We start from the raw sequence: 46,294 nt of genomic DNA, 5'->3' as shown, positions 1-46,294 counted from the left end.
ACAACATAATACATATTATGTTGTTTTTTTGTACTCCGGGATTACCAGATTCATCTTTGAAAGCGACTTCTGACATTCTCTTCCGGTTGTCATCGTGTATGTCCTCGTCGTTTCTATGCTCGCATGGCCAAGGATGTCTGCCAGCCTTACGACGTCCTTCTGCAGACGGTAGTAGGTTAATGCGAACAGGTGCCTCAGATTATGGGGGAATACTTTCTTGTCGCTCACCTTTGCATCCATACACAGCTTTTTCATCGCGTTCCAGATATTGCTCCGATCCATAGGTTTTCCACTTTTGGTGATAAAGATGGAGCCGCTCCGAATATTCTCCTTGCGGCAATAGTCCTTCAGCATTTTATTAAGCGCGGCAGGTATAAAGATCACCCTTACTTTGCCTTTGTTTTTGACAACCGCTTTCCCTTCTTTCAAGCTTTCCACCGTGATATACCTATGTTCGGACACCCTGATCCCCGTGCCGCAGATTGTCTGCAGCAGCATATAGAGACGTTCATTCCCGTTATTCATTGCTGTATCCAGCAGTCTCTTATATTCGCTTTTTGTAAGTTCTTTTTCCTCATCATAAAAAGCTGAGCGCTGTACCTTATGAAGCTTTACTTTCAGGTTGTTCAGCTTCATAAACTCTAACAATCCGTTCAAGGCAGCAAGCATGCTGTTGATGCTGGACATCTTATATCTGTCGGACAGGCTGCCCTTATATGCGACCAGAACCTCTTTTGTAATCACTTTATCCCCCTCCGGCAGATATCGATAGAAATATGTGACATCCCGCATATATTTCTCAATCGTCGCCTGGCTCCGTTCTTCGTCATACAGATGTTCTCTGTATTTTTTTAAAATGTTCTGATCCAATACCGCTTTCTTCATTTCATGATTCTCTCCTTTAACCTAATAATTTGATTTTTATCATAGCATGCCGTAACATCAAATCATCTGGTTATTTTTACCATATGCTCCGTCTGTTCACTTTTTTTGGTATCTGGCAAGCACATGGGGCTGTCGGGAAATAGATAACCTCAATCAGGGGCAGGTGTGACTCGCATGAGTCACACCTGCCCCTGAAATATCTCCATAAATAGAAAATGGCAGTTTCCAGTGCAGTACCGTTTTGGAATGCACGGTCCCCTATTACCTTCACCCCGTTTTAGAATCACTTGATTATTTTATTTCCTTACACCTTGTCCAATATGAGACGCAGCTCTCCTTTGTCCTGTTAAAATAGCAATGCCGCGTGTGTGCCTTTATGAGAATCGTATCCCCCTCGTCCAGCTCGAAAGTCTGGTTATCCAGAGTAAGCGTCAGCCGCCCTTTTAGAACAGTTCCGACCTCGTGGTATTCATGCTCCCACCACAGTCCGTCCCCTGCCCCGTCCGGTTCGATCGTCATATAGATGAAAGAGGCATTTTCCAGCCCAAAGTCTATATTCTCCAGCTTCATATTGTGCTCTTCGCTGATTATCGGCTCCCGCTCATTCCGACGGACGATGATATCTTCTTCTTTATTCGTCTCCAGAAGGCTGAACAAAGAGGTGCCAAATGCCTCACATATCTTCTGGATATTGACCAGGGTCGGACTGTTGGCGTTCCGTTCCAGATTGCTCAGGTATCCGATTGATAATCCTGTCGCATCTGACAGCTGCTGTAACGTCATGCCCTTTTTCCGCCTCTGGCTGCGGATGCTGTAACCAATCAACTGAATATCATTCAACGTTTCCATGCTCCTTCTTTCTCTATATCTTGCTGCGCATTACGGCCTGCGTCTCATCTTTAAGCCTCATCAATCGCTTTTCCGATATCGTGACGCATATATTTGTTGTCAAACTTCACCCATTCGGTGGCTGCATAGGCATTGGCCCTGGCCTCCTTCAGGTCTTTCCCTTTTGCCGTCACGCCGAGCACACGCCCGCCGTTCGTCACGATTTGTTCCCCGTCGAACTTTGTACCGGCATGGAAGCAGTAGTATCCGTCATGTTTCTTGAATTCTTCCAGCCCCGATATCGGAAGTCCCTTCTCATATTGAACGGGGTATCCGTCGGATGCAAGAACTACGCAAACAGCCGCATTGTCTTCAAACTGAAGGTCTATCTTGTCAAGCGTGCCATCGACACATGCCTCTATCACTTCTATGAGATCATTCTTCATGCGTGGAAGCACCACCTGAGCCTCAGGATCGCCGAATCTGGCGTTGTATTCCAGCACTTTCGGCCCCTCATCCGTCAGCATGAGGCCGAAAAATATGATTCCCTTGAATGGCCGTCCCTCTGCTTTCATGGCATCGACCGTCGCCTGATAGATGTATCTGTCACAGAACTCTTCCACCTCTTTCGTGTAGAATGGACTTGGCGAAAATGTACCCATTCCGCCTGTATTCAGCCCGGTATCGCCGTCACCGGCCCGTTTGTGGTCCTGGGCGGACGTCATCGTCCTGACCGTATTCCCGTCCACAAAGGACAGGACGGAAACTTCCCGTCCGGTCATAAACTCTTCCACGACCATCGTATTCCCGGAAGCTCCAAACTGCTTATCTACCATAATCGTCTTCACGCCGGCTTCCGCCTCTTCATATGTATTGCATATGAGCACTCCCTTGCCCAGGGCAAGGCCATCGGCCTTCAATACAATTGGGAATTTTGCAGATTTCAGATAGGCAAGCGCTTCTTCAGGGTCTTCAAAATTCTCATATCCTGCCGTCGGAATGTTATATTTCTTCATGAGGTCCTTAGAAAATGCCTTGGATCCTTCCAGTACGGCCGCGTTCTTTTTCGGGCCGAACGCCCGGATACCCGCCGCTTCCAGTTCATCCACAAGGCCGCCTACAAGAGGGTCGTCCATACCTACGATTACAAGGTCGATTCCCTTTTCCCCGGCAAAAGCTACGATCTTGTCAAATTCCATGGCACCGATGGGGACACATTCCGCCAGTTCCGCTATCCCTGCATTTCCAGGGGCACAATATATCCTATCAACCTTTTCGCTCTTTGCCACACTGTGAGCTATGGCATGTTCTCTTCCGCCGCTGCCGACTATTAATACCTTCATTCCACGTTCTCCTCCTGTATCTGTCATGCTATCCTGCTTTACTCTCTGATAAACACTCTTCCGTCTGCCACCTTCACCCTGCCTGCGGCAATGAGGCCGACGGCCTGCGGCAGTATCTTCCACTCTGCCTGCTCCATCACCCGCCGCTGAAGCACTTCCGGGGTGTCGCCCTGTACTACCTCCACGGCCTTCTGCAGAATAATCGGGCCGGTATCTGTCCCTTCGTCCACGAAGTGCACGGTCGCTCCCGCCACTTTTACTCCGCGCTTCAGCGCCGCCTCATGGACTTTCAGCCCATAATACCCTGTTCCACAGAAAGACGGAATAAGAGAAGGGTGTATATTGATGATGCGGTTCCTGTATTTCTCTATCATCGCCGGCGGTATGACGACAAGGAATCCCGCCAGCACGATAAGATCCGGCGAAATCGTATCCACCGCCTCCAGAAACTTCTCATTAAACTCATCTCTGGATACAAAGTCCTTCGGGGATATGCATATCCCCGGAATCCCATTGTCTGCCGCCCGCTGCAGCGCGTATGCATTCCTGTTATTACTGATCACACCGGCCAGCTTCGTATTGGCAACGGCACCGGAATCCACGGCATCTATGAGTGCCTGCAGATTCGTTCCGCCTCCGGATACGAGCACAACTACATTTAGCATAATGTAACTCCCTTTTCGCCTGCCTCGATGCGTCCTACGACATACGGAGCTTCTCCGGCAGCCTTTATCGCCTCCATCGTCTTGTCAGCATCACCGGCATCCACTGCCACGATCATGCCAAGCCCCATGTTATACGTATTGTACATCGCATGTTCTTCAATCTGTCCTTCTCTTGCCAGCAGTCCGAATATCGGCGGAACCGGGTAGCTGTCCTTTTCCACGACTGCATGCATGCCGTCACATAGCATACGCGGAATATTCTCATAGAAGCCGCCTCCGGTTATATGGCTGCAAGCTTTTATCTTCACGCCCGCCGCCTTTATGCGGGACAGCGCCTTCACATATATCTTCGTCGGCGCGATGAGCGCCTCGCCTAATGTGGCATCCAGTTCTTCATAATATGTATTCAGCGATTCTTTTGTCATGTCAAATACTTTTCTCACGAGAGAGAAGCCATTGCTGTGCACCCCTGAAGATGCCATGCCGATGAGTACGTCGCCGGCTTTCAGCTCTTTTCCTGTTATCAGGTCTTTTTCATCGACCACGCCAACCGCAAATCCGGCCAAATCATACTCATCTTCCGGGTAGAAGCCCGGCATTTCTGCCGTCTCCCCGCCGATGAGGGCCGCCCCGGACTGTACGCATCCGTCTGCCACGCCGCTCACGATTGTGGCAATCTTCTCGGGCTCATTCCTGCCACATGCGATATAATCGAGGAAGAATAACGGCTCTCCCCCCGCACAGGCAATATCGTTTACACACATAGCGACACAGTCGATACCAATCGTATCGTGTTTATCTAAAAGAAATGCCAATTTCAGTTTTGTACCAACACCGTCCGTCCCTGATACGAGCGTCGGCTTCTCCATATTCTTGAATGCTTCCATAGAGAAAGCTCCCGAGAATCCTCCGATATTCGTCAGTACCTCCGGTCTCATCGTGTTCTTGATGTGTTCTTTCATCAGCTCCACAGATTTATAGCCTGCTTCGATATCTACACCTGCGTTCTTGTAATCCATTCCTCTTCTCCTTACATCTGGTTCATATATTCTTTATATCCAAGTTTATCGAGCTTTTCTGATTTGGCCTGCACTGTCTCCTTCATTTCCCGGGAATAGGCCTTCAGCCTTTCAAGAAGCTCCGGATCAGAAGTCGCCAGTATTTTGGCGGCCAGTATCGCTGCATTGGCTCCCCCGTCAATCGCAACTGTCGCAACCGGAATTCCAGGCGGCATCTGGACGATAGAATAGAGCGCGTCCTGCCCGTCCAGATTCTTGCCGGACATCGGGATTCCGATAACAGGCATCGGGAAGATGGCTGCGCACATGCCGGGAAGGTGTGCCGCCATCCCTGCTCCTGCTATGATCACCTTATAATCCTTCTCTTCGGCTGATTTCGCATAATCATAGAATATATCCGGCATACGGTGTGCAGAGATGATAGTCATCTCATATTCTACTCCTAATTTTTCAAGCATATCGGCTGCCTTGCTCATCACTTTCATGTCTGAGTCGCTGCCCATAACGATTCCTACTTTTGGCATAATCTTCATCCTTTCGTATTTAAAATTTCTATATGAATCATATCATACTGAACGTCGGCAGTTCAATACGCATGTCCTAATTATTGTATTTTTCCAGCGGCTCGTTCAGAATCTCCGTGCCCGGAAGCACGAACCTTCCATTTTCAAGCAGCCGAATCTCTTCTCCCGCCCGGGTGACAACGGTGATGCTGCCGAGTTCATCATAAGGTATCGTGATATCCGTGTGGCAATGGAAATATGCTTTTGACACATCCTCCGCCCGTCTTGCTGACACGGCATTGTCTCTTGCCACAATCTCTTTCCCATCCGGATTATACACCTTGATATCCTCGCTCCAGCTGTAGCACGTGTCTCCAACTGCAAAATGAGGACCCATCTTCTCTGCAATCAGAATCGGCAGCTTATCTTCTATCCCGTATTTCCCCGCAACGACATAAGCGGTCGTATTCGTCCCGATGGCAAATTCGCCGAGGGGAAGCGTCGCATGCCTGTGGAGGATGTTGTCATGTACATAGCTTTTGTTCTCCGGCTCCCGTTCAAAATTGCCGCACGTATACTCTGCTATCATGCCGTTGGAGAATGTCATTTCAAGATCTTGATACAGCAGCTCGTTCAGATATACGCGGCTTACATGCAGGATGCCGTTCGTGCCTTCCAGTACCGGAGAGGTGAACACCTCCCCTACCGGTATGTTGACATCTGCAACACAGTTTTCAAATATTGTCTCCTTCTGTGGATCCGCAAGCCGGTAAAGCTGCACCCTCATATCCGTCTTATTGCCGCCTCTGCCTTTGACATGTACATATTCGCCTTGGTCGAGGGCATCGATGAGCGTCTGCTGGACTTTGGCATATAGAGATGCATCCAGCGTATTGATTCTGATAACTTCATCGAAGATCTCTTCATACTGCCTGCCAATCTCCGGCACAGGATATGCAACGATAGTAAAGCTCCTCTCTTCGCCTTTGATATACGTATTCGTGATCTGCCCGGAACGGCTGTCATAGAGCAGCGACAGCTCTTCCTGCTTTTTCGTAAGCCTGACTGCCGTATCTTTCTGCTCCGGCGAAAAAGGATGCTCGCCGAAGACATCCATGCAGGCAGGACCTGCAAACCGGGCGGCCAGCTCCTTATTCTGTTCGTAGGCCGTCTGGATGACTTCCAGCCTGCGCTCTATGAACTTTTTATCCAGATACAGCCCCTGGTCATTTCTATGGTCGTATTCGTACTGCTTATTCGGAATGGCTCCGTAATAGCCGGTCTTCAGATGCTGACGTTTCGTCAGCACGCTTGCGCCGGAGCGGTAAATGACAGGCCTGAGGCCCATCCGGGCAAAATTCTCTATCGCCTGGCGGATGACCCGCTCAAAGCCTATTACATACCGGATGTTCACGACAGACTTTTTAGACAGATCCTTGCCCGTATTGATGAATCCCATCCGATAGCCTTCCGTGAAGGTATCAGCCATCTTCCGGATGACAGATGCATCGAGGCTGTTCAGGTGTTCTGCCGTCTTCCATTCATTCTCGCTTATATACTCTCCGAACCGGTACAGATATCTCAGGTCCGAGAGGTCGCTGTCCATGATAATATCCGTGGCGAATGACTCATCCGGATCGATCTGCTCCCTGACCCTGTCGGCCGCGAACACGTCACAGTAATCGCTGGCATACCAGTAGATTATCTCCTTCAGCGTCTCAGTCTCAGGTTCTCTCTTTTCTTCAAACACATTATATATCTCTATGAACAGTTCATATAAGATGTCCAGATATTCCTTCCTGCCCTCGAACATATATGGGATTGCGCCTCTCAGCTCCGTGTACAGGAAGCTCAGTATCTGTCCGTATTCTCTTCCTGTCTTCTTCACGGCATAATCCGGATTGGCATAGCTCGTCTCATACTGCCCGGGCAGTATATCTGCATACAGGCTTTCATTCCACTTTTTAAGCTCATCAAGCGGAAGGTCCGCATATGTTCCGCTCTCTATCTTGCTGTTCAGTTCATCAAGCATTCCGATAAACCGTGCCATGCAGCAAAAGTAGTCACGGAATGTTCCGGCCACCGTATCTTCCTTACTGATTTCTTTAATGCGTTCTATTGCAAGTTCATATCTTTCCTCGATCATCTAAAACAGCCCCCTGAAAAATATACTCATAAGACCCAAAAGGAGGAGCACATTACAGACGACTCCTACCTTGCAGGTTATGTAATTCTTCTCTCTCTCCCGGAAACCGCGGATACCTGACATCAGCCCAAGCCAGGCCAGTACCGCTACCGCCAGACCCGCGAAGCCGGCAGCCACGCTCACGCTGCCCTCTGACACGTAGGAAAAGACGAGCATTACCATAAGTATCAGGAACACGCTTCCTGCATAGCAGCAGGAATTGATCCCCTTTTTGGCGTGCTTAAGCGGTGCCTGCCCGTACTTGCCGCGCATCATCTTTCTGCGCCGTTTCTCCCGCTCCTTCTGTATGTCCTTCGACCTATCTTCTTCTTTGTCTTTTTGCCTTCTTTTTATGATCATATCTTCTCCTCGCTGCTGCACAGATTGCAAATATCATATAGCCTAATACACCGCCTATCGTATTTAGCAGAAGATCATCCACATCAAAACTGCCCACTTTCGTCACGAGCTGGAATGTCTCCACGCACAGGCTCAGTCCAAAGCTGTAGAACAGTGCGGAAAAGAAGCTTCTGTGACGACTTGCCATAGGCATAAAGAATCCAAAAGGCATAAAAATCAGCACGTTGCCGAACAGGTTCGTGAACATGGCATATATTCCAAGCTGTTCCCGGTACTCCCAGAAACGTTTGATCTCCTGGAACAGCACAAGATTATACCGGTATTCCTGCATCACTCCCGTACGGCCGTACCAATCAGATAATAAGAGAAAATAAACGAGAAACGCGATATAAAATACAAATAATATTTTCCCGATTATGCGGATTCTTTTTCTGTTTTTCGTATTCAAAAATATAGCACCCTTTCAATGCAGGCTAAAATGTAAGCCCCTTTCTATCTTTTAACAAGCGTGCCCCACTCACAATCATTATCACGCCTGCCGCAATTGCGACAGCCATCGTGACGATACCGGTGGCTATACCGGCAGCCCCTGCGAAACTCATGGTTTTATATGCTTTTTCATTCATAAGAAACCCTCCTGCTACTTCACGCCATATTGTTTATAATATGCATCAATTGCCGATTTTAATGTATCGTCGATGATAACTTTTCCTTTATATGGCCTGTTATAGAGATGTTCCGTCACCTCTTCCATCGTGACGATAGCCGTCGTCTTCAGACCGTATTTCTCTTCTATCTCCGCAAGTGCGCTCTTCGTACCCTGGCCGCGTTCCATGCGGTCCACCGACACGACAAGACCCACCGGGGTCACATTGCCCTGCGCCTTGATAATGGGGAGCGTCTCCTGTATAGAGGTTCCTGCGGTTGTCACATCTTCGATGATAACGACTCTGTCTCCGTCCATTATAGGACTCCCAAGAAGAATCCCCTTGTCACCATGGTCCTTCACTTCCTTACGGTTAGAGCAGTACCGGATGTCTCTGCCATAAGATTCGCTGATGGCGATCGTTGCGGCTACTGTAAGCGGAATCCCTTTATAAGCCGGTCCGAACAAGACGTCAAATGCAAGGCCGAAGCTGCCTTCTATCGCCTTCGCATAGTATTCCCCAAGCTTACGAAGCTGCGCTCCTGTCCGGTAGAAGCCTGTATTTACGAAAAAAGGCGTATTTCTGCCGCTCTTTGTCACAAAATCTCCAAATTTAAGCACTTCACAGTCGATCATAAACTCAATAAACTCTTTTTTATATTGTTCCATATATAACCTCCTCTACTTTACAAGCCCTGTCAGCCCGGATACGTGTTCGAACCCGTACCGCTCCATATAAGCCTCTATGCCCTCCGCCACCTGTACGGTTGCAGTAGGATTATAGAAATTGGCGGTACCCACAGACACGGCCGAGGCTCCGGCAAGGAGAAACTCTATGGCATCCTCCGCCGTCTCGATTCCGCCCATGCCGATGACAGGGAGCTTCACCGCGTTTGCCACCTGATAGACCATCCGCACCGCAACCGGCTTTATCGCAGGCCCGGACAGGCCTCCGGTCTTGTTGGCCAGCGAGAACGCTCGCCTGTGTATGTCAATCTTCATCCCGGTCAGCGTATTGATAAGCGACAGTACATCTGCCCCTCCCGCTTCCGCCGCTTTCGCCGTCTCGGTGATATCTGTCACGTTTGGACTCAGCTTCATGATGACCGGCTGCTTTGCACGCTTCTTGACCTCGGCCGTAATCTCTTCCACCGCTTTCGGATTCTGTCCAAAGGCGATGCCGCCCTCCTTGACATTCGGACATGATATGTTTATCTCGAGCATATCCACATCTTCATCAGCCAGACGCTCCACTACTTTGCAATAATCCTCTGTCGTCTTTCCGCACACGTTGACGATAATCTTTGTATCGAACTGTTTCAGGAAAGGTATGTCACGCCGGCAGAACACATCGATTCCTGGATTCTGGAGTCCGATGGCATTCATCATGCCAGACTTCGTCTCCGCAATCCGTGGCACCGGGTTGCCAGGCCACGGTACATTCGCCACGCCTTTCGTAACGACTGCACCGAGGCGGCTCAAATCCACGAATTCGCTGTATTCTTCCCCGGAGCCAAACGTTCCTGAGGCTGTCATAACCGGATTCTTAAGCTCCACACCTGCAAGGTTCACTTTTGTATCCATCAGATTTCCACCTCCGTAGACAAGAATACCGGCCCGTCTTTACAGACCCGTTTATTATGTACGTTGCTGTGGCTGTCGGTCTCTTTCGACTGGCACACGCAGGCAAGACATGCCCCGATTCCGCATGCCATCTTTTCTTCCAGCGATATGTAGCAGACAATTCCGTGTTCTTCTGCATATGCCTTAAGAGCCCGGAGCATCGGCGTCGGGCCGCAGGCGTAGATGATATCCGCGGCAAGCCCGTGCTCACGCACCGCATCCAGCACATTTCCTCTCGTGCCTGCGCTGCCATCCTCTGTAGCCACATAGAGCTCCCCATATCTCTCCAGATCTTCCGTCAGAAACAGCTCATCTTTGTATCCGGCGATAATCTGCCTTGCACCTGGCAGCTGCTTGGCAAGCTCCAGCATAGGAGGTATTCCGATGCCGCCGCCGATCAGGAACGCCCTTCCCGGATTCTCAAGCGGAAAGCCGTTGCCGAGAGGCCCCATCACTTCCAGCGTATCTCCTGGTTCCAGCCGGGAAAACAGCTCCGTACCGGTCTCTTTCCCCGTCACACGATACACGAGCCGTAATCTCCCCTTAAGCTTGTCTGTCTCACATATGCTTATCGGACGCGGCAGCAGCTTGCTCCCGTCCTGCGTATACAGAGACAGGAACTGCCCGGGCTTTGCTTCCGACGCCATGCACGGAACCTCAATCCACAGGCTGTAGATGCCTGTGGCAATCTGCTCCTGTGAGATGACCGCAGCCTGTCCTTTATATTTACTCATGTTCCAGCGCTCCTTTTATATCTGCTATCATATCCTTTACCGCGGCTCTTGCGGCATCGGCAAAGTTCGCCTCGCCAAACTGTGCATACTGCTCCAGCTTGTACGCCGCTATGATACCTCTGGAAGAATTCACGATTGCACCGAGTCCGTCTTCGTTAAAGAAATGTACAAGGTCTTTGCCTCTGCCTCCCTGTGCCCCGTATCCCGGCACGAGGATATATGCTTTCGGCATAATGCTGCGTAAGACTCTGCCCATCTCCGGGTAAGTCGCACCGACGACCGCACCGACGTAGCTGTACTCGTCTCCCATGAGTTCTTCTCCCCACGCAGCCACCTTCTCTCCTACGAGTTCGTATAACGGACGACCGCCGACCAGCTGGTCCTGGAACTCGCCGCTGGATGGGTTTGATGTCTTTACGAGTACGAATATGCCTTTCTTCTCCTCTTTGCACACATCGAGGAACGGATTGACGCCGTCGGAACCAAGATATGGATTGACTGTTACAAAATCCTCATCAAACGCAGCGAGCGTCCTGCTCCCTACCTGAACTCTTCCGAGATGCCCCACTGCATATGCTTTCGACGTGGAACCAATATCTCCGCGCTTGATGTCCCCGATGACAACGAGCCCCTTTTCCTTACAGTAATCTGTCGTCTTCTTGAATGCGGCAATCCCGGGGATTCCAAACTGCTCATACATGGCTATCTGTGGTTTGACTGCTGGAATCAGGTCGTACGTATTATCGATAATGGCTTTGTTGAACTGCCAGATTGCTTCCGCAGCCCCTTCAAGCGTCTCGCCATATTCTGAGAAAGCCTTTTTCTGTATATGCTCCGGTATATAGCCGAGCATTGGATCCAGACCGACAACAATCGGTGCTCCTGTATTCCTGATATTAGACACTAGCTGATTAATCACTTCGTCTTCCTCCTATCGTATCTCATTTTCATAAACGACCGTCCCGCCGACCAGCGTATACATGACCTGTCCTTTTACTTTACGTCCATGGAACGGCGTGTTCCTGCCTTTTGAGGCAAATGTATCTTTATCAATCGTATATTCCCGTCTCGTGTCAAAAATCACGATATCTGCGGCCTTTCCCTCAGATACAGACCCCTTGTCTTCCAGTCCAAGTATGCTGGCCGGGTTCGTACTCATCTTTTCTGCCATATCTGTCATGGTCAGTATCCCCGGCTCTACAAGTTCTGTATACGTCAGCGCGGCTGAAGTCTCTACGCCTACGATGCCAAAAGCCGCCTGCGCCATGGATTTGTTTTTCTCTTCTTCTGAATGAGGCGCATGGTCCGTAGCTATGACATCCATGATTCCGTTCTTCAGACCTTCCCGCAGGGCTGCTACGTCTTCTTTGGCCCGGAGCGGAGGATTCATCTTATAGTTCCCGTCGTCCTCCGGTATGTCGTCCGCCGTCAGTATAAAGTGATGCGGGCATACTTCACCGGTGACAGGGAGCCCGCCCTCCTTGGCAAGCCGAACCATCTCCACGCTGTCTGCGGTGGAGCAGTGGCACAGGTGGAGCCGCACGCCTGTCTCCTTGGCAAGCAGGATATCTCTCGCCACGATGACGTCTTCCACGGAATTGGTGATCCCTTTCAGGCCGAGACGCTCTGCGTTCTCATCTGCATTCATGACACCGCCCTCTACCATCGTGATATCCTCGCAGTGGGCGAACACGGAGATGCCACATTCCTTCGCTTTCTCCATCCCCCTGCGGTATAGCGACGCATTCATCACCGACTTGCCGTCTTCGCTTATGGCATGACAGCCTGCAGCCGCCATCCCTTCTATATCAGCCAGCTCACGGCCAATCTGGCCTTTCGTCACTGCACCGAGCTGGATCACATGGGCAGGAGAATCCTTGGCCGCCCTTGCGTGCACATCCTCTACTTTCTCCCTGTCGTCGATGACCGGCTTCGTGTTTGGCATGGCGCACATCGTAGTGATGCCGCCTTTTACCGCAGCCTGTCCTCCGGTCGAGAGCGTCTCCTTATACGTGAATCCCGGATCTCTCAGATGTACATGCATGTCGATAAATCCTGGCATGACGTAACAGCCTTCTGCATCAATGACACGGTCGGCTTCTTCCTTTATCTGATGCTCTACCTTGATTATTCTATCCTCTTCTATCAGCACGTCATATATGCCGTCTTTGCCTGTCGGCGGGTCGATGACGTGCCCGTTCTGAATCAATATTTTCATATATGCTTCCTTTCTGTTTCTAAAAGTACATACTATGTTTTATTTTAGCACAAGGCAAATTAAAAGGGAATGCCAAACAGACATTCCCCTTTTGCTTACATATTGCCTTTTATTACTTCCAGTGCTTTGTCAAGCTGGTTATCCGCTTCCGGATTGGCCTCGTCTGCCTCGTACTCTACCTCAACATCTGGAGTAATGCCCTTTCCATTAATGTTTCTCCCTTTTGGCGTAAAATATTCAGCGATCGTCAGCTTCACGCAAGTACCGTCCTTCAGGTCGAATATCTGCTGCACGACACCTTTTCCGTAAGTCTGGGTTCCGATGATCTCGCCGAGGCCATAGTCCTGAATCGCACCTGCATATATCTCGGATGCGCTGGCGCTGTTGCCGTTCACAAGCACAGTCATCGGAAGCTTGAACTGATGTTCCTCGTCCGATGTCTCTTCCGAACGGTTCCCATCCTTGTCTTCGGTATATACGATCAACCCCTCCGGCAGCATCAGGTCAAGCATATCGCACACGGTAGCCAGGTTGCCGCCCGGATTGTTCCGCAGATCCACGATGAGGCCTTTCATCCCCTGACCTTCCAAATCCTCGATGGCCGCTTTATACTGGTCATATGTGACGGAATCGAATTCTGACACGCGGATATAGCCCACTTCGCCGTCCTTCATCTCATACTTGACGGTCTGCGCCTCAACCTTGCCCCTGACCGCAGTCACTTCCACTTCGTCATTGGCATCGCCTCTTAATACGGTCATCTTGACTTCCGTACCTTCTTCACCCTTGATATTGGAGACGACTTCCGTCAGATCCACACCCGTCACCTCTTCGCCCTCCACCTTATAAAGGATATCGTCATCTTTAATGCCGGCTTTCTGCGCAGGAGAATCGTCATATACCTGCAGTATGGTGATGATGCCCGTCTCTCTGTTCTGGCTTAATACGGCCCCGATGCCGCTGTATTCTCCCGACGTCGTCTCAAGGAGCTGCTCTGTCTCCTCTTTGTCGTAGTAGACAGAGTACGGGTCCGCAAGCCCATTGATATACCCTTTGTATATTCCGCTCTGGAGCGCATCTTCATCCACATCTCCGAGGTAGCTTCCGTCAATGAGCTGCTGAAGCATCTCCAGCTTCTCCTCTGTCTCAGTGTCTACTACTTCCTCTTTGCCAGCTGACGCTTTGTTTAATCTGCTTCCACAGGATACAAGCCCTGCAACCAATAACACAGCAAGGGCGCCACAGAGCGCCCCCTTGATAAATCCCTTGTTTTTCTTCATGATACGAGTCCTGTTCTTATAAATAATTACGCGGGTTGACCGGCACTCCGCCTGACATCACCTGGAAATGAAGGTGCGGGCCGGAGGAATTGCCTGTACTTCCTACCGCACCGATGTTCTGTCCCTTGCTAACGCTCTGCCCCGCTCTTACATAGATATTATTGCAGTGCATATAATATGTCTGCAGGCCGCCGCCATGGTTGATTATTATGAGGTTGCCCGCATTGCCGCTGTAGCCTGCGGATACCACGGTTCCGCCTGCTGCCGCGTATATCGGCGTTCCCGTAGCCGCGGCAAAGTCCATCCCTTTGTGGTTGGAGCTTGCGCCCGGAATCGGCTGAGGCCTCCAGCCAAATTCGCTGGATATGTAACTGTAGCCCGGACAAGGATGTGTAAATGTTCCGTTGCCTGACACGACGGACGCTCCCGCGCTTCCGCCACTGTATGACAGGGTGGCCTCCGCCTGCTTACGCGCCGCAGCCGCGGCGGCAGCCTCCAGCTTCGCGAGCGTATCGGCGGTAGCGCCTATCTCGCTCTCCAGCTGGCTGATTTCTGCATTCTTGCCCTCCAGCATGGTGTTCACGCTGTCCTGCTTGGCAATCAGGTCGTTCTGCATCGTCTCAAGCTCATCGTATTCTTCCTGCAGCGCCTTTTCCTGCTCTTCGACCGCTTTGACAATCTCCTGGAACTGTACGAGCATGCTTCTGTCATACTCGGAGATGGTCGTGATGTACTCCGCATTGTTCAGAAAATCACCGATGCTCTTCGACTGCACGAGTATCTCTATGAATTGGGAATTGCCGTTTTCATACATATACTGGATTCTCTTCTTCATGCTCTCGTACTGGTCATTTTCATCGACCTTTGCCTGAATCAGCTCTTCTTCTTTCTTTTCAATCTCAGCCTCTTTTTCGTCAATCCTGGCTTTCGTGTCTTCCATCTCGGCCACGATCGAATCGAGCTGGGCAGCCAGAGAATTCTTCTCATCCTCAGCCGCTTTCTTCTTTGATTCCAGTTCCTCTGCCTTTTTCTTCGTGTCGCTGATGCTTGAAGCGTTCACCTGTATCGCCATCCCCATACACAGAACCGTTATCAGCAGCACACTTATTATTCTCTTCCCTCGCATCTTACGTATCCCCCTTGATATTATACTTTAAGGTGTTTTCTGATTGTCACGAAACTTCCAAGGAAACCAATGCCCACTCCCAAAGCAAGGCCTACAGGAAGCAACGTCTTATATACCTGCATTACCGGCAGGAAGTCCACTATATTGTTGAGCAGGCTGAACTTGACCATGATATACTCAATCACTTTGCTGTAGAGGAAATACAGCAGAATCAGCGGCAGTACAGCACCAATCACCCCGATGAGCAGGCCCTCGATTACGAACGGCGACCTGACGAATCCGTCCTTAGCCCCTATATATTTCATAATCGCAATCTCTTCCCGCCGCACCGTGACACCCATCGTAACCGTGTTGCTGATGAGGAATACCGACACGATAAGAAGGATAACGATAATAGCCGCGGATACGTAACCGACAAGCTTGTTGACGCTTGTGAGCGTCTTTGCCACGACGTCGGACTTGTTGACCTTACGGACGCCGTCCAGGCTTTCCGCGTAGGATACCACGTCTTTTTGCTTGGATACGTCCGACATGTACACCTCATAGTTATCTGAATTGGCCAGCGGGTTGTCGCTTTTGAAACCTTCCGCAAGGTCGCCGGATTCCCCGAAATAATCATCTTTGAACTTATCCCACGCCTCGTCCGCGCTGATGTAGTTAACCTTTAGGACGCCGTCAGCATTCTTCAGGTCTTCTCCCACCTTATCCTTCTGGCTCTGTGTGGCATCTTCCTTGAAGAACACGGTAATCGCCACTCCTTCTTCCGCTTTGTCTACTATGTAGTTAAAGTTTATTACAATGGAATAGAACAGTCCGAACAGAAAGATACATGCCGCCATAGTGGCGATAGATGCAATGGAAAACATCTTATTTCTGCGGATGTTCTTAACCCCTTGTCTCATCGAATATCCAACTGTACTAATTCTCATTACTATACCCACCTTTTTTCTCGTCGCTGACGATGACACCCTTCTTCATCGTAACAACGCGCTTCTTCATCTCGTTTACAATCTCCTGGTTATGAGTAACAACCAATACGGTCGTCCCTCTCTCATTCGCCTCTTCTAGAAGTTTCATAATTTCCCATGAATTGGTGGGATCCAGATTACCGGTCGGCTCGTCTGCCAGCAGTATGGCAGGCTCATTAACAATCGCCCTAGCAATAGCTACACGCTGCTGCTCCCCGCCGGACAATTCCTTCGGGAACGACTTATACTTCTGAGCCAGCCCAACGAGGGACAATGCCGCCGGAACCTTCTTTTTAATCACACGGGTAGGCTTTTCCGTCACCCGCAGTGCAAATGCTATATTTTCGTAGATATTCCTGTCTTTTAAAAGACGGAAATCCTGGAACACGACACCGAGCCCCCTTCGATACATCGGTATCTTTCTGTGCTTCATCCTATTCAGGTTCTGTCCATTTACGACGATAGTACCTGAAGTGGGATCAAGTTCTTTCATGATCAGACGTATCAGCGTCGATTTGCCCGAACCGCTGTCGCCGACTATGAATACAAATTCGCCCTGGTCAATCTTCAGATTGACGCCATTAAGGGCTGCAACCCCTTTTGAGTATTCTTTCGTCACTTCTTTTAATTCAATCATATTCTCCTCCTGATTACTAATACTCCAAGGACTCCATGTACTTCATATATTTCACTACCATGAGTGCAATCTTGAATGTTATGGCATCCTCGAATACGCGCAGATCAAGTCCTGTGCTTTTCTGTAATTTATCCAGCCGGTACACTAGTGTATTACGGTGTATATACAACTGTCTTGATGTCTCCGACACGTTCAGATTATTTTCAAAAAATTTATTGATAGTCGTCAGTGTCTCCTCATCAAAATCATCTGGCGATTTCCCCTCAAAAATCTCACGGATGAACATCTTGCACAGCGGAATGGGAAGCTGATAGATCAGACGGCCGATTCCAAGCGCGCTGTAAGCCATGATATTCTTCTCGCCGAAGAATATCTTGCCTACATCCAAAGCAAGTTTTGCTTCTTTGTAGGATTTTGATACTTCTTTGATATCATTGACGATGGTGCCATAAGCGATAAGAATCTCTTCCTCGCCATCTTCTTTCAGAAGCTCATATAGCTCCTTTGCCACTTTTTCCAGTTCCTCATGTCCGTCATTGGCTTCCAGTTCTTTTACGACGATGATGTTCTTTTCATCTACTGCCGTCACAAAATCTTTAGACTTGTTGCCAAGGAGAGTCCGCAAATTGTCAAGGGCATTGCTGTCTTTCTCGTGCTTAGTCTCTATGATAAAGATAACACGCCTCACCTCCGTGTCTATATGTAGCTTTTTGGCACGGTTGTAGATGTCCACCAGCAAAAGGTTGTCAAGCAGAAGGTTCTTGATGAAGTTATCCTTATCGAAGCGCTCCTTGTATGCCACCAGAAGATTCTGAATCTGGAACGTAGCAATCTTCCCTACCATATATACATCATCTCCACCCCCGTTGGCAAGTAAAATATATTCCAACTGGTGTTCGTCAAAGATTTTAAAAAACTGATATCCCTGGACAACCTGGCTGTCAGCCGGGGATTCCACGAAGGATACTACCTCTTCCTCATAATTCTCCTGTTCTGAAAAAGTGCTTGCAAGAGATTTACCGTCGGTGTCCATCACGCAGAAGTCTATCCTCGTAATCCCTTTCAATCCTTCAATTGTATTTTGAAGTATTTGATTAGATATCATATTCCATCTCCTCCACTCATTTCAATATGCATTTTTCACAACAAAAAAAGCTTTCAAAGCCCTAAAACGCATACTACTAAAATCTATATTAATATATATCAACAAAAAAAGAAAGAGGAAATAACAATTTTTTGTTAATTTCCTCAACTTTTCATATATTTTTCACATTCTATACCATGTACATTGTTACCAAAAATAAATTCTTATATTTTTCTTATTTCGCGGACACCAGCGCTCCGCTCATATCTCTCTTCCTTTTTTCTATCTCCTTCTTAAAGATTCTCTTCAAAAAGAACTGCGTTATCCTGCCCTGTCCGAAGCCAGGCCTTCCAACCGGAAGTATCCCTTTGCCAAGGCCCATCCAGATTCTCGTGTTGAGTATTCCCCGGTTCTTGGCGATAAATTCTTCCTGCAGCGGCGATGACAATATGGATATCACGCAGTCAACCTCTCCCCCGTTGATGGCGTTGACAAGCATATCGTCCGCCCGGTTCTGAGCCGATACTTTGGCCAGTCCGACAATCTGGGAACCGCTGTAGGAATGCTCCAGGTAATTGTACAGGTGCTCCCCTTCCTCTTCGGACTCGACCAGAAGATATACTCTTTTGTGGTTCTTATGGATATAGCGGAAGAACATCTTCATAAACACATGTCCTTCTGTCTCCTGTATGGTTCTTCTGTCCGTAATGTCTGCTGCCTCCAGTATCGTCTTGTCACCTGCAAGCACGAGGTCGAACTTCCGTATGTCATCCTTAAGCTCCGGCACCTCATCCATCTGCATCAGTCCGTCAACCGTCACCAGTTCCACGACATTGACAGGGTCTGATTCCAGGTATCGGACCGTCTCCTTCATCGCTTCTTTTGCAGTATAGTTGTCAATATCAATATCTAAAACGCTAATCTTATCGTTCATATGCTCACCTTATCATGTTATTCCAGTTTTTCGATTATAGCAAAAGGATATTGGATTTTCAACCTTTGTCGGCAATTGTTCACACTTATTAATATTCGTAATACTTCTGTTACTTTTTCTCCTTCTCCCGCTTCTTCTTCGTAATCAGGCCTCCGATCCTCCCCGTCTCCTTGGACGACAGCGATTTCCAGCCGTCTGCCATCACCTTATCCAGAAGGCCAAGCTCCTCCGCTATCTCATACTTTATCTTCTCTTCATCCGTAAGTTCGTGAAGGTTAATTGGTTTGCTCTTCTTCCCAGACATAGTCAAAACTCTCCTTTTCATTTTTAGAGAGTATTGACAAGTTTTCTGAAAATATACAGAATTTGCATAGGGGTCAGACCCCTCGCATATGCGGGGGTCTGACCCCTATGAAATACTACTTATATGATACGAAGCCTTTCCTCCTCTTGTTTTAAGCCTGAGGCTGGTCCGGTATGATTATCGCGGCAATAAAATAAGCAAGAATGCCGGTACCTGTGCAGGCAAGCAGGACGAGCCCCAGCCTGATAAGCGTCGGGTCAACGTTGAAGTATTCTGCAATGCCTCCGCATACGCCGCAGATCATACGGCTCTGCCTTGAACGATATAGTCTCTTTGTCTCCATAGCTAATTCCTCCTTCTTCAATATCTATTCATTATTGTCGTATCTGCCTAATAAAAATCCACGCTTACCTTGCCTATTCCACAGTCGATATTCATCTCTTTTCCCGAAGCGTGTTCGATGGCCTTTTTGGAGCCCAGGCCGGTAAAATTCTCTTCTCCTACATCCACCTGGCCGATGCCGCATTTGATATAATAGCTGTAATCTTCCATCTTCGCGTTGACATCCAAATCAATCTCACCTATGCCGCAGTCGATATCCACTTCCCAGTCCGCCAGCCCTGCTGCCGTAATCTTGCCTGCCCCGCAGTCCAGGCTCGCCTCGCCTGCATGGAAGCTGCTGACTTCGGCCGCGCCGGCCCCTACTTCTATATCAAGGCTGTTAGCCAGGATGTCTTCCACATACAGATAACCCGCTCCCACTTCAAAGCTTACGTCATCAAATTCGTATCCTTTTGGCACGAACAGATATATGGTACCTATATGTTTCCCTCCATTTATACCCCATATGTGCTTTTTTGTCTCAATCTTCAGCTCTCCGTCCTCAACGTAGTATTTAAGCTTCAGACGGGAATCGACGCCCGATGTCTCGATCTTGATATCATCCGAATCCGACTGCAGCACCTGCAGCTCTCCGCCGGATATGTGGGCATCTATCTCATGAATCTGCATATTGGCAAATGTCTGACTCTCATCTGATTCACCGGTATATGTGTCTTTGTCGTGATGCCATTCGCTCTCTTTCACGATACTGAATCCATTAGGAAACCGGTCCTCTATCGCCTCAGCCGTAACGCCAAGTGCCATCGCCGTTATGCAGCATGCAAAGCCGACCACGGCAATGACTGCACATATTATCCAGAAAATCTTCCACCCTCTTCTCATAACTTACGCCACCGCCTTTCCCTGGAATGGTTTTCTTAACATCCATACGATTCCCCTTATGATACCCGGGAAAACGATAATGCAAAGCCTTATCGCACCTACTGTCGCAATCGTTCCTATGACCGCCAGCAAAAGCCCTGTGCCGACAAGTGCCAGGCCTACTGCAAGTGCCGGCACGAGATTGCCGAGTCCGATACAGAATAATGATATTCCTGCTATCACGACTGCGATAGATGCAATCACAAGTGCGATAAAAATGAGAAACAAGGCAAACACACATGACACTACTGCTAATGTAATTCCGATTGCAACCGGTATGACGACCGGGGCTCCAACGATGATAATTGCAATAATGAGGATTATCTTCAATGTCCGGTTCGTCCTTGGCGGCTCCTGTCCTCCGTACGTATATCCTTCCCTTCCGGCGGGCACATCTTTCTGTTCAAATCTTGTATCCGTATATCCGTTCTCGCTGAACTCTCCCTCGGTATCTCCGTCTCCGCTGAGGCCGGCTTTTATTGTTGCCGCAACCTTTTCCGGGCTCCCGAGCTCTTCTATGACTCTCTGCTCGTTCTCCTCGCCCGCATCATCAAAGTAGTCATTATAATACTTCATCGCCTCCCTGCGCTCCTCCACCGGAACATCCTGTAATAATGCGGCCAATTCTGTCATATATTCAATGCGATTCATGCCGTAGCACCTCCCTCAAACAATTCATTAATCTTATTGGAATAATTCTTCCATTCACCTCTATACAGATTCAGCTGGGCCATCCCTTTCTCCGTAACTTTATAGTAACGTCTGTTCCTGCCGTCAAACTGCTGATCGTACACTTCCAGGCATTCGTCCTTCTGCAGTCTCCTGAGCACCGGATATAGTGTGGATTCAGACACGTCAATCGCCTGCCGCACATCCTGGGTAATCTTATATCCGTAAGTCCCCTCTTTTTCTCTCGACACGACTGCTAGGACAATTGCGTCTAAAAGAGCTGCTCCGGTGTTAAATACCATATTATCACCTCTCTGTGTGTAAATTTATAATATTATGTAAGTTTCAATATTATTTTCATATCCATATTATATGCTGTATAATATCATTTGTCAACACATATTATATTTTTTTGTAAATTGGACGCGGGCGGGGAGCCGGGTGGCATCTGCTCCGATGCAATCTGCTCCAACGTCACGGCCCGGACAGCCTCTAACAAAAAATCGTCGTACATGGAGGACAGTTCCCCATGCTCGACGACATTCGACATATCTTCGGCCAGTTCTTCCCGGCCATTCAGTTTTTCCATATGGCGCAGATAATCAATCTTCACGTGAGTGACGACCTTTTCCAGATAAGCCGTAAACTTCGCAGTTCGTTCAGCTGTACCAAATAATTCATATCCGTGAGCGGATGATTCCGCCGTAGCTTTTTCAGTAAAATTACCGGAGCAATATCCAAAATCGTTACATTGTATTTCGTCAAAAAGTCCTTTCCAACATGGATATTTTCCGTAGTCACAGTTGAAATCAGGCTGGATGCACACATTTTACCAGCGGAGCCAAACAGCTCCTTGATTGCCGCAAGCTGGGCCGTGTAGTCGGCGGGGTCAATGGCATTAAATTTCGCACAGCCCTTTAAGGCGTTTTCTTTGCGGGTGACAACACCAGCGTCATACAAACAGTATTCCAGTCCGGCGTCCAATTTTTCAAGCTTAGTCATTTCCAAACCTCCTGTTTCTCTCCCAATTCTCTTGTAATATTCTTTAGCCAACCGTATTTCCGATAATGGATAATGGCGGCAGGCAACTTGACGACTTCATCTAAATTGACAATCAGGAACACAATGACAACGGGAAGATTCCAATAAAACGCCGCAAGGAAACCGGCTGGAACAGCAAAAATCCACATGGTGATCGCGTCACATATCAAGCCAAACTTAGAATCGCCGCCAGCGGGGAAAATTCCGGCTATCGTCGTCATGTTAATTGCCTTTGCAACCATATAGCAGGCGCAAAATAGTAACATCCACTTTAAATATTCGGTCGCTTGGGAGCTTAAAACTGTTACGTTCAAGATTATAGGCGACAGCGCAAGCAGGAGCAGGCCGGACACCACGCCCCCGATGAGGGCCATTTTCCAGAGCAGACCGCCGTACTGCTTTGCTTGTTTCAAATCTCCCATGCCCAACTCGTTGCCCACGATAATGCCGCCGCCGTTGGCAAGGCCGGTACAAAAACTAACAATCAAATTCTTTACGATATTTGCAATCGAATTGGCGGCCACGGCGTCGCTGCCTAAGTGTCCCATAATAACAGAATACATGGTGAAGCCACACCCCCACACCAGATAGTCCCCCATCATAGGCACTGTATATTTCCAGTAGTCCCGAACCAAAAGCCGGTCTACTGCAAAGCAATACTTAATCCGTAGCCCGATTCGATTTTTCCGCAAGGATTCCACATAGGCCCAAAGCATTTCAATGAGCTTAGAAATGGAGGTGGCAAGGGCAGCGCCCGCAATCCCCATTTTTGGAAAAGAGAGCAGCCCAAAGATCAGCGCGGCATTTAAGAAAAAATTGATAACAACGGCGCTTGACCCAATTACCATGCTTTTCATGGCATACCCTGTATTTTTCAAGATACAAAGGTAGATCTGTGAGATACCGGTGAAAAGATTGGACGCTGCTACAATACGAAGATAAACGCTGCCGCCCGCAATCAGTTGCGGTTCTGGGGTAAAAATCCGCATTAACAAATTGGGCGTGAAAAGGGACGCCAGAAAGAACACCGCTGAAATCAAAAAGGAAACCCTTGTGACATATGCAAATATTCTCTCAATAGCGTTTACGTCACCCTTTCCGTAGTATTGTGCGGCCAAAATGCTTGTTCCCATTGTCAACCCGCCCATAAACAGGTTGAACACAAAGGTGATTTGCCCAGCCAACGATACCGCCGACAGGGAATCCTGATTCACAAATCCGAGCATGAGAGCGTCCGAAGCACTTACCGCCGCCAGCATAAATTGTTGAAATGCGATTGGCAGCACAAGGGAAAACAGCTTTTTATAAAAGATTATTTTCCCACCGCCTAACTCTTTTTCCTCCATCGAATAACCTCCCGTCTGTTTTTCATAACAATCTTTAGTATAGAAGATTGCGGCCAAAGAAACAGCGCCAAATCTTAATATATACAGTGGCATTTTCTCATGTGACGTAGTATAATGAAAACAAGAATTGAGTTCTTTTTTGATAAAGGAGTAGCAAGGTGGGGCGAGAAATTTTATGCGCGGCGGTCGAAAAATTACGGGGAGAATTTGGGGCGTTGGATTGGACGTATCATAATTGCGCTGGTGAAAATCCAGAGGAAAAAATGTTTTATTGGCCCGGTGCGCCGGAAGATGAAATTATGGTTGTCGTCCATCAGAGCAAAGGACGGCAAGAGCTGTTTCACCGGCACGATTATTTCTATTTCAATTACACCTATCAGGGCGAATACGATTCCATCAGCTTTAAGTACGATAATCGCATTACAATCCGGGAGGGGGAGCTGTATGCGGGCCAGCCCTTTGCCGGTCACGCTCTTTGTGTCCATGACGACAAGGAAACAACGATTATCGGCGTACTGATTCAGAAAGACACTTTTTGTCGGGCCTTTTTACCAATGCTTTCAGCAAACACAAAGCTATTTCATTTCCTGCTTGACCCGTCAACCAATAAATTTTCTGATGAATTTATACATTACAAAATTGAGGACGACTGCAACATACGGGCGCTTCTTGAAATGATGGTAGTAGAGTATGCCAACCGACAAGCCGACACACAGGTTGTCTTGAAGTCGCTCACATTGTCGTTTCTCATTCAGGTTGCGCGTCAGTATGTCAATGCAAAGCGGGAGCCTGCAAACGAAAGCCCTTCGGAAAAAATCGTACAGTATATAGGGGAGCACGTTGATACCGTGACGCTCAAAGAAATTGCAAAGCATTTTTCGTATCACCCGAATTATGTTTCAACCTTGCTGCATCGGGAAGTTGGGAAGTCCTTTACAGAAATCTTATTGGCGTTACGAATGGAACGGGCGGTAATCCTTTTGAAAGGGACAAAACTGCCAGTTGAAGAAATTTCCTCAGTATTGGGTTATAGCAACAGCAGCAATTTCTACAAAGCCTTTCGGGATTACTACCATGTTTCTCCAAGAGAATACATAAAGGCGAAGTAATCGTTTGAAGGGCCATTTTTCAATTTTTTGTTGCCGCTCAAAACCGAAAAATTTACTTGTTGGCGGCTGCGCGTCCTGCGGACGCTTTGGACGGCATAGAACGATAATTCGTGCCTATAGGCAATAAAAAAGCGGTTTGTGAGAATCAATTTGTGGTGCCCAAATGGTGCCCGACCCGATGAAAAAGTCCAATAAGTAGATATTGTGCCCATTGATAGAGTTATGAGAAAACCCAGATTCCATGCGGGTTTGCGGGGCGTGGATATAAAGCGTGGAGAGACGATATGAGCCGTTTTCGTTGCTATTATCAATAAACGCAAAAATGCCCGACTGAAAAAATCCAGTCGGGCACAAATGATTTAATAACTATTATATAGTGATATGTGTGTTCATCTTGATAGCCGGAATATCCCGTAGGCAAGTAATGACTTTTTTTAATAAGCTACTGATTGTCGAATGCTGTCGATACAAAATAGACACGGCGATACCTCCTAAGATACCGCCGTATCCTTACAAAAGGGCGACTTTAACACACCCACCTTGTTTTACTTTTGAAAAAGAAAAACGGCGGCTTTGATTGTGATTTCAAAACCGCCGACTAACGCTGCAAAGTCTTTAATCCGTTAGTTTAACGGTTTCATTTCTAATGCAAATTACATAAGTGCATTTTAGTAAGCATAAAGAAAGAGCCGATGCCCCGTGTTTTCTGCTCACGGTTTATCGGCTCTGCGTCTTAGCGTCTGGCTCTTTAATAATAGACATATTTAATTGTTGTACTCTGATTAAAGTTTCATGTTTACATTTTGGACAAAACAAGGGGAAATTTTCAAGCAATGTATCTTCCCGTAATCGTATTCGCGTTTTGTTATTGCAAACAGGACAAAGTAGCCATTTACTACACTCCATAATATCACCTCAAAATTCTGTGACCAATTTAGTTTTTTGTGAAATCGTTTATTAGAGGAATATTGCAAACAATCTCAAACTTTATTCCGTCCAAGTCCTTGAAAAAGGTTGCGTAATAATTCGGACCATGTTCAAGAAATATTTGCGGTGGATATACTATATTAGCACCGATAGCCTTTATTTTTTGATACAGTTCGTCCACCTCTTTTCTTGAATTAGCCCTAAAAGCCAAATGATGAAATGCACCGGGTTTACGCCTGTGAACAGTATTATTCATAAAAACTGTTCTTGGTGAACAAATACCAAAATCCATGTTTTCATGCAGATATTCTACAACGTACAAATCATGCTCAAGAATGGTGGCACTTACTTTTTTTGAAAGGTCAAATCCTAAAATGGGCATAAGCCTATCATAAAATTGTTCTGCCTGAGCAATGTCTTTAACTGTTATTTGAATATGGTCTACTATTGGTTTCATGCTTACCTCCTTACTCTGTCAGCCAGTATTTTGAGCCATCGCGTGTACGCTCCATAAAACCATACATAATTAAGTAGCGTCTAATTGTCATATAATCATCAAAAATTGGTTTAAGAATTTGATTTACTTCTTTCTCACTATAATTCTTTCCCTTTTCAAATTGTTCGGCAATTTTAGTTAAAATAACAACTTTCTTTTTTTCTTTTGGTGAAAAGGTTTTGAGGACAAGGGGCGTTAGGCTGCTAAAAGATGTTTCTAAAATATGTTGCCTTTCCTGTTCCGTTATTAAATAGCGGTCATCTACATATATGGCACTATTGTGAATTGGTACAATGACATTTTCTGGTGGTGTTTTTGTTTCAAAAACTTGTTCATATACAGCTAAATAGAATTTTGCTTGTTTGGCTTTCTCTCGAAAGGTAAACCTCTGCCGCCTAATCGTTGCTTCTGTAACCCCTAATTTTTTCGCCATGTTTTTGTCAGACATTCCAGAATTAAAAAGGGACAATAATTCCCTTTGATTTTGCGTTAAAGTATTGTATTTGGTTTCTGACATAATTAGTTGCGATAAATTACCTCCATGAGCAGATTTAATGTGCTTTGCAACTGCGTGTTCAGCAACATAAAAACTATTGTCGATTGAGAAAATTTGTCCGACTTCAAAATGCTGTTCACAATAGTTACAAATATAGGTGTCGTTTTCTTTATCATACCTATATCCTTTCTCTAACTCGTCTAATGTTAATTTTCCGTAGTCCATGTTTGTTGTACTCCTTTCTGTGTGTAAACATATTATAATATTGTTTATTAAAATTGTCAACTCAAAACATCAAAGCAAAATAAAATGCTCTATTATAGTCAATGCTATGATATGTGTACTCATATCCAAGGCAGAAAGATGAACGGTAAAATGTAATAGGGTGAAAAAATATGAAGCAGAACAAGGAAAAATTTGATTTTACGGCTTTTGGTTTAGCCATAAAAGCAGCACGAAAGGCAAAGGGATATTCGCGGAACGCATTAGCAGACGAGCTGAACATTGCACCGCGCTATATCGCGTCCATTGAGAACAGCGGACAGCACCCAAGCCTACAAATCTTTTATGAGCTTGTCACCCTTTTGGATATATCGGTAGACGCTTTCTTTTTCACGGATAAGGAAACAGGCAAATCCACACAACGCAGACAGCTTGATACGCTGCTTGACGGTGTGAGCGACAAGGGATTGCGAATAGTCACCGCTACGGCAAAAGAGATTAGGGAAGTCGAAACAGCGGGCGAATAGCCGCCCGCTGAACAACTGAATAGCGATTGAGAAGCGTTGTAATCTTTTTGAGATTACAGCGTTTTTCTTTTGCGAAAGTTGGCAAAAAGTGATTTTTCGTTGTTGTAGGTATTGAGGGAGAAAGTTTTGTAGCAAGCATAGGAAGTGTAGCCACACTTCCGTATTTTGCCCTGCAAAATGCTTGTTGGGAAGTTTCCCAAACCCTCTACACGGAAAGGAGCTGTGAGCATGGCAAACAGGAAAAGAGCAATCACCCTGCGCGTTCCCGTTATAGAAGCAGAACGCACATTGATAGAGCAGAAAATGGAGCTGATACCGACAACCAACTTTGCAGCATACGCCCGGAAAATGCTGATAGACGGCTATATCATTCAAGTAGACCACGCCGACATAAAGGCTATGACAGCGGAGATACAGAAAATCGGGGTCAATGCCAATCCCCACCAAATGCCCGACGCACCAAGATACGACATAGCCGCCGCCCTCTATGTAGCCGTCCTTTCGTTCTGTTGCTCCAAGTGCAGCGGCGATAGTCTGCGCCACACTCGGTTTTTCTGCGATAATAAGTTTCATAGGTTGTCCTCCTTTGATTGTTATATTGTTGTTTTTGCTGTATAATTGTATAAAACAAAACTCCAAGATTAGGAATGAGAATATATGAATTTATACAATAGAGATTACTTGAATGGGTTGTTACCTGATGAGCAAGCAGCGTATGAAGCTGTGTTGAAAAAAGAAAAAGAGGGAATGCCGGGGCGATTTAGAAAAAATTTATATAGCCAGTATTCACTTGCTGCGCGAAACTGTTTGAGCTTATTCCCTAATAATCATCTTGATATTTTTGATTTGAAAACCAACGCACAAGCAAGCCGATTAAATGAGGACTTTCACAATCTCCTACTTACAGAAACCGTTGGTGAACGCGAGATATTAAACTATATCAATCAAACACCCGCATTTCATATAATTGGGTCTATTCTGCGCGGTTGTCATTTGGGTTTCGGACATCATAGTGCTTATCTGTTTCCCGAATTCCCATTAGGAACTTCTTACCAAGCAGACTATCTCATAATTGGGAAAAATTCTGGTGGGCATGAGTTTGTTTTTGTTGAACTTGAAAGCCCCCGTGGGAATATAACCATTCAAGACGGTGAATTAGGAAACTCTTTTAGAAAAGGAATAATTCAAGTTAAAGATTGGCGACGTTGGTTACAAGAAAACTATGCCATGCTTTCAGAATATTTTGAAAGGTGCAAAAGCAAAGATGAAGCATTACCAAAGGAATTTTGCAAATACGATGATACAAGAATTCATTATGTAGTTGTATCTGGTATGAGAAGTAATTTTACTGAAAAAACATATCGTATTGCACGAGAACACAAAGATAATGATAAAATTCACTTACTGCACTATGAAAACCTTGCGGATTTCTCTTGTCAAATTCTCGATTTACCAACATACTAAAAAATAACATGCTTTAACATGTGCAGCATAGAACAACAAATTGGTCGTTGTTAAGCGTTTGCAGCGAGGCGTACACGCCGCTGCTGCAAGAAGAGCCGGAACCAGACAGGGAATGTCATCTCATATAACATTCCCGTACCTGATTCCGGCTCTTCTTCAATACAATTATTTTCAACCTGCTTAGCCTTATATCAATATATTGACACAACGAAAGTCCTTCCATCAGCCGGCAATGCCACACAGCCACCCCCGCCCGTGCCAGTAAAGCAGACAGCCGTTGGGGAGGTATGGGACAGATGCGAAGGTGTAAGCGGAAGGGACGGAGAATCCTCACCAGATTCCTTGGCTTGTGGGGTGAGAGCCGCCATCGGCGAACATCCTACAGGCTTAGGAATCTGTGTGATAGTCGCAGTTCCCGGACGCATCGCAGCATCTGCCCCATGCCTCCCCAGCGGCGCCTCCTTTACCTAAACCTCTATCTCCTCCTGTAGCGTAAAGGAATAGATGATCTTCTCTTTCACGTGCTTACCGGTCACCTGTTCCAGCGCCCTGGCATAATAGTCGAGCTGTGCATGGTACTTTTCCTTCAGCTCTTGGGCGCTTTTTACCTTGTCCGTCTTATAGTCCAGCACGACAAGGCCATCCTCTTCTTCAAAGTACACGTCTATGATCCCCTGTACCAGTATCAGCTCTCCCTCCGCCTCGTCCGGATACATCTCCCTTGCATCCACGCCGAGCACGAATGGCTGCTCCTTGTAGAGCTTCTGATTCTCCGATGCGCTGCGCATGCGTATCCCTGCGCTGCTGCCCAGGAACCGGAGGATATCGTCCATACGGATACAATCGGCCATATCCTGGGTCAGCTTTCCTTCACCCCTGAATCTTGCAACCTCTTCTTCAAGCAAGGCGGCGTCATAGTCTTCTGCAAAGTCGAGCAGTTCCAGAAGCCTGTGGTAAGCCGTACCTCTTGATGCCCCGCTCAGCTCTTCCTCCTTCAGAAATTGCGGGATGAGTGGGACCACCTCTTCCTCTTCATATAATATCCCGCCGGCCTCTTCTTCCATATAAGCCCTCTTCTTAAGCTCGGAGACTGTAAACTTTAATTTCTGGTTCTGGCTCAGGCTGTAAGGATATTCATAGGAGAACTGCTCCTCTATGAGTTCCCTCATCGGCAGGTCATAGACTTGCCCGGTATCCCATCGCCTCAGCACTTCTGCCGAAAGCCGGCTCTTAACATACTCACCAGCCGACTCTCTTACGAGATTCTCTGCCGATATTCGTTCTATATTGACAGGAATTTCCTCTGTCTTTCTTATCATCGCAGGAAGGATCCAGTCCAGGAAGCTGCCAGCCCGCACAAGACGGGTGAACGATAGCTGCCTCTCTTTCCGTCGGGCCGTAAGTCCATATGAATCCAGCTTTCTCCCGGCATCTTTCACCGCTCCTGTCATGATCAACTTCTCCTTTGCCCTCGTCAGCGCGACGTAAAGCACTCTGAGCTCTTCACCGAGGCTGTCTTGCATCTCCTCTTTCTGGATGACCCGCTTGAGCAGGCTCGGGCTCTTTGTCCGCAACTCTGTATCCACGGCATCCAGTCCTGCTCCGAGCCTTGCATGGAGCACGACACTGCTTCTGGCATCCATCATATTAAACTGCTTTCCCATTCCCGAAACGAAGACAATCGGAAATTCCAGCCCTTTGCTCTTGTGTATCGTCATGATCCGGACCGTATCGGACTGTTCATCTTCCAGGCTGGCTTCTCCATAATCCACATCATACTTCTGCAGCTGTTCGATGTATCTGATAAAATGGAACAGGCCTTTATAGCTGGTCGATTCAAATGCCCTCGCTTTTTCGACCAGCATCTGCAGATTCGCTTTCCTCTGCTCCCCGCCGGGCATGGCAGTTACATATTCTTCATATCCCGTCTCAGTGAGCACCATGAGCAGCAGCTCGTGTATCGGCGTGTAGGGTACCTTTCTGCGGAACTGCTCCATCCTGTCCAGACACTCTTTCAGCCTGCTCCCCGCCTTTGCATCTTCCTGCGCTGCATAAGCGGATACGGCCTCATGGAAAGGCAGGTCCGAGGCCTGATTCTTAATATCGGCCATCTCCTCATCCGTGAGCCCTAAGAATGGTGATTTCAATACCGCTGCAAGAGGAATGTCCTGCTTCCTGTTGTTCAGCACGCGCAGATAATCTAGCAGGACACCTATTTCCTGCGTCTCAAAATACCCCTCTTTTGTGCCTGCATAAGTCGGGATCCCTTCTTTGTTCAGCACTTCGGAGAACACGTCGCTGAACCCCTTCACACTCCTGGTAAGGATCACGATATCGGAATATCTCGCTTTACGGCTCTTTCCAGAGGCCTTATCCCGTACAGTCTGGGTCTCCAGCAGCCTCCGTATCCTTGCTGCAATCGCCCTGGCTTCCAGCTCCCTGTCCGATGGCGGAACCATCTTCTTTTCCGTAGCCTTGTCGCCCATATATAAGGCAGGATCCGTATCAATCAGAAGAACCTCCGTATCATTCCGGCCTTTTTCTCTGCTCTCCTCAAAGCTGGCACCGGCATAAAGCGCCGCCTCGTCGTCGTACATGATTCCTCCAAGGGCGGGAGTCATGATCTGTTCAAATATATAGTTGACACTTTCAAGGACTTCCTTGCGGCTCCGGAAGTTCTTATGCAGATCGATCCTCTGCCTTTCGCTGTCCCCTGTATCGTACGTATGGAACTTCTCCATGAAAAGCTCCGGCCTTGAGAGCCGGAATCGATAGATGCTCTGCTTGACATCTCCCACCATGAAGACATTATTTCTTCCCTGCCCTATGGTAGATACGCTAGTGAGTATGGTCTCCTGTATCAGGTTGCTGTCCTGATATTCATCAATCATGATCTCCCGGAACCGCTGCTGATACTCCCTTGCAACTGCGGTCGGCTCAAAGCCGCCTTCCGCTTTGTCTGCCAGTATTCTGAGCGCGTACTGCTCCATATCGCTGAAATCGATCATATTCTGGGCCCGCTTCTGTTCATCAAATCTGCACGCAAACTTGTTCACAAGCGAAGCCAGTACGGACATGGCCTGCCTGCACAGTGCCATGTCATCCAGGGCTCCTTCCGCATCCTGGTAAAAATACTGGCCGCACAAATCATTTACTGTCTTCTTCACCTCGTCCCGGGCTGCCTTGACAAGGGCTGCCTTCTCTTCTGACACTGTCTTGTCCCTGTTTGCCCTAAGCTTCGTCCATCTTACATTTCCCGCAGCCTCATACAGCTCCCTATAAGATCTGGCTGCAAGAAATATGTTGACCATCTCCCGGTCTGCAAGAAGCGCCTCCTCATAGGCCGATGGCCCGTCCGGCTCCCGGCACACGTCAAGCGCTTCGTCTATAAGTGCTGCGGCATCCGACATCCAGAGCATGGCCTGCTTCCTGATAAGCTCCATGCATCTGCTGCTTTCCAGCTCTTCTTCATCCTCCATATCATAAGCATCTACGCAGGAGGCAAGCCAGCCTTCCGCATCCGGATAGCTCCTGGAATAATCATACAGTTTAAGGACGAGCTCCTCTATCTTCCTGTCATCTCTCCCTCCTCCGTATGCGTCCACAAACTCCAAGAACGCTCTGCTTCCCTCCTGGTAGCTTTCTTCCAGTACCTGGCCGAGGACATCGTGCTTCATCAGCTTCAGTTCCCCCTCTTCCCCCACGCGGAATCCAGGGTCTATATCAATTGCATGAAAATGATCCCGTATGACCGACAGGCAGAAGCTGTGGATTGTCGTAATCTGGGCACTGTGGATCAATGTGGCCTGCGTCTTGAGGTGCTCGTTCGCATCATCGTCCTCCAGCTTCTGCTCAATCGCGTCCCGGATACGCTCCTTCATCTCCGCGGCTGCCGCTTCTGTGAAGGTAACGATGAGGAGGCTGTCTACAGATACCGGTTGATCCACATCCGTGAGCATGGCGATGATCCGTTCCACAAGAACCGCGGTCTTGCCCGATCCAGCCGCGGCTGATACAAGGATATTCCTGTCCCGTAAGTCTATGACTTTCCGTTGTTCTTCTGTCCACGCTACACTCATGGCCTGGTGTCTCCTTTCTCCGTCCTCATGGCCTCAATGGCCTCCTCTTTGCTCATCTTATCCAGCTCCCTGTATGCATAGCCGGGCACTTTGACATCGAACCCGCACACATGTCGATAGGCACAGTAATCGCACCCGGATTCCTGCCCCTTCCTGTAAGGCCGTACCGCAGTACCGCCGTCCGTAATCTCCCGGTGCACATCTGCCACTTTTTGGACCGCGTACTCCATCAATGCACGGAAGTCCTCTTCCGGGACCGTCTTAGACCCCCTCGCAAGGCTGCCGTTTTTATTATATTTTACCGGTATGGCAAGTGATTCTCCTGACCGGTCCCTGTCCAGATGGGAGAGCACTTCCTCTTTCTCGTTGATGACTCCGTCCGGTTTCAGTTCCTTAAGGACCGCCTCCATCCGCTCTTCTTTCCCCGCTGCCTTTTCCACAATAGGATCCTGGATACGGTAATAGAATACTCCGGCCGGCACGACTTCTTTACCCGGATTTTTCCTCTGTTCCAGCTTTACCGCGGCATCCATATATACCATAAGCTGTAGCTGCAGGCCTTCGTAGAGGGCCACTACGTCAAATGCCTTCATGCCTGTCTTATAATCCAGGACCTTCACATATATCTTGCCGCTATCTTCACACGTATCCACCCGGTCAATCTTGCCGTTGGCAAATCTGAGTTCATAACCAACCGGTTTAAAATCGCCGGCGGACAGCTGTCTGGTCAATGCCCATATAGTCCGAAACAGCATCTGTTTCATCCGTCCTACCATATATTCGTTGCGGGCGGTACTGTACAGCACGGAATTGCCGTAATCTGCAACCGCCTCTTCGACACTTCGCTCTATCCATTCCCGTTGTTCTTCCTCTTGGATATCTGTCCAGCTGCTGCCCGTTTCCTCAACGAGCTTTGAATACTTCTCAAGGGCGCTGTGGCATATGTTACCCAGATCCACCGCCTGGAACTCGTACTCCTGCCTCTCAGAAAGCCCAAGGCCAAATGCAAGAAAATGGGCGAACGCACAGGTGGAATACCGCTCCATCCTTGTGATACTGTCCTCAAACGTATCCCCATACAGCCGCCTGGCTGCCTCTTTGGTAATCCCATCCATAGAATAGGTGTAAAATGCGGCATCAATCAGCCGGTCCAGACGTCTCTGCCATTTCGGGCTCCGCCGGTACCATGAGAAGAGTTCTTTCCAGCCTGGATCCGCCTGGATCCGCGCATTGCCGATACCCTCGATGAGCCTCGCCACAGCAGTCTCTTCCGTCATCTCCTGCTCAGGAAGCTGTCTCCCTTCTTCATCCTTCACGGACATCTGCGGAAAAAGGCGCCTCAGCTCCTGAATCAGATACGATGGCCTGCTGCTCTTGCCATCAGACGACACCTTGCTGTAATATACTTCCAGAGAATCTGACGGCTTTGTCAGATTCATATACAGATAGAACTTCTGGATGTATGCTTTCTCTTTGCTGCCAGGAGATAATGGGAGCTTCTCTCTGGTAAACTGCTGCCGGTCATGCTCCGACAGAAGGCCTCCCTGCCCGAGCGCGCCCGGAAGATAAGAATCGTTTGCGCCGACGAAGAACAGAACCTTTATATCTTTGAGCCTTGTACGCTCCACGTCACCTGCCACTACCTGGTCGGGACTCGGCGGTATGACGCCGACTCTTGCCTCCTCAAGCCCGGCATCCAGAAGCTTAATATATTCTTCCAGGCTGACGGCCTCATCTCCGAGCAATGTTACGAACTTGTCAAACAGATCCAGCACGATCCGGTATACCTGCGCGTATTCTCTTGCCAGTGCAAGCTCGCCGCTGTTCTGGAATTCTTCTTCCTGCCGCTTCAGCTTGACCTGCAGATCCTCCTGTACCATGAACTCATAGACTGCCACCGTGATGTCCCGGACCGTTTTCCTTCTCTGACGCAGTACATAGCAGAAGCCGTCCACTTTCTCTACAAATGCTGTCCGCGAATGGTTCAGCCGTTCCAGCTCCTCTTCCTTCATTCCTTTCGTCCGCCGGATCCACTTTTCCTGCCACTTTTTATATCCTTTGATGCCGAGGCCTATCACATAGTTCTCAAGGTCATCAATATCCTCGCCGGTAAATCCCGCAAGATCCGTGCGCAGAAAACGGAACACGCTCTCATAGCTGAATCTCTGCTGGACCATATTGAGCAGGCTCCTGATATATTCGACAAAGGAGTTCAGCAGGATGCTGCGCTTGTGGTCCATGAAGACCGGAATATCATACAGGGCAAATGCCTGCTCCAGATAGTCGCCGTAAATGTTCATATCGCTTGCGATAACACCGACCTCACGGTATCTGTAGCCCTTCGTCCGCACAAGATTCCGCACGCGTCCGGCCACTGCCAGCGCCTCCTCCCTCGGATTTCTCGCCACATGCACAGACACTGCACTCTGCGCACTGCTGTAGGAATGCCGTCCATAGCGGAACAGACTGCGTTCCAGATATGCCATGGCGTCGTTACCGCGGAAACGGGGCAGAGGCCTGCCATACAGGCAGACCGGTTCTCTCATCTCTATCGAGGATCCGCGGGCAATCCGCACAAGGGATGTGACCATCTGCTTGCTGATTGCAAACAGCTGGTATGGATGGCTGTACACATAAGGATCCTCCCTGTCATCCATCGTAACCGTGACGATAACTTCCCTGCAGCAGCGCAGGAGCTCAAGCAACAGACGGTTCTGCACAGGTGTAAAGCCAGTAAACCCGTCCAGCACCACCGTGCTTCCCTTCAAAAGCTCCGACTGTCCGGCCACCCGGCTCAAGACATCCAGCATCTCCTCTTTCGTTATATATCTCTCCTCCAGATATTCGGAGAATCCTTTATAAAGCAGGCGGATATCCTTCAGTTTATAATAGAGCCTGGAATCCTCCCCTGCAGTCTCCATCACCTTTTCAAGCTCCTCCTCCCCGATGTCGTACTGGGTGAATTCTGAGATGACAGATTTGACTTCGCTGATATATCCAAGCTTCTTCATGTTCCCCTTCAGCACTTTGAGCCTGCCCTCATATTTGCCTGCAATACGGCGCAGGATAAGGTTCTTCCCTTCGTCATCGAGCACAGGAAGCGACCCTCCCCCTGTCTCCTCGAACACACGGTAGGCCAGGCGACCGAAGCTTAAGACATCTATATTCATAATTCCTTTGTTGGGATGCATACTGACAAGGTCCTTCTGTGTCTGCATGGTAAACTGCTCCGGCACAAGGACCAGGTATTTCTGTTCCGGATAATGCTGAGACTCCTCTATGACACGTTCATAGAGATAGGTTGATTTCCCCGAACCTGACGGTCCGAATATAAATTGTAAAGGCATAGGTCTTTCCTCCTATGCCTTAGTATACTATACGCTTCTTAATTTTTCTACAAATTCGTTGCTGAGGGTAATCTTTGCCACATAGAACACGTCTCCGGTCATATATACGTTCCAGTCCGCCTCCACTTCCACCTGAAGCTCTCCTCCAGGCATGTGGACGATCACTTTATTATTCGTCATCCCGAGCTTATACGCGACACCCGCAGCGGCACAGGCTCCGGTACCGGATGCGAGCGTGTACCCTGCTCCTCTTTCATATATCTCTATCGCTATATTTTCCTTATCGATGACCTGCATGATCTGCGTATTGATACGGTTCGGAAAGTATCTGGCAATCTCCGCATAGTCGCCAATCTTACATACAAGCGGCTTCGATATCTCCCTCATCGGGATTACGCAGTGCGGATTGCCGATAGAAACGCATGTTACCGGATAAAGCGTCCGGCCAAAAACCATATCCTCATTGATGACCTCCCGCCGCTCTCCGGTTACCGGAATATCGTCGCTGTAGAAGGACAGCTTCCCCATGGATACACGCAGGCGGCTGCCGTCCTCATTTAAAAATGCCACCTCTACCGGGCCGTGCTCCGTAAACAGCTTAAAATGCTTCTTCTGCACATACCCTGCGTCCTTCAGATATTTGGCAAAGATACGCACGCCGTTGCCGCTCGTCTCGGATTCGCTGCCGTCCGGGTTCCAGACCTTTACGAACATGCCTTCTTCCTTCATAACCGGTCCTTCCAGGACACCGTCTGAACCAAGCCCCGCATTCCTGTCGCAGATCATACGGACATTTTCCGGCGTAAGTTCCAGTTCATTCTTATTCGGGTCGAACACCACATAATCATTACCGAGTCCATGGTATCTCTCCAGCACAACTTTCATTCTCGTTACCTCCATAACATACCGTCTTCATATATCTCCGATTGCTCAGAGCCTGCATCATATGTATATCATAACAGGCATTATTTTCAAATTCAATACAAATAATGCTTACTGTATTGCAAATAATGCCCTGTTCCGCTAAAATTATACCAGAAGGAGGGCGAACGATGGGCGATTATGAAAAACGTGGATACTTAAACAGCGAATTCAGGCTGTTCCACCTGACCGACACGGAAACAAAAGAGGTAGAGTACCATTACCATGAGTTCGACAAGATCACTATCTTCATACACGGCTGCGTCACTTATATGGTCGAGGGCAGATCTTATGAGCTGAAGCCATATGATATCGTACTCGTCAAGCACAACGATATCCACCGTCTTGTCGTGGACAACCGTTATCCGTACGAGCGCATCATCGTCTATATCTCTCCAAACTTTATGGATGCATATAAGACCGAAGAATACGACTTGAGCTGCTGCTTCCAGAAAGCAGAAAAAGCAGGCTCTAACGTCCTGCGTATCCCTTCTCTTAAGAAAAGCTCCCTGTTCAGATCTATCACCCGTCTGGAACGCTCCTTTTCGGATGGTGCGTATGCCGCGGCCCTTTACCGCCAGGTGCTCTTTCTTGAATTCATGATCCACCTCAACCGGGCCGCACTGTCCGACCGGCTTGAATTCATCGACACGGACGCCTGCAATCCGAAAGTCATCGATATACTGGAATATATCAACGGACATCTTGCAGATGAGCTCAACATCACTGCCATTGCTGAGACGTTCTTCATAAGCAGATATTATATGATGCGCCTGTTCAAGCAGGAAACCGGCTTCACGATAGGAAGCTACATCTCTAAGAAGCGGCTTCTGCTTGGCAGGGAGCTTATAGCGTCCGGCACCTCTGCCGCACAGGCCGCCTATGAGTGCGGCTTTAAAGATTACTCCACTTTCCAGCGGGCCTATAAGGCTTTGTTCAACGAATCTCCAAGAGATACGCTTCTTACCTTACCATAGATAGATATCGGGACATATGCGCTCACAAAGATACCGTCTTCCCTGTATTCCTCCGCCGTCAGTTCCCCATACCTCCGTATGAGCTGCAGCTTAGCCGCCTCATTATAAGGGTATAGCTGTTCGATCAGCACCTTCTGACCGCGCAGCACAGCTTCTATCATCTCTTTCAGCTCCTCCAGGCCTTCTTTCGTCCTGGCGGAAATCCGTACCGTATAATCGGCCTGGAAATCCCGCACCGTCTGCTGCGCGTCCTCTTTGTCCTGCTTGTTGAATATGGTAATGACCGGCTTATCTTCGATGCCCAGGCTGCGCAGCGTCTCATAGACGATATGCATCTGCTCATCCATCTGAGGGTTGGCCGCGTCCACCACGTGCAGTATCATATCGGCGTATTTTGCCTCCTCCAGTGTGCTGCGGAAGGCTTCTATGAGATGGTGGGGAAGCTTCCTGATGAATCCTACCGTATCTGTAAGAAGGATAGACTGCTTACTCGGGAGCTTCAGTTCACGTGTCGTCGGATCCAGTGTGGCAAACAGCTTGTCTTCCGCCAGTATATCTGCACCTGTAAGTGCATTCAAGAGTGACGATTTGCCCGCATTCGTATACCCGACGATAGCGGCCACCGGCATCTGGCTTCTGCTGCGCTGTTCCCTCGTAACTTCACGATGGCGTTTGACATCTTTTAGTTCTCTGTTCAGCTGGGCTATCCTTCCCTTTATCAGACGCCGGTCCATCTCCAGCTTCTTTTCACCCGGCCCTCTCGTACCGATTCCGCCTCCGAGCCTTGACAGAGACTTTCCGAACCCGGTCAGCCTGGACTGGCGGTACCCAAGCTGTGCAAGCTCAACCTGTATCTTGCCCTCGCTGGTAGATGCCCTGGACGCAAAAATGTCCAGAATCACCAATGTCCGGTCCATGACCTTAACATCCAGTTCATCCTGGAGATTTCCCATCTGAGCCGGTGACAGTTCGTCATCGCAGATGATGCCTGTCGCCTCTGTCTCCCATATCAGATCCTTCAGTTCGGTAAGCTTCCCTTTTCCAATATAAGTGGCAGGGTGCATCTGCTCCCTGCTCTGGATGACACGTCCGGCCGTCTCCGCCCCTGCGGTGGCTGCCAGCTCTGCCAGCTCATCCAGTGATTTTCTTGTATCGTCCTGGTCCGACGTGCTGACACCGACCAGGATTACCCGTTCTTTTTCTTCTTTTAAATCTATCATATGCCTCACTGTCTCGTCTCTAAAAACGCGGCCTCTTTCTGTGCCTTCTCATCGTCAGGGTACTCTGCAATATACTCTTTCAGCTTCGCCCTTGCGCTTTCCCAGTCCCCGGACTGCTCAAAAGCGGCTATCATGTTGAACTTGACTTCTCTTATGAGCCCCTTGTCTGCATCTTCAGCCGAGAGTGCCAGCCTGTAATAGCTGAGAGCTCCCTGGGGATTATCAAGCTCCATCTCACAGCTGCCGAGCAGATTGTATATGGCTGCCGTCTTTTCCGCTTTGCTGTCGATTGCATGTTTGAATGCATCGCGGGCGCCTTCATAGTCCTTCTGTTCCCACTTGGCCATTCCGATGCCCCTGTAGGCTTCTCCCACATTCTTATCGGCCTCTAACGCCTGTTCAAACAGTTCCACTGCCTCTTTATATTTTCCCTTTTCGAGGCATTCTACTCCTTCTTTTGTATAGTTCTTAACGCACCCTGTCAGCGTGACACTCAATGCCATCACAGACAGGACGGCTGCATATTTCTTCATATTTCCTCCTATACCGTATATCTGACTACCCATACCGCATTCAGGATAGCCGCGAACATTACTCCGAGTTCTGCGAGAATCGCCTCCCACATCCCGAAATAACCCACAGCCGCCAGCAGAAGAATCACTATCTTCACGCCTACTGAAAATGCTATATTCTGGCTTACTACCCTGAGCGTCTCCTTGGAGATACGGATAGCATCCTTTATTCTTATAAGTTCGTCATCCATGAGAACTACATCCGCCGCCTCAATGGCTGCTGCCGAGCCCAGGGCTCCCATGGCAATCCCCACGTCTGCGCGGGCGAGAATCGGGGCATCATTGATGCCGTCCCCGACGCATACGAGCTTTTCCATCTTATCCTGCAGGCCGAGAAAGTCCTCTATCTGTTCCAGCTTATCTTCCGGCATCAGATCTGTATAAGCATAATCCATATCCAGCGCTTCGGCAACTTCCATTCCTGACGCTTCATTGTCCCCTGTAAGCATGACAAGTACCGCCCGGCACTTTTCCTTCAGGTACTGCATGAGCGGGCCCGCATCCTCCTTCACGGAATCCGCGATGACTATGTAACCCGCATATTTCTTGTCTGCCACGAGATAGATTACGGTTCCTGGACGTTGTATCCTGCTGCGTTCTATATTCTGCTTCTCCAGCATCCGGTAATTGCCGATGTGAACACGTTTCCCGTCATATGTGGCACTGATACCGAAGCCGGGAGCTTCTTTGACTCTGCGCACCCGTGATTTGTCCAGCCTGCCGTCATAGGCAGCAAGCAGGGACTGTGCAATCGGATGGTTGGAATAGCTCTCTACATGAGCAGCCATCTCCAGAAGCTCCTCTTCTGTCATGCCCTCTGCTTTAATCTCTTTGACGTTAAAGACACCTTCTGTCAGCGTCCCCGTCTTATCAAATATAAATGTATCCGCCTTCGCCAGAAACTCCAGGTAATTTCCTCCTTTTACGACGATACCCTGACGGGCCGCAGATGCGATGCCGGCAAGAAACGCGAGCGGTATGGACAGGACCAGCCCGCATGGACACGCAACGACAAGGAAGATCAGGCCTCTGTATATCCACGTGTCCCAGTTGCCGTACGAAAATGTCAGAGATGGGTATATCATGATGAAAAGCGCGCACACAATCATCACCGGCGTGTATACTCTGGAAAACTTCGTGACAAACGTCTCGCTCTCTGCCTTGTTGTTCTGCGCCTCTTCTACCATCTCCATCACTTTGGACACCGTAGAATTCTGGTAGATGCGGCTCACTCTTGCTTCGATGACGCCGCTTAAGTTGATGCAGCCTCCATATATCTCATCCCCTGGTTCTACCGTCTGGGGCATGTACTCCCCTGTCAGCGCCTTCGTATCCACCGTAGATGTCCCTGCAGTGACGATAGCATCGACCGGAATCCTCTCCCCTGGCTTGACGATGATGATATGCCTCAGCTTGAGTTCCGACGGTTCTACCCTCGTCTCTTTGCCGCGCACTTTCCTCGTCGCATACTCGGGCCGTATGTCAATCATCTGCTCGATGGATCGCTTGGCATTGTCCGTCGACACTGCCTCGAACATCATTCCGAGCTCGAACAGAAGCATGACAAGCACGCCCTCTGTATATCTCTGTACGCCGAACGCCCCTACCGTCGCCAGGATAATAAGCAGATACTCGGAGAATATCTCTCTTTTCATCAGATTGTCAGCAAGCTGGCGGAAAGCATCAAAGCCCATCACAAGATATGCCGTCAAAAACAATATGAACTTTACCCAGTCAGACAGTGTATACTGTATCGTCGCCGCAACAGCGCAAATGTATAGAAACACGCCTGATCCGTATATTAAAAGTCTCTGTTTCAATTGCCTCGTCATTTCACTTTCCTTTTTTGTATATATATGTTGTCTACTCTGTAATATGCTCCATTCCCTGACTAATAATTGTCTGTATATGCCCATCCGCCAGCGAGTAATACACTGTCTTGCCGTCCCTGCGGTTCTTAACAAGCTTCGCCTGCTTCAGTACACGCAGCTGATGTGAGATGGCGGACTGCGTCATCTCCAGAACCTCTGCCAGATCACAGACACACATCTCCGACTCCAGAAGCACACATAAGATGCGGATTCTCGTGGCGTCTGCAAATACTTTATAGAAATCAGCCAGTTCTTTCATTCTCTCCTGTGGAGGCATCTGTCTGCTTACCCTGTCAATCACATCGTCGTGGATACAGACTGTCTCGCAGCAATCAGCTTCTGGTTTCCTCATTTATTCCGTCCTTTCATATGAATATCCGTTCACTTGTTAATTATGCAACATGGGACAACCCTTTTCAACCATTTTACTAAAATGACACCAAAATTAACATTTTTGTAATCTTGGTGTCATCTTTCTCTCTATTAATATCCTTCACTTCTTGAACCGCTCTTATTCAATCGTCATACCCGTTTATATAATATACGGATTGAATTCAGTACGCAGAGCATGGCTACTCCCGTATCTGCGAAAACCGCCATCCACATATTAGCCATGCCTGCAAACCCGAGTACCATGATCAGCAGTTTCAGCGCCAGGGCAAACGTAACATTTTGTATCGCAATTCTTCCAGTCGCGTTGGCAATGCCGATAGATTCTGGTATCGCCGTCACAGAGGATGTCATGAACACAACATCGGCCGCCTCTATCGCCGCATCCGCACCGCTGCCCATCGCGGCGCCTACATCGGCGCCGGCCAGTACCGGTGCATCATTGATGCCGTCTCCGACAAACATGACAGGCCCATGTTTTTGACGTATCCTCTTTAGTTCATGTAGCTTATCCTCCGGCAGAAGCTGTGCATGTACCTCGTCGATTCCAGTCTTATCGGCCACGGCCGCCGCACTGTCTCTGGCATCTCCGGTGAGCATAGCTGTCACCAGCGTCCTGGCTTTGAGCATACCGATGGCTTCTTTCGCCTCCTCTTTGATTACGTCTGCAATGACGAGCCAGCCTGCAAGCTCCCCGCTTACGGCTACGAGGACTTCTGTGCCGTACCCCTTCTTCCTGTACGCCGCAGTATCTACTCCATGCATTTCCATCAGCGCCTTATTGCCGCAGAGCACTTCCCCGTCACGGAATACGGCTCGCACCCCTTTACCGGATATTTCTTCTGACTTCTCCGGTCTTATGAGCTCCAGCTTCATCTCCCGCGCCGCTTTCACGATGCTGCTGCCAATCGGATGGGAAGAGTCGAGTTCGCAGTCAGCTGCCATCGTAAGTACCTGCTTCTCTGTAAACCGTCCTACTGCCGTCACCTGCTGTACTTCAAAGCTGCCTTTTGTAATCGTACCCGTCTTATCCATAACGATAGCTTTTACGCTTTTCAGCGCCTCGATTGCCACTCCCCCCTTAAACAAGATCCCGCGCCGGGAGCCCGCCCCTATGCCTGAGAAGAATGCCAGTGGAACGCTGAGTACGAGCGCACACGGACAGCTGATTACAAGGAAGGTGATAGCCGTATATACCCAGTGGTTCCAGTCTCCGGTTATAAGTGACGGTATGATAGCTGTTGCCATAGCTACTGCTACTACTATCGGAGTATACACTCTGGCAAATTTGGTGATGAATTTATCAATCTTCGGCTTGCTGGCCGCCGCATTCTCAACAGAATCCAGTATTCTTGTCACCATAGATTCACTCAATGGCTTTTCAACCCTTACCTTTAGCACGCCCTGCTCATTGACACATCCCGAAATTACTTCCATCCCCGGCTTTACACTTACCGGTACAGGTTCTCCCGTCACCGGAGAGGTATCTATGCGGCTCTCTCCTTCTTCCACGCGTCCGTCCAGGGGAATGCGGTCACCCGGCCGTACAAGAATCAGGTCTCCGGCTTGCGCGTTCCCGGCCGGTATCACGTCAACGGTATCTCCTTGTACCAGATTGACCACCTCAGGCCTTAAGTCTACCGCATCCATAATCTGAGAGCGGCTTCGTTCCACCGCGATATGTTCGAACAATTCCCCGACCCGGTAGAACAGCATGACTCCGACCGCTTCTGCAAAATCCCCGATGGCAAATGCCGCCAGGGTTGCCACACTCATAAGAAAGTTCTCATCAAATACATGCCCTTTTGAAAGGTTCTTCACCGCTGTAAATACTATCCCCCATCCGAGCAGTATATAAGCAATAATAAATGCCGCTGAGGCAATCATCGGATTGGCTGCGGTCCGTTCCAGCACCTCACCTGCGACGAACAGGATGGCTCCCCCCGCAATAGCAAGGACATCCGTCCTGTTATCCGCGAAAAATCCGGCGTGTTCCTGTCGCGGCTGCCTCTGCACCTCGTCTCTCGGAGTGACGGTCACTTCGCCTTCTATAGAACGGCATATTTCCCTGAATCTCGGAAGAAGCTTCTCTTGTTCTCTGGCTGCCACCTTCAGCTGCTTTGTCGCATAAGTGATGGTCGCCATCTCTACTCCCTGCATCTTTCGTATCTCATTTTCCATCTTGGCCGCACAGTTAGCACAGCTCAGATTCTCCAGTATATATACTTTCTGTGGCACATCCTGGCCCACATGGGCAAATTCACGTCCTGTATGCACCACGTCTTCATGATGATGGTCATGGCACTCACCGTGGTCGTGATGGTGGCTGCTGCACGCATGGTCGTGGCCGTAGTGTTCTTCGTCTATATGTTCGTGATATTCATGACATGCATGCGTATGTTCATGGCTGTGGCCACCATGGCATTCCTGCCCGTCATCGCCTTGATGAGCATGACTGCTTCCACATCCGCATTCATCCAATGCTTTTCTCTCAACTGCTAACATAACTAATCCTCCTGAACATGTTAAAATGGCATTAATTGTTTTTATGAACATATGAGCAATTATTCATATGTTGTACTTTTATATAACCACACATCTGTATGAATGTCAATAGATTTTTAAAACTTTCTTTTGCTTGCACGCTTTTCCGATATCTCCAGGATTCTGCTTGAACAGAGAGCCAGGTTATGGTAATATACGTGTACAAATCAAACATTCTGATCTATCTAAATTCACTACGGCAAATCGCCGTACCTATCCGATGTTTGTGACAAATCTTTCATGCAAGGAGGGATGCCTATGGGGGCTGTTCTTTTGTTTTCCGTCTGTTAACCGTGGATAAAGTATGATAAAATGAAGGAGAACCATATGAACAAAAGACAAAAGCTGATACCATTAAACAAACTGAACCTTACGGACCGTTTCCTCTTCGAGGAAGTGATGGAGGACCCCCTGGCCCACCAGGAGGCGCTCGGCATCATCCTGGGCAGGGATGTCCCGCTCCTTACGCAGAACGAGGCGGAGAAGGAGCTTCGGATCTCGCCGGAGGCACGCTCCGTCCGCCTGGACATCTCTCTGCTCGAGCCCGGGATTCCGGACTACAGCCGGCTGAACGAGTCCTATCTCATCATGATTACGCCCTTCGACCTGTTCGGCTACGGGAAGTACCGTTACACCTTCCGGGCCGTGTGCGAGGAAGAGCCGGGATGCGTCCTAGAAGACGGGGCGACGCGAATCTTCCTGAACACCCGAGGAACGAATGACGATGAGGTCTCAGAGGAGCTGGTGGAGTTCCTGCACTACGTGGAGCATACGACGGACGAGGCAGCGGAACATGCCGGGAGCGAACGCATCCGCCGCATCCACGACCGGGTCCGGAAGGTACGCAATAGTGAAGAAGTCGGGGTGAAGTATATGCAGGCATGGGAAGAGAAATATTATGAGAAAGAAGAGGCAAGGAAAGAAGGGCTACAAGAAGGGCTACAAGAAGGTTTACAGAATGGTGCCCGGAATAAATTAAAAGACCAGGTCAGAAAGAAGCTTGAAAAGGGAAAATCTTTAGAAGAAATCGCCGATGCTCTGGAAGAGACTGAAGAGATGATTCAGGAGCTCATTCAGGAACTTAAGCGAAGTGGCTGCGGGCGGGGAACCGGGTGGCAGTTTTAGTAAGCAGGCCGCGGTCAGGGAACCGGGTGGCATCTGCTCCGATGCGTACGATGGCGGCTGTGTGGTGTTACTGGCCAGCGCATGGCCGCTGGCTGCGTGAGATGAATGATAAAATATAGCAAGCTTCACATGTGCAGGCTTGTGGGGTGAGAGCCGCTATCGGAGAACATCCCACAAGCTTAGGAATCTGTGTGAAAGTCGCAGTTCCCGGATGCATCGCAGCAGAGGACTTTGTCAAGTTAAGTGTGGACTTTGTCAAGTTAAGTGTGTAAATTTTATATTTTATTTTGGGACTTTGTCAAGTTAAGTGTGTAAATTTTATATTTTATTTTGGCAGCTGAATCTG

47 protein-coding genes are annotated in these 46,294 nt (G+C 48.6%); 7 read left to right on the top strand and 40 right to left on the bottom strand.

Annotation, left to right across the window (positions count from 1 at the left end; translation table 11 throughout):
- Positions 1-15 precede the first annotated feature (15 nt).
- From HJV72_RS16965 to HJV72_RS16825, 29 genes are all read right to left on the bottom strand, one after another.
- A complete protein-coding gene (locus HJV72_RS16965; RefSeq protein ID WP_208072779.1) occupies positions 16-885 on the bottom strand; it encodes a tyrosine-type recombinase/integrase in 870 nt (289 codons plus the stop codon).
- A gap of 291 nt (positions 886-1,176) precedes the next feature.
- Entirely contained in the window at positions 1,177-1,725 is a 549-nt protein-coding gene (locus HJV72_RS16960; protein WP_330619029.1) for a cupin domain-containing protein, read from the bottom strand.
- Between the two features lie 59 nt (positions 1,726-1,784).
- Positions 1,785-3,056, bottom strand: coding sequence for a phosphoribosylamine--glycine ligase (gene purD / locus HJV72_RS16955; protein ID WP_208072775.1), 1,272 nt, complete (start codon positions 3,054-3,056; stop codon positions 1,785-1,787).
- Between the two features lie 38 nt (positions 3,057-3,094).
- Positions 3,095-3,721: a phosphoribosylglycinamide formyltransferase gene (gene purN, locus HJV72_RS16950; protein ID WP_208072773.1), complete on the bottom strand. Its 627-nt coding sequence runs from the start codon at positions 3,719-3,721 to the stop codon at positions 3,095-3,097.
- Entirely contained in the window at positions 3,715-4,740 is a 1,026-nt protein-coding gene (purM, locus tag HJV72_RS16945) for a phosphoribosylformylglycinamidine cyclo-ligase (protein ID WP_208072771.1), read from the bottom strand. The genes purN and purM overlap by 7 nt, the downstream gene beginning before the upstream one ends.
- Before the next feature lie 11 nt (positions 4,741-4,751).
- On the bottom strand, positions 4,752-5,264 hold the full coding sequence (purE, locus tag HJV72_RS16940) for a 5-(carboxyamino)imidazole ribonucleotide mutase (protein WP_208072769.1): 513 nt from the start codon (positions 5,262-5,264) through the stop codon (positions 4,752-4,754).
- Between the two features lie 76 nt (positions 5,265-5,340).
- Positions 5,341-7,389 (bottom strand): aminopeptidase, encoded by a 2,049-nt coding sequence (locus tag HJV72_RS16935; protein WP_208072767.1) that lies wholly within the window; start codon positions 7,387-7,389, stop codon positions 5,341-5,343.
- On the bottom strand, positions 7,390-7,788 hold the full coding sequence (locus tag HJV72_RS16930; RefSeq protein WP_208072765.1) for a DUF6142 family protein: 399 nt from the start codon (positions 7,786-7,788) through the stop codon (positions 7,390-7,392).
- Complete coding sequence (locus HJV72_RS16925; protein ID WP_208072763.1) at positions 7,748-8,236, bottom strand: VanZ family protein; 489 nt, start codon at positions 8,234-8,236, stop codon at positions 7,748-7,750. Before HJV72_RS16925 ends, HJV72_RS16930 begins: the two co-directional genes overlap by 41 nt.
- 25 nt (positions 8,237-8,261) lie before the next feature.
- A complete protein-coding gene (locus tag HJV72_RS16920) occupies positions 8,262-8,414 on the bottom strand; it encodes a hypothetical protein (RefSeq protein WP_208072761.1) in 153 nt (50 codons plus the stop codon).
- Between the two features lie 14 nt (positions 8,415-8,428).
- Positions 8,429-9,103, bottom strand: a complete 675-nt coding sequence (gene pyrE, locus HJV72_RS16915; protein WP_208072760.1) for an orotate phosphoribosyltransferase — start codon at positions 9,101-9,103, stop codon at positions 8,429-8,431.
- Positions 9,104-9,115: 12 nt separating this feature from the next.
- Complete coding sequence (locus HJV72_RS16910) at positions 9,116-10,018, bottom strand: dihydroorotate dehydrogenase (protein WP_305798503.1); 903 nt, start codon at positions 10,016-10,018, stop codon at positions 9,116-9,118.
- Entirely contained in the window at positions 10,018-10,791 is a 774-nt protein-coding gene (locus HJV72_RS16905) for a dihydroorotate dehydrogenase electron transfer subunit (RefSeq protein WP_208072758.1), read from the bottom strand. Before HJV72_RS16905 ends, HJV72_RS16910 begins: the two co-directional genes overlap by 1 nt.
- Positions 10,784-11,710: an orotidine-5'-phosphate decarboxylase gene (gene pyrF / locus HJV72_RS16900; protein WP_208072755.1), complete on the bottom strand. Its 927-nt coding sequence runs from the start codon at positions 11,708-11,710 to the stop codon at positions 10,784-10,786. Before pyrF ends, HJV72_RS16905 begins: the two co-directional genes overlap by 8 nt.
- Positions 11,711-11,722: 12 nt before the next feature.
- Entirely contained in the window at positions 11,723-13,009 is a 1,287-nt protein-coding gene (locus HJV72_RS16895) for a dihydroorotase (protein ID WP_208072753.1), read from the bottom strand.
- A gap of 95 nt (positions 13,010-13,104) precedes the next feature.
- On the bottom strand, positions 13,105-14,289 hold the full coding sequence (locus HJV72_RS16890) for a S41 family peptidase (RefSeq protein ID WP_208072751.1): 1,185 nt from the start codon (positions 14,287-14,289) through the stop codon (positions 13,105-13,107).
- Between the two features lie 16 nt (positions 14,290-14,305).
- Entirely contained in the window at positions 14,306-15,415 is a 1,110-nt protein-coding gene (locus HJV72_RS16885) for a murein hydrolase activator EnvC family protein (protein WP_208072749.1), read from the bottom strand.
- 20 nt (positions 15,416-15,435) lie between these two features.
- Positions 15,436-16,344 (bottom strand): permease-like cell division protein FtsX, encoded by a 909-nt coding sequence (gene ftsX, locus HJV72_RS16880; protein ID WP_066573841.1) that lies wholly within the window; start codon positions 16,342-16,344, stop codon positions 15,436-15,438.
- On the bottom strand, positions 16,334-17,020 hold the full coding sequence (gene ftsE / locus HJV72_RS16875) for a cell division ATP-binding protein FtsE (RefSeq protein ID WP_208072747.1): 687 nt from the start codon (positions 17,018-17,020) through the stop codon (positions 16,334-16,336). The genes ftsX and ftsE overlap by 11 nt, the downstream gene beginning before the upstream one ends.
- A gap of 16 nt (positions 17,021-17,036) precedes the next feature.
- Complete coding sequence (locus HJV72_RS16870) at positions 17,037-18,125, bottom strand: PucR family transcriptional regulator (protein ID WP_208072744.1); 1,089 nt, start codon at positions 18,123-18,125, stop codon at positions 17,037-17,039.
- A gap of 214 nt (positions 18,126-18,339) precedes the next feature.
- Positions 18,340-19,038 (bottom strand): WecB/TagA/CpsF family glycosyltransferase, encoded by a 699-nt coding sequence (locus HJV72_RS16865; protein ID WP_208072742.1) that lies wholly within the window; start codon positions 19,036-19,038, stop codon positions 18,340-18,342.
- 109 nt (positions 19,039-19,147) lie between these two features.
- Positions 19,148-19,342, bottom strand: a complete 195-nt coding sequence (locus tag HJV72_RS16860; protein WP_049730310.1) for a small, acid-soluble spore protein, alpha/beta type — start codon at positions 19,340-19,342, stop codon at positions 19,148-19,150.
- 151 nt (positions 19,343-19,493) lie between these two features.
- On the bottom strand, positions 19,494-19,685 hold the full coding sequence (locus HJV72_RS16855; RefSeq protein WP_066573824.1) for a PspC domain-containing protein: 192 nt from the start codon (positions 19,683-19,685) through the stop codon (positions 19,494-19,496).
- A gap of 47 nt (positions 19,686-19,732) precedes the next feature.
- Positions 19,733-20,566 (bottom strand): DUF4097 family beta strand repeat-containing protein, encoded by an 834-nt coding sequence (locus tag HJV72_RS16850; RefSeq protein ID WP_208072740.1) that lies wholly within the window; start codon positions 20,564-20,566, stop codon positions 19,733-19,735.
- 3 nt (positions 20,567-20,569) lie between these two features.
- Positions 20,570-21,256: a DUF1700 domain-containing protein gene (locus HJV72_RS16845; protein WP_208072738.1), complete on the bottom strand. Its 687-nt coding sequence runs from the start codon at positions 21,254-21,256 to the stop codon at positions 20,570-20,572.
- Entirely contained in the window at positions 21,253-21,576 is a 324-nt protein-coding gene (locus HJV72_RS16840; RefSeq protein WP_066573817.1) for a PadR family transcriptional regulator, read from the bottom strand. The genes HJV72_RS16845 and HJV72_RS16840 overlap by 4 nt, the downstream gene beginning before the upstream one ends.
- Before the next feature lie 83 nt (positions 21,577-21,659).
- Positions 21,660-21,887 (bottom strand): hypothetical protein, encoded by a 228-nt coding sequence (locus HJV72_RS16835; RefSeq protein WP_208072736.1) that lies wholly within the window; start codon positions 21,885-21,887, stop codon positions 21,660-21,662.
- Positions 21,884-22,276, bottom strand: a complete 393-nt coding sequence (locus HJV72_RS16830) for a maltose acetyltransferase domain-containing protein (protein ID WP_066573813.1) — start codon at positions 22,274-22,276, stop codon at positions 21,884-21,886. Before HJV72_RS16830 ends, HJV72_RS16835 begins: the two co-directional genes overlap by 4 nt.
- Complete coding sequence (locus HJV72_RS16825) at positions 22,273-23,661, bottom strand: MATE family efflux transporter (RefSeq protein WP_208072734.1); 1,389 nt, start codon at positions 23,659-23,661, stop codon at positions 22,273-22,275. Before HJV72_RS16825 ends, HJV72_RS16830 begins: the two co-directional genes overlap by 4 nt.
- A gap of 158 nt (positions 23,662-23,819) precedes the next feature.
- Between HJV72_RS16825 and HJV72_RS16820 the strand changes: the two genes are divergently transcribed.
- Positions 23,820-24,770, top strand: a complete 951-nt coding sequence (locus HJV72_RS16820) for a helix-turn-helix transcriptional regulator (protein ID WP_208072732.1) — start codon at positions 23,820-23,822, stop codon at positions 24,768-24,770.
- Between the two features lie 717 nt (positions 24,771-25,487).
- Here HJV72_RS16820 and HJV72_RS16815 read toward each other — a convergent pair.
- Genes HJV72_RS16815 through HJV72_RS16805 form a run of 3 tightly spaced genes read right to left on the bottom strand, consistent with a single transcriptional unit; the run spans position 25,488 to position 26,914 of the window.
- Positions 25,488-25,676, bottom strand: coding sequence for a cysteine-rich KTR domain-containing protein (locus tag HJV72_RS16815; RefSeq protein ID WP_082912737.1), 189 nt, complete (start codon positions 25,674-25,676; stop codon positions 25,488-25,490).
- Positions 25,677-25,704: 28 nt separating this feature from the next.
- Positions 25,705-26,154, bottom strand: coding sequence for a VOC family protein (locus HJV72_RS16810; protein ID WP_066573802.1), 450 nt, complete (start codon positions 26,152-26,154; stop codon positions 25,705-25,707).
- 10 nt (positions 26,155-26,164) lie between these two features.
- Positions 26,165-26,914 (bottom strand): DUF2087 domain-containing protein, encoded by a 750-nt coding sequence (locus tag HJV72_RS16805; protein ID WP_066573799.1) that lies wholly within the window; start codon positions 26,912-26,914, stop codon positions 26,165-26,167.
- Positions 26,915-27,084: 170 nt separating this feature from the next.
- On the opposite strand from HJV72_RS16805, the gene HJV72_RS16800 reads away from it, so the two are divergent.
- From HJV72_RS16800 to HJV72_RS16790, 3 genes are all read left to right on the top strand, one after another.
- Complete coding sequence (locus tag HJV72_RS16800; RefSeq protein WP_208072730.1) at positions 27,085-27,438, top strand: helix-turn-helix domain-containing protein; 354 nt, start codon at positions 27,085-27,087, stop codon at positions 27,436-27,438.
- 228 nt (positions 27,439-27,666) lie between these two features.
- Positions 27,667-28,056: a plasmid mobilization protein gene (locus HJV72_RS20535; protein WP_442899302.1), complete on the top strand. Its 390-nt coding sequence runs from the start codon at positions 27,667-27,669 to the stop codon at positions 28,054-28,056.
- Positions 28,057-28,095: 39 nt separating this feature from the next.
- The gene (locus HJV72_RS16790; protein ID WP_208072728.1) at positions 28,096-28,902 is read left to right on the top strand and encodes a Shedu anti-phage system protein SduA domain-containing protein; all 807 of its coding nucleotides are present in this window, start codon (positions 28,096-28,098) and stop codon (positions 28,900-28,902) included.
- 467 nt (positions 28,903-29,369) lie between these two features.
- Here HJV72_RS16790 and addA read toward each other — a convergent pair whose 3' ends face one another.
- From addA to dapF, 3 genes are read right to left on the bottom strand one after another with little or no spacing between them, the layout of a single operon-like run.
- Positions 29,370-32,981, bottom strand: coding sequence for a helicase-exonuclease AddAB subunit AddA (gene addA, locus HJV72_RS16785; RefSeq protein WP_208072726.1), 3,612 nt, complete (start codon positions 32,979-32,981; stop codon positions 29,370-29,372).
- Complete coding sequence (locus tag HJV72_RS16780) at positions 32,978-36,328, bottom strand: PD-(D/E)XK nuclease family protein (RefSeq protein ID WP_208072723.1); 3,351 nt, start codon at positions 36,326-36,328, stop codon at positions 32,978-32,980. The genes addA and HJV72_RS16780 overlap by 4 nt, the downstream gene beginning before the upstream one ends.
- A 27-nt stretch (positions 36,329-36,355) precedes the next feature.
- The gene (gene dapF / locus HJV72_RS16775; protein ID WP_208072721.1) at positions 36,356-37,213 is read right to left on the bottom strand and encodes a diaminopimelate epimerase; all 858 of its coding nucleotides are present in this window, start codon (positions 37,211-37,213) and stop codon (positions 36,356-36,358) included.
- A gap of 167 nt (positions 37,214-37,380) precedes the next feature.
- Between dapF and HJV72_RS16770 the strand changes: the two genes are divergently transcribed.
- Complete coding sequence (locus tag HJV72_RS16770; protein ID WP_208072719.1) at positions 37,381-38,226, top strand: AraC family transcriptional regulator; 846 nt, start codon at positions 37,381-37,383, stop codon at positions 38,224-38,226.
- Here the strand turns inward: HJV72_RS16770 and hflX are convergent.
- From hflX to HJV72_RS16745, 5 genes are all read right to left on the bottom strand, one after another.
- Positions 38,172-39,446 (bottom strand): GTPase HflX, encoded by a 1,275-nt coding sequence (gene hflX / locus HJV72_RS16765; RefSeq protein ID WP_208072717.1) that lies wholly within the window; start codon positions 39,444-39,446, stop codon positions 38,172-38,174. The genes HJV72_RS16770 and hflX overlap by 55 nt on opposite strands.
- Positions 39,447-39,451: 5 nt before the next feature.
- Positions 39,452-39,979, bottom strand: a complete 528-nt coding sequence (locus HJV72_RS16760) for a tetratricopeptide repeat protein (RefSeq protein WP_208072714.1) — start codon at positions 39,977-39,979, stop codon at positions 39,452-39,454.
- An 8-nt stretch (positions 39,980-39,987) separates the two neighbouring features.
- Positions 39,988-41,850 (bottom strand): heavy metal translocating P-type ATPase, encoded by a 1,863-nt coding sequence (locus HJV72_RS16755; protein ID WP_208072712.1) that lies wholly within the window; start codon positions 41,848-41,850, stop codon positions 39,988-39,990.
- Positions 41,851-41,881: 31 nt separating this feature from the next.
- Complete coding sequence (locus tag HJV72_RS16750; protein ID WP_208072710.1) at positions 41,882-42,241, bottom strand: ArsR/SmtB family transcription factor; 360 nt, start codon at positions 42,239-42,241, stop codon at positions 41,882-41,884.
- A 170-nt stretch (positions 42,242-42,411) separates the two neighbouring features.
- Entirely contained in the window at positions 42,412-44,784 is a 2,373-nt protein-coding gene (locus HJV72_RS16745; RefSeq protein WP_243765685.1) for a heavy metal translocating P-type ATPase, read from the bottom strand.
- A gap of 366 nt (positions 44,785-45,150) precedes the next feature.
- On the opposite strand from HJV72_RS16745, the gene HJV72_RS16740 reads away from it, so the two are divergent.
- Positions 45,151-45,948, top strand: coding sequence for a hypothetical protein (locus HJV72_RS16740; protein ID WP_208072708.1), 798 nt, complete (start codon positions 45,151-45,153; stop codon positions 45,946-45,948).
- Complete coding sequence (locus HJV72_RS20030) at positions 45,936-46,067, top strand: hypothetical protein (RefSeq protein WP_256435983.1); 132 nt, start codon at positions 45,936-45,938, stop codon at positions 46,065-46,067. The genes HJV72_RS16740 and HJV72_RS20030 overlap by 13 nt, the downstream gene beginning before the upstream one ends.
- Positions 46,068-46,294 lie beyond the last annotated feature (227 nt).

It is taken from the genome of Extibacter sp. GGCC_0201 (genome assembly GCF_017566055.1).
Classification (GTDB): Bacteria; Bacillota; Clostridia; order Lachnospirales; family Lachnospiraceae; genus Extibacter.
This window is presented reverse-complemented; position numbering and strand designations above follow the sequence as displayed.

Coding starts and splice junctions, on each gene's coding strand:
- HJV72_RS16790 (WP_208072728.1), top strand. CDS start 28,096: ATGAATTTATACAATAGAGATTACTTGAATGGGTTGTTACCTGATGAG.
- HJV72_RS16965 (WP_208072779.1), bottom strand. CDS start 885: ATGAAGAAAGCGGTATTGGATCAGAACATTTTAAAAAAATACAGAGAA.
- ftsE (WP_208072747.1), bottom strand. CDS start 17,020: ATGATTGAATTAAAAGAAGTGACGAAAGAATACTCAAAAGGGGTTGCA.
- HJV72_RS16770 (WP_208072719.1), top strand. CDS start 37,381: ATGGGCGATTATGAAAAACGTGGATACTTAAACAGCGAATTCAGGCTG.
- purM (WP_208072771.1), bottom strand. CDS start 4,740: ATGGATTACAAGAACGCAGGTGTAGATATCGAAGCAGGCTATAAATCT.
- HJV72_RS16930 (WP_208072765.1), bottom strand. CDS start 7,788: ATGATCATAAAAAGAAGGCAAAAAGACAAAGAAGAAGATAGGTCGAAG.
- purD (WP_208072775.1), bottom strand. CDS start 3,056: ATGAAGGTATTAATAGTCGGCAGCGGCGGAAGAGAACATGCCATAGCT.
- HJV72_RS16740 (WP_208072708.1), top strand. CDS start 45,151: ATGAACAAAAGACAAAAGCTGATACCATTAAACAAACTGAACCTTACG.
- HJV72_RS16745 (WP_243765685.1), bottom strand. CDS start 44,784: ATGTTAGCAGTTGAGAGAAAAGCATTGGATGAATGCGGATGTGGAAGC.
- purE (WP_208072769.1), bottom strand. CDS start 5,264: ATGCCAAAAGTAGGAATCGTTATGGGCAGCGACTCAGACATGAAAGTG.
- purN (WP_208072773.1), bottom strand. CDS start 3,721: ATGCTAAATGTAGTTGTGCTCGTATCCGGAGGCGGAACGAATCTGCAG.
- HJV72_RS16910 (WP_305798503.1), bottom strand. CDS start 10,018: ATGGATACAAAAGTGAACCTTGCAGGTGTGGAGCTTAAGAATCCGGTT.
- HJV72_RS16860 (WP_049730310.1), bottom strand. CDS start 19,342: ATGTCTGGGAAGAAGAGCAAACCAATTAACCTTCACGAACTTACGGAT.
- HJV72_RS16870 (WP_208072744.1), bottom strand. CDS start 18,125: ATGATATCTAATCAAATACTTCAAAATACAATTGAAGGATTGAAAGGG.
- HJV72_RS16935 (WP_208072767.1), bottom strand. CDS start 7,389: ATGATCGAGGAAAGATATGAACTTGCAATAGAACGCATTAAAGAAATC.
- hflX (WP_208072717.1), bottom strand. CDS start 39,446: ATGATAGATTTAAAAGAAGAAAAAGAACGGGTAATCCTGGTCGGTGTC.
- HJV72_RS16855 (WP_066573824.1), bottom strand. CDS start 19,685: ATGGAGACAAAGAGACTATATCGTTCAAGGCAGAGCCGTATGATCTGC.
- ftsX (WP_066573841.1), bottom strand. CDS start 16,344: ATGAGAATTAGTACAGTTGGATATTCGATGAGACAAGGGGTTAAGAAC.
- HJV72_RS16805 (WP_066573799.1), bottom strand. CDS start 26,914: ATGGACTACGGAAAATTAACATTAGACGAGTTAGAGAAAGGATATAGG.
- HJV72_RS16755 (WP_208072712.1), bottom strand. CDS start 41,850: ATGACGAGGCAATTGAAACAGAGACTTTTAATATACGGATCAGGCGTG.
- dapF (WP_208072721.1), bottom strand. CDS start 37,213: ATGAAAGTTGTGCTGGAGAGATACCATGGACTCGGTAATGATTATGTG.
- HJV72_RS16845 (WP_208072738.1), bottom strand. CDS start 21,256: ATGAATCGCATTGAATATATGACAGAATTGGCCGCATTATTACAGGAT.
- HJV72_RS16750 (WP_208072710.1), bottom strand. CDS start 42,241: ATGAGGAAACCAGAAGCTGATTGCTGCGAGACAGTCTGTATCCACGAC.
- HJV72_RS16810 (WP_066573802.1), bottom strand. CDS start 26,154: ATGAAACCAATAGTAGACCATATTCAAATAACAGTTAAAGACATTGCT.
- HJV72_RS16825 (WP_208072734.1), bottom strand. CDS start 23,661: ATGGAGGAAAAAGAGTTAGGCGGTGGGAAAATAATCTTTTATAAAAAG.
- HJV72_RS16885 (WP_208072749.1), bottom strand. CDS start 15,415: ATGCGAGGGAAGAGAATAATAAGTGTGCTGCTGATAACGGTTCTGTGT.
- HJV72_RS16815 (WP_082912737.1), bottom strand. CDS start 25,676: ATGGAGTGTAGTAAATGGCTACTTTGTCCTGTTTGCAATAACAAAACG.
- HJV72_RS16920 (WP_208072761.1), bottom strand. CDS start 8,414: ATGAATGAAAAAGCATATAAAACCATGAGTTTCGCAGGGGCTGCCGGT.
- HJV72_RS16850 (WP_208072740.1), bottom strand. CDS start 20,566: ATGAGAAGAGGGTGGAAGATTTTCTGGATAATATGTGCAGTCATTGCC.
- HJV72_RS16760 (WP_208072714.1), bottom strand. CDS start 39,979: ATGAAGAAATATGCAGCCGTCCTGTCTGTGATGGCATTGAGTGTCACG.
- addA (WP_208072726.1), bottom strand. CDS start 32,981: ATGAGTGTAGCGTGGACAGAAGAACAACGGAAAGTCATAGACTTACGG.
- HJV72_RS16890 (WP_208072751.1), bottom strand. CDS start 14,289: ATGAAGAAAAACAAGGGATTTATCAAGGGGGCGCTCTGTGGCGCCCTT.
- HJV72_RS16905 (WP_208072758.1), bottom strand. CDS start 10,791: ATGAGTAAATATAAAGGACAGGCTGCGGTCATCTCACAGGAGCAGATT.
- HJV72_RS16780 (WP_208072723.1), bottom strand. CDS start 36,328: ATGCCTTTACAATTTATATTCGGACCGTCAGGTTCGGGGAAATCAACC.
- HJV72_RS16830 (WP_066573813.1), bottom strand. CDS start 22,276: ATGACTAAGCTTGAAAAATTGGACGCCGGACTGGAATACTGTTTGTAT.
- HJV72_RS20535 (WP_442899302.1), top strand. CDS start 27,667: ATGGCAAACAGGAAAAGAGCAATCACCCTGCGCGTTCCCGTTATAGAA.
- HJV72_RS16865 (WP_208072742.1), bottom strand. CDS start 19,038: ATGAACGATAAGATTAGCGTTTTAGATATTGATATTGACAACTATACT.
- HJV72_RS16895 (WP_208072753.1), bottom strand. CDS start 13,009: ATGAAAATATTGATTCAGAACGGGCACGTCATCGACCCGCCGACAGGC.
- HJV72_RS16800 (WP_208072730.1), top strand. CDS start 27,085: ATGAAGCAGAACAAGGAAAAATTTGATTTTACGGCTTTTGGTTTAGCC.
- HJV72_RS16840 (WP_066573817.1), bottom strand. CDS start 21,576: ATGGTATTTAACACCGGAGCAGCTCTTTTAGACGCAATTGTCCTAGCA.
- pyrE (WP_208072760.1), bottom strand. CDS start 9,103: ATGGAACAATATAAAAAAGAGTTTATTGAGTTTATGATCGACTGTGAA.